Below are 57,671 nucleotides of genomic sequence, written 5' to 3'. Positions count from 1 at the left end.
TGATGGAGGAGATCCTGCCGACATCTGGACCGTGCCTTCATTGGGGATTGATCCCGCAAACGGAAATGAGATATTCTTGAAGAAAGATGGTTCTTATAGCTATGAATATGATTACAAGGATCAGGTTGTTGTAGGAAATACCAGACCGAAGCTTGAAGGTGTTTTTAGTAGTACTTTGAGCTTTAAAAACTTCAATTTCGGACTTAATTTCAGGTATATTCTGGGCCAGGACATTTTTAACTCTGCATTATTTAATAAAGTGGAAAACATCTCCATGTCTCAATTGCTGACCAATAACCAAGATAAACGGGCATTGTATGACAGATGGAAAACGCCGGGAGATGTAAGTGAATTTAGAAATATTTCGATCATTGATCGGACTGCATATCAAGGTCTCATTTATAACACAGAAATGTCTTCCAGATTTGTTCAGAGAGAAAATTCTTTGACACTAGAAGCCGCAAACCTGGGCTATAATTTTAGGGATCGCTCATGGATGAAGCAAGCCAGGCTTACAAATTTACGTTTGAATGCATTTACAGGTGAGATCTTCAGAATATCCACAGTAAAAAGGGAAAGGGGAATTAGCTATCCTTATGCCCGTACGGTTTCTTTCAGTTTAACTGCAAATTTTCAATAAATAAAAAACGATGAAAAGATTAATAATAAAAATTGGTTTTCTTTTTTTAGTTACGATGACATGTAGTTCTTGTAATAAGTGGTTGGAAATTCAGCCAGAAGATCGATTTACCGAAGAACAGGTTTTTTCAAACCAGCAAGGTTTTGAAGACACAATGAATGGTATATACTTGCGTATAAGTGGCAATAGCTTATATGGGGATAATTTAACACTTTCACTTCTGGATGTTCTGGCACAGAGTTATATGGTTAGTTCATCCATAGGGCCTTTTAAAGAAGTTATCAGTTATAATTATGCTGATAAGGGAGTCAGAGCGAGGTTCGATGGCATCTGGAACGAGGCTTATACTAGCATTGCAAATATTAACCAGCTGCTGGTTAATTTAGATCGTTATAGTCAGAATATTCCTGTGCATCGCGCCAAAATAATGAAGGGTGAATTGCTAGGCTTGCGAGCTTTATTGCATTTTGATTTGCTAAAGCTCTATGGACCGGTTTATAATTCCGCAGATTCGACAGATTTATCAATCCCCTATTACCATAAACTTGGTCCCGAGATTGGTCGCTTTCAACCCGCCAATAAAGTGATGGACTTTATTCTGTCTGATATAAAGGCAGCTGAAGAGAACCTGGCCGCAGATGCAATAAAAACAGAGGGGAACTCAAATTATTTAAATAAGTACCGTTTCAATTATTATGCAAATAAAGCATTGGCTGCCAGGGTTTATCTTTGGAGAAACGATAAGCCAAACGCGCTAAAGTCTGCGAAAGAGGTTATTGCTGCCAGTAATCTTTTTCCCTGGGTTAGCGCTGCTAATATAACCGCTGATTTTCAAAGTCCAGATCGCATATTCTCTACGGAATTGTTGTTCAGTGTTTTTACAAAAGATTTGTATACAAATTACAACCGGCTTTTTTACTATGAGTTAGTTACTTCAGATATCCTGGCTACTGGATCCAGTGCTTATTTAAATGATATTTATGATAATAACAGCAATGACTATAGAAAAGATTATATATGGAAAGTGCCTCCTTTAGGTGTACCATTTCCTGCATTCTTTAAATATGCTGATGTAGTTGATAAGAAGAAGAATTTCAGGAATACCATTCCAGTTATCCGCTTAAGTGAGATGTACTATATAGCCGCAGAAGCGGAGCCAAATGCTGCAACCGCGCTTGACTATATCAATACGGTAAGAAATCATCGTGGGATTCCATCACTAACTACTATAACTTCAATAGATCAGGAGATCAGGAAAGAATACATAAAGGAGTTTTATGGTGAAGGACAGCTGTGGTATTATTATAAGAGAAAGCAAATAACAAGTGTCGTTTCTCCAAATAGTAACACTACCGTAAGCATACCTGTCAACGCATTTATGTTTATCATGCCAGATTCAGAGATATCCAATCGATAACAGCATAAACTTATATTGATATGAAAAAATTATTAAATATAATGCTGGTAATGTCAGCCATTATAATTGCAAGCTGCAAAAAAGAAACATTGATCACATTTGATGAAAGTATTTCAGGGAACAGCATTTACTTCGAAAGCCCGTCTTTAACTACATCTACCGGAAAGAGCTTTACCTTCGGTTATTCGGGCCCTGGTATTCAGGATACCACATTGACCTTTACTGTTGCCGTTACCGGAAAGCCTTCAGATAAGGATAGAACGTTTAGTCTTGCTGCTCAAGAAGGTTCTACCATGACGGCGGGTTTAAACTATGATTTTGTTACCGAGAGCTTAAGTATCCCCGCGAAAAAAGTTAAAACGAGTGTTAAAATTAGACTTTATCGTACCCCCGATATCCTTACGCAACGGAAGTACCTGTTCTTAAAATTAGTCCCAAATGATAACTTTAACACAAACCTAAAGAACAGAGTTACCACAAATAAAGATACATTGAGTTTATTGGATTACTATGTTGGCGTAGATGACTTGGTGACTCCTCCATACGCTTGGTCAGTAACACCTTATAAAACAAATTTAGATAATTATTTGGGTGCCTATTCAAAAGTAAAGCTACAGTTGCTCATATCACTTTTCGAAATAGACCCGATTGTGTTTACTGATCAAAAATATGCAAAGGATAATTATTTTTCTATACCACTTTTAAGTTATTGGGGGGGCTTTATGAAGCTTTGGTTAGCCAGAGAGGCTGTTGCGGGAAGAGTACATAAAGATGAGAATGGCGTGGAAATAACAATGGGTATCAGAGCCCAATAAATTTAAAACTCAAAATATTACGATGAAATTAATTAAATATATTTTTGTGCTGTGTCTCGTTAGTACAGCACTGATTTCCTGCAGAAAGGATTTGGGTAATTATGAATATCATGAGATCAACGACCTAAAGGTGTCTGGAATAGAGGAGGAGTATATCATTACTGCTGGTCAGAATTTAAACCTTAAACCTGTTCTTGATTTTTCGAAGGATCCGAGTTTCTCAGCAAATAACTATACTTTTGAATGGATCTCTTTTAATCTTGCGGCGATTCTGACTGAACAACGCAAATCCTTATACAAAAATCAAAATTTTGATATTCCATTTCCATTGGGGATAGGGAGTTATACCTTGTTTTATGTGGTAACGGAAAAATCGACTGGTATATCCTGGAATAAATCATTTAAAGTAAAAGTAAATGGTATATATAAAGGCGGTTGGGGTGTTTTAAGTGAGGTAAATAGTCAATCCAGGCTAGATTACTTTGAGTATGATCATGCTACGGGAACCTATCCCAAAGAATATAGAGACTTTACCTCATTATTTTCTGATGCATCTACCGGAAAAGGTTTGACCTTGCCAGGCAAACCAAAATACCTTGCGGGGTGGTCCAACAGAACGGCTGCTACTGGTACTGCTTTTAAGTATTTTTTATATGTGGGGACGGATAAGATTACCGAAAAATTAAACTTAACAGATGGTTTTATTTGGAAGGAAGACTATGCATTTAGATTTGAAAGCGCAGGATCCTCAGCGTTAAATACCGTGGATTACATTAAGCCTGTGGGAAGTGGATCAGCGTATTCTTATTTAAATGGAGATGTTTTTTATAGATATGATTCTTTTCAGTATTTATTTGGTACACCCATTAATAAATTAACTAACTCCAGTTATTTTCAGGTTTCTTCACACACAGCCGTATCCAGATATAGCACTGTAAATACAGTTATTTTAATGTATGATATTACTAATAAACGTTTTGTTAGAAATGTTAATAGTGCTTTGACAAGTGTAACTCCTTTAGCTTATACCGCTGGAACGTCGGCATTCGATCCAAATAATGTGGGTATGGACCTGGTGTGGATGGATCAGACTTTAGCTTATGGCGGTAGGGCATATGCTGTTTTAAAAGATGCAAACAGCAAGTATTATTTGGCAAGGATGAATAATGCCGCAGCATTTCTGGCATACGCCTGGGATGATATATCTAGTCTTCCGGAAATTAATAAAGCAACATGTTTTGCTGTAGACCAACAATATGGATATTTATTTTATAGCGTGGATGGTAAGCTTTACCAATATGATGTGGATTCTAAGCAAACCAAGTTGATGAAGGATCTAGGCACTGAAAGAATAACAGTATTGAAATATAACCTGGGTAATGCAGTATCATTGACTATTGCAACTAATCCTACCTATGCTACAACTTACGGTAAGCGGTTTATTTCGGTAATAACAGATTTAATAGTTGGAACTTATGATCCATCAAATCCAAATTCTTCGGGAAAAGTAAAAATCTACCAAGTCCCCCAATTCAATGCAGATTTGATTACAGAGTTTGAATTCGGTGGTTTTGGTAAAGTTGCTGATGTAGCTGCGGCCGAAACACCATTGGGTTGGTAAAATAGAAAAATAGAATATGATGAATATGAAAAGTTTATTTGGAGTTATACTCTCCGTTTTGATCACCTTTACCACGTTGGCACAAAGCCCTGTCGAAGTAATGGGTGTATTGTCCAAAAAGAAGGTTTTACCAGTAAAGCTGTTTAAGGTTGCTGAAGGAAAGGCGGTAGAAATTGCGACCACTACCCCAGCTGAAAAGGGAAGGTTTGGTTTTCTTTTTTATCCCGATTATGAAGGTTTGTATGTGATCGGCACTGGTACCGCTATTTCGGCAACAGATAATTACAAATTTTATTTTAAACCAGGTGATCGACTTTCCTTTATGATAAATGATTCCACCTACGTACTTATCGGAAAGTTAAATTCTAAAGAGAATATGGTGCTAACCGATTGGCATAATTTGACCAATCCACTTCTGCAAAAATCGATAAATTTTATGCAAAGCAGGAGTACTTTTGTTGATTACTTCCCTCAGCAGGAAGAAATTGTGGCTAAGTCGAAAACCTTTTTAACTGGAAAGACGACAGGGAATGTTAAGTTCGATAAACAAATCAAAGATATTATGAGTGTAGATCTGGCAAATTATGCAACTGCATTTTTAAATACACCACGCTCAGCACATCCTTCTGTAGAAGAATACAGTAATTATTATAGCACATTAAAGGCTCAGGATTTTGCACAGACAACAGCTAAAGTGTACAGTCATCCATGGGGTTTTCGTACGCTCACCTCATTAGTTAACATAAATATGAGGCAGCAGGGAAAAGCTTATAAAAATGGTATTGAAGGGGTGGAGCTGGTTAGCTCATATGTACCGAATGATACGCTTAAAGGAGATGTTGTATTGGAAAATGCTGCTCGTTATAAGAGTTATTCAGATTATCAGGGGCTAATGGCAGCTATGGGAAGATATATCATTACTCCATCACAGAAGAAACAAAGTGAAGATATCATGTTGCCTTTGTTGACATATAAACCAGGTACAGATGCGTTCCAGTTTTCTTATCCAGATAAAGAGGGTAAAGCGGTAAGTATGGCGTCGTTAAAAGGTAAGGTTGTTCTTGTCGATGTTTGGGCAACCTGGTGCGGCCCTTGTAAGGCAGAAATTCCTCATCTTAAAAAGCTGGAAGAGGAAATGAAAGGAAAAGACGTGGAAATTATCAGCTTGTCTACTGATGCGCCTAAAGACAAGGAAAAATGGTTGAAGATGATTAAAGACGAAAGTTTAGGTGATACACAATTATTTGCCGGTGGCCCCGGAAATGAGTTTTCGAAATACTATAAGGTGAACACCATTCCTCGTTTCCTGGTTTTTGATCGCAAAGGAAAAATCGTGTCTGTGGATTCACCCAGACCATCAAATCCTGCACTTAAGGCCTTAATCGAAGAAACGCTAGCCACAAAATAAATAGAAAAAGAAAGCCTGGTTTTGATAATTTCTAGCCAGGCTTTTTAACAAGATAAGTAGATGAATTTAATGAACAAGCAAGTCGTGACCTTATTGGCCATCCTGTGTTTTTCGATATTTGCGAATGCAAAGGAAGTCGCCCGTATTCCATTTGAAAGCCATAATGGAACCATCATCCTCACCATCAAACTAAACGATTTTCCACGTCCACTCCGTTTGTTGTTTGATACAGGAGCTGATGGCATGGCGGTAGGTCAGGAACTGGCAGATTCCATAGGTTTAAAAATAGCCCGTACCCAGAAAGCATCAGTAGTAGGTGGTTCTATGGATATTTCAGTTTCTACTGGAAATACGGTACATATGGGGAATTTTGATTTTAACAACCAGAGCATCGCCATATTCAAAGAGATGCACAAAGAAGGTACAGATGGGATTATTGGCAATACCCTGACCAGGCATTATATTGTAAGGGTGGATTACGACAGCAAGGAAATGTTGCTTTACAATTTTGGAGACTATGAAGAGAAAGGTGGGACTGCCATTTCTTTTACTATTCCTTCAGGTTTATTTATCATACCGGGAACCTTAAGCATCACGGCAGACGAGCCCCATACCGGCAATTTTGTTTTTGATACAGGGGCGGCCTACAACCTGATTTGTTTCAGGCCGTTTGTAAAACAGCATAAGCTACTGGTAAACGGTTTTAAGGCCGAAAGCCAAGGCAGTACTACAAGTATGGGGGTAACTACGCCTACTTTTGCCGGAAAAGCTGCGGCATTTTCTTTTTCAAATGTACCTCCACTTACCAACATGTCTGTCACGTTAATGGCTGGAGGTGGGCAGAGTGAAAGCTGGAATCCCGGTTTTGACGGTTCTATCGGAGTAGGTTTAATCAGCAAGTACAACTTTACGATCGATATGCAGAAGGAAAAAATCTATATTATTCCTAACAAAAACTATAAAAAATGAAAGTACTTTAAATCTTATTACAGCATAAGGCTGTAATAAGATTCATAGACATATAATGTATCTGTATTCGCCTGGAACCTTGCGTTTATTTTATCAGGTAATATCTATTTTTCATCTACCGCTACATTTGATTTTGATGCAGCCAAGAATTACATTAATGGCATTGATGCAAACATGACTAAAAACCCATTGGTGATCAATGCAGGCCTTTCCAAACGTGTGTTCAATCGTAAGAATGGTGTGTTGGCATTAAAAGCCTATGATATTCTGAAACAGAATAATTTCCTTTCAAGGAAAATCATAGATAATGGTATCTCCGATGCCAGAACCAATGACCTCAGCCGCTACCTGATGATCAGTTTTTCCTGGGCACCACAAAAATGAACTGGTCCTAAAAATTCTTCAGGTATTAGGAATGGCGATGGGAGTTTTGGACCCTAAACCTTTTAAATAATCACTTAGCTTATATATACGGTTAATCATATAAATTCCTATTATTGCAGTGGGAATGTGCGCGCATCTCGATCTCCCGAGAACAAATGCAGGAAATAAATTTAAAAATTGTTTCAGATGAAGAGTTGCTGTTGCTTTTTAAAGCAGGGGACAGGAGAGCTTATGAGCAAATATATAACCGGTACTGGGCAATTATGTACATTTATGCCCGCAAGATTATGGCCGATGCAGATGATGCCCAGGATATTGTTCAGGAGGTTTTTACCTACATCTGGCATAAAGGAGAAGCCTTAAATATCAATACCTCACTTTCCCTTTATTTATACACATCCGTGCGCTATAGGATTTTCGATCTTTTAGACCATAAGAAGGTAAGAGCCGATTATAAAACCTATCTGCAACAGTTTATTCAGGAAGGGGAATATATTACTGATGATCAATTGCGGGAACGAGAATTAATTGCGGTAATTGAGAAGGAAGTTTCTGCACTTCCCCCAAAGATGCGGGAAATGTTTGAGCTTAGTAGAAAAGAAGGCCTTTCTCATAAAGAAATCGCAGAAAAACTCGGGGTCTCCGATCTTACAGTTAAAAAGCAGGTGAGTAATGCTGTAAAAATCCTAAAAGGAAAACTTAAAATCTTCTCCATTTTTATCAGCATTAATTTTTAACGAGAAATATTTTTTTGCACTACTCCATTGGTTTGGGTTAACCTACATATAAAAAGCAGCACTTGTATTCCAAGGCAGTTAAATGTGTAAACACAAAACCAAAATAAATATGATCAAAAGATTATGCGGCGCGGCCTTATTGATAAGTTTATCCGCTATTCAATCCAGGGCTCAGCTTTCTGTTGAAATCAGTGGACAACTGAACAAAGACAAAAAAACTCCCGTAAAACTTTTTAAAGTTGTAGAGGGAAAACCAATGGAGATTGCGGCCTCAACTCCTGAAGAAAAAGGACGCTTTGGATTCCTTTTTTATCCCGAATACGAAGGTTTTTACCTGGTAGGAACAGGGACAAATCTCAGCCCTTCTGATAGTTATAAATTCTACTTTAAAGCTGGTGATAAGCTTTCATTATCCATCTCTGATTCCAGTTATGTACTCAATGGTAAACTCAACTCCAGGGAGAATGTGGTAATGACCCAGTGGCATGATATGGTAAATGAGCTGGAACAAAAGTCCTACATGAAGAAGAGGAGCACTTTTGTCGATTTCTTCCCACAATTGGAAGAGCTTAACATAAAATCCAGAACTTTCTTGGCGGGAAAAACTACTGGGAACGCAAAGTTCGATAGACTTATGAAAGACAACATGGCCTGGGATATCGCTGGTTATGCAACCAATTTTTTAAATACCCCTCGTACTGCTCATCCTACGCTTGAACAGTACAGCCCTTACTATGCCACAGTAAAGATACAGGACTTCGCAAAAAATACTGCAGGAGTTTACAGACAACCATGGGGATCCCGTGTACTTGGAGGGGTAGTAGGCCTGACCTCAAGAATGCAGAATACAAAGCGTGTTGGTGGAATGGAAGGTCTAAAGAACACACTTGACTTTGTCCCCAATGATACATTGAAAGGCGATTTTGTATTGGAAAGCGCTGGACGTTTAAAAAGCTTTGTCGAGTATCAGGATATGATGGCTATGTATGGCAAGTATGTGCTGACAAACAACCAGCAGCAAAAAAGCCGCGACCAACTGGCACCTCTGGCTTCACTGAAACCTGGCGATCCTGCTTTTGCCTTTTCTTACCCTGATAAAAATGGAAAGACAGTAACCATGGCTGACCTGAAAGGAAAAGTAGTTCTTATTGATGTTTGGGCAACCTGGTGTGGCCCGTGTAAAGCTGAAATCCCTCACCTGAAAAAGTTGGAACAAGAAATGAAAGGTACGGATGTTCAGATTGTAAGCATTTCCGTAGATGAAGCAAAAGACAAGGAGAAGTGGCAGAAAATGATCAAAGATGAAAATCTGGGCGGCCTGCAAGTATTTGCTACAGGCTGGGGCGATATTGCCAAATATTATAAAATCACCGGTATTCCGCGCTTCATGGTGTTCGATCGCAATGGCAAAATCGTGACGATTGATTCACCAAGACCATCAGAACCTGAACTAAAAGCATTACTTGAAAAAACATTAGCTGCAAAATAATTTATTTTTTATGTCAAATTATATGAAGAACATTATACTGTTCATCTCTGGTATTTTACTTTGTCTGAGCGCTAAAGCACAAACAGATAGTATTACAATAAGCGGGGTTCTTAAAGGGTTGAGCAATAGAAAATTGGGTATTTCATGGACTGGTAGTGATGATGCGAAATCCGGATATGTAACCGCCCAGGGAAATGGAGACCATTTTTCTGTTCGTGTACCTGTTCAGGATATGCCGGTCGCAGCCAAACTATATGTTCATCCCGTACAAGGACAAATGAATGAAAGTTCAAGTGGCCCCAAACCACCGTTTGATTTTTTTCTGCTGAATACAGATATTGTACTGAATGGAGCTGCAGACTCACCGGGAACAATACACTTAAAAGGTGATGATGAAAATGAACGCTATAATCAATTGCTGTTGCAGATGGCCCCGACAGAACAGAAGCAAAGACAAATGTTGGACAAATTGTGGGATTCTGCAATAAAGCGTTCGCCGGTCGATTCTGCAAAGCTATCAGAGGAAATTATGGCGCTTTACCGGGAGAACGTGAAGAAGGAGAAAGCCTTCGTGAAGGCTAACCCGGATGCTTTTGCTTCATTATTTATTCTTTCTCGTACAGCTAATAGTTATAGTGCTGACGAATACCTTGCTACATGGAAAGCTCTGAAACCTACTTACAAAAATACAGTCGTGGGGCGGGCGGTGGCCAGGATTGCTGAAAAACTGAGCGTTACACAATCAGGAACGCCGGTCTTTGCTTTCGAACGCCTTGATAAGGAGGGGAACAAAGTTAGCCCTGAACTGATGAAAGGAAGCGCCTATATTCTCGATTTCTGGGGTAGCTGGTGCGCTCCTTGTCGGGCAAGTCACCCCCACCTGAAAGAGCTTTATAAAAAATACAAGTCAAAAGGTTTTGAAATCATAGCCATTGCACAGGAAAGAGGCAAAACACTTGAAGAATCGAAAAAGGCCTGGTCAAAGGCCATTAAAGAAGATGATGTCAACTGGGTACATATCCTGAATCAGGATGGTATAGCGCAACAGGATATTGTTAAAACTTTTAGCGTTAATGGATTCCCAACAAAGATCCTGGTAGGAGCTGATGGAAAAATTATCACCCGCGTTACAGCAGGTGTGTCTGATGCAATTGATAAAGCTCTTGAAAAGATTTACGGTTTTTAAAATTAAAAATCTTTTTATCTACTCCCTGGGCTCGAGTTAACCTACATATATCTAAGCAGCAGTATTAGCGCTGCTTAGATAATGAAAAACATTTACCAATCGGAAGATCTATTATATAAATATAAAACAGGAACCTGCTCTGATGAGGAAAGGGCTATTGTGGAGAGTTGGCATATCAGTGAACTCCTCAATAACGATTTTATTCCTGATGAGGAGGAGCTGAATAAAGCAGGTAAAGCCATTTGGGCTGCACTACCTATTCATGATGATGTGGAAGAGCAAAAAGTAGTTCCACTGTGGCGTAAATATGCTGTTGCAGCATCTGTTGCGTTGATCTTATCAGTCGGAGGGATATATTTTCTAGGTCAAGAGAAAAAACAAGCAATTATGGCCGAACCGCAGGCCAAACGTTTTAAAAATGATGTGAACCCGGGTGGGAACAAAGCCATTTTAACATTAGCCGATGGATCAAAAATCAGTCTGGATGATGTAGCCAATGGTAAGGTTGCTCAACAATCAGGCATCGTGATTAGCAAAACCGCAGATGGACAACTGGAATATCGTGTAGATAATAAAGTTGCATCCAGCAAAGCACCTCAGTACAATACAGTTTCTACTCCTCGCGGCGGACAATACCAGCTGGTGTTGCCGGATGGAACACATGTATGGTTAAATGCCGCTAGTAAATTGAAATTCCCATCCTCATTCGCACAGTTAGACAGTAGAAAAGTAGAGCTATCTGGTGAGGCTTACTTTGAAGTAACAAAAGATAAACAACGGCCTTTTAAAGTGGAGGCCGCCAGTCAGGAAGTCGTGGTGCTGGGCACCCATTTCAATATAGATGCATATGCCGGTGGATCAGCTACAAAAACCACCTTGCTGGAAGGTCGTGTGAGGTTGAAATCCAATGCAAAAGATTACCTGTTAAAACCAGGACAGCAGGCTATAGTTGGTTCTATAGTACGCATTGATGAAGTGGATACAGATGATGTTGTTGCCTGGAAGAATGGGAACTTTATTTTCAGCGATAACGATATTAAAACTGTGATGACGGCCCTTGAAAGGTGGTACGACATAGAAGTTGTTTATGAAGGATCCATTAGTTCTGTAGGTTTTAACGCAGAAATATCAAGAGACAGAACTTTAATACAAGTACTCAAAGCGCTCGAAAAAACAGGAAATGTGAGATTTAGGATTGAAGGAAGGAGGGTAATTGTTATGTAATTAGAACGCTACCTAAATGTAATCCTAAAAAGAACCAGGAGTGATTGCACTCACCCCTGGCTAATGGCCGGATTATTCAATTAAATATACTTACACATCAATCAACTAATTCCAAACCAAGCCCTTAAAATCAGTTTATTGCTGGTTTATGGGGACTAAACTCAAATGTATGAATTTTTATGCGCTATTTAAGCGTAGGCAATTTGCTGACCAGGCAAATAAGATACTGCGAATTATGAAACTAACCATTATCATATTATTTACCTCCTTGCTATATGTGAGTGCTGGGGGATTTGCACAGCGGATTAGCTTGAACAAAAACAAGGCAGCCCTGCATGAGGTGATCAAAGACATCAGAAAACAAAGTGGCTATGACTTTGTCATTACCACACCTCAAATCAAAGCCGCCAAAGCCATAAGCATTAAAGTAACAAATAAACCATTGACTGAAGTATTGGATGAATGTTTCGCCGATCAGCCCTTTACTTATGCTATTGAAGATAAAATCATTACCATTATCAATAGACCTGTAAATGAGGTTCTCAAGCAAGAACCTCTCCGTGTCATCAAGGGATTGATAAAAGACAGTCAGGGGAAGCCGCTTCCAGGAGCCTCCATCGTAGTTTTAGGGACTCGCAGAGCCGCTCAGGCCAATACTGAAGGTAACTTTACCATTGTGGTCACAGATAAATCAATCATCCGTGTATCTATGATCGGTTTCGAGTCCATCGACGTTCCGGTTAATGACCAGAAAGAACTGACCATCATCTTAAAAGAATCGAACATGGAGTTGGGCGAATTTGTAGTAGTAGGTTATGGCCAGATTAAAAAAGAAAACCTGACTACAGCGGTAAGTACTTTAAATGCAGACCAGATTACACAAATTCCAGTGTCTAACCTTTCTCAGGTTTTAGTGGGACGTGTCCCAGGATTGTTAGCGCGTAGTAGTTCAGGAAACCCAGGGAGTGATGATTCTAATTTATTGATTAGAACTACAAATAATGTTCAAAGACCATTGATTGTAATTGATGGTATACCACGATTAAATGGTAATGCAGATCAGGCAGGATTGCGTAATATCGATCCTAACGAAGTGGAGAGCATTACGGTTTTAAAAGACAACGCAGCGGGCGCGGTATACGGAGCCAGAGCGGCAAATGGAGTAATCCTCATCACCACTAAACGAGGAAAACTAGGTAAGCCACAGTTTGGCTATACCGGTAACTTTACCTGGAGCAGCCCCGGAAAAATGATTAAAACCTTAGATGGGTATAATTATGCGCTGATGCAAAACGAATATTTTACCAACAGTGGTTTGGCTGCTCCATATTCCGCTGCAGTGTTAGATACCATCAAAAGACAATTGTCGCCTTACAAATATGCCAATACCGATTGGTTAGGTCTGCTTACTGGCAAACCAGAACTTGTTCAAAATCATAGTTTAAATGTAAGAGGAGGCACTGAAGCCGTAAAATATTTCATTTCCGGAACTTATACGGACCAACAGGGTATGTATCCTGGGAATAGTTATCAGCGCTATACCCTGCAAAATAATTTGGACATTACCTTAAGCAAGCAATTCAAATCACTGTTGAACTTTAGTTATCGTGGGGGGAAGCAAAATATGAGGGGAGGAGCAGTATTAAATTCAGCGCTTAATATGTCACCTTTAGTCCCTGTCTATATGCCAAATGGAAGCTTCGCAGCCCCTCCAAATGGTTCTAATCCATTGGCAACCATATCGGAAAAAGCAGGATACCAATACAATAATGAGAACTATATTACCGGAAATGTAAAACTGATCTGGGAACCAACCTTCTTAAAAGGACTATCGGCCTATACCAATATCAATGTAGATAAAAACTTTACAAGAGGTAAAACTTATACAGTACCTGTACCACAATACAGGTTAGATCCAACATCGCTAAGCGGTTACTTTATGGCAACCGGGGCGGGAAAACCTTCGCTGACAGATAATACCAGAGATGCAAATACGTATACCTTCGACCTTGGTGTAAATTACAAAGAGCAGGTTGGCTTACATGGAATTGAAGTTTTGGCATTATATACCCAAAGTGAGGGTAGCTTTAATAGCAATAGTGATACACGTTTAAATCTGGTGGCTCCTGGGCTGGATATTCTCAACCTCGGATCGACCGTAGGTGAGGTGACGAATGGTACCCGTGGTTTATCAGCCAGAGCTGGATATGTTGGTCGTGTGAATTATGATTTCGACAATAGGTTTTTTCTGGAAAGTAGTTTCCGTTTTGATGGATCTACACTGTTCGCACCAGGTAACAGGTGGGGATTTTTTCCTGGCGCTTCCGCAGGGTGGATGATTTCCAGAGAGAATTTCTTTAGCCCATTAACAAATATTGTCAACTCCTTAAAGATTAGAGCCTCAGTTGGTTTAACAGGCGACGATTCCATTGGCGCTAATAGCTATTACTATACCTATCGGGTGGCCAATACAGGTTCATTAGGTAGCAATGGTTATATTTTTGGTACTACTTATTCACCAAGCTTTTATCTGGGAAATAGCAGTTTGCCAAATGAGCAGGTAACCTGGGCAAAGAACAGGCAAGAGAATATTGGTATTGATGCAACGCTCCTTGATAAAAAATTGGAGTTCAGATTCGACATCTATCAAAAGAATAGATATGATATACTAATGTCTAAAGATGCGGTGCTTCCAGGTACGTTTGGTATTAACGCGCCTATTCAGAATTTTGCGAAACTGCGCGATAGAGGTTTTGATGTTGAGTTAAGCAGTCATCATAAATTAGCCAGTGAATGGGATCTGTCTTTAAATGCAAACCTGACATATGTACGTACTACTGTAATTGATTTTGGCACCAAATCATTGCCGGATTATTTACGTTTGGAAGGACGTAGTACCAATAGTCAGATAGCTTATCATGCCGTTGGTATTTTTCAGAATGCAGCAGAAATTGCAGCTTGGCCGGTAGATCAGGATGGTTTAAAGAACGCTACAATTAAACCTGGTGATATCAAATTTGCAGATCGTAACGGTGATGGTAAATTAACTGTTGATGATCAGATATGGCTTGATAATATGGGTTTCCCACCAGTAAATTTTGGCTTCGGTTTTAATTTGAAACATAAAGGAATAATGCTGAGTACATTCTTTAATGGTGCATTAGGCGGATACATTAGGTACGCAACGACTTCTACCTGGCAGTACATTTACGATAATTCATGGAGACCAGGCAATGAAAGTGCAATTTATCCTCGCTTGGCCAGTTCAACAAATAATTCCAGATCATCGGATGCTACTTTAATTAAAGACGACTTTCTGAGATTAAGAGATGTACGCCTGAGCTACGAATTGCCAAAAAAATGGATAGACGCGTTAAAAGTTAAGCAGATAAGAGTATATGCGCAGGCCTCTAACTTGTTTACCTGGACTTCTGTACAGGGAGGGATAGATCCGGAAACTCCAAGTTTGGGTAATGCTGGTGCCAATGCTGGTTTCTATCCAACCCAAAAGAATGTTGGATTTGGCGTAAATGTTAATTTCTAAATAGAAGGAAATGAAAAAGATGAAATTGATCACAAACAGATATATAATGATGGGATTGGCGGCGGTATTATTGCTGACTGCATCATGTAAAAAAGTATTAGATATTACGCCAGTGGATCAGGTAACTGATCCACTGATGTGGACTAACCAGGATATGGTATTAACTTATACCGGAAACTTTTATGCACAAATGAATGCGGGTTTTTCCGGCCCACACCCTAATTCATCCATCTTCACTGGTAACCTGCTTTCAGATATTACCGATGACGGAGAGGTAAACAGTACCATATACAATACTTATTGGAATGGAGCTTACGATTCAAGTAACTCTCCTTTAAATGGTATGTGGACTGCCACAAGTTTTGGACGTTGGATGTATATCCGAAGAGCCAATATGTTCCTTTCGAAAATTGATGCCGTACCCGGCGATCCAAACCTGAATAAAAGGATGAAGGCCGAAATCAGATTTTTAAGGGCATTTTATTATTTTGAGTTTATGAACTGGTTTGGCCCGGTGCCGATCATTACTACTGCCCAGAATGACCTGGATGAATCTGCATTTGTAGCTAAACCTACTAAGGATGAATTTAATGATTTCCTGGTGAATGAACTCACTGCAGCAGCTGCTGACTTGCCGGTTACTTATGCTACTGGCGACTGGGGTAGAATTACGAAAGGTGCTGCTTTAGCGATGAAAGGACGTATACAGCTTTATGCGGGCAGATGGGCTGATGCTGCTACCACTAATAAAGCTGTTATAGACCTTAAAACTTATGCTTTGCAGGCATCTTATAGCAGCGTATTTGCCAACAACAATAAAATGAACAATGAGGTCATCCTTACTATACAGTTTAATGGCGACAAGGCGCAACGCTCTCATTTATTTGATACATACAATCAGCCTCCAGCATTTGGTGGCAGAGGAGGCACTTTACCTACGCAGAACCTGGTTGATGAATATGAGATGCAGGCTACCGGTTTACCAATTACAGATGTACTATCAGGTTATGATAAAACGCAACCGTATGTAGGTAGGGATCCAAGGTTTGCTGCCACCGTACTTTATGATGGTTCCGTTTTTCGCGGTCGTTCATTGCAATTGTACAACGGGGGGGTAGACTTAACCGTTTCTGGCGGTATCATTGCCGGATGGGTTACCAATACAGGTTATTACCTGCGCAAATTTACAGATGAAAGCATCAATCTGGCGGATGCTAATATTGCTAGTGGTCAGAACTGGATATTATTTAGATATGCAGAAGTGCTTTTAAACTATGCCGAAGCGCAGAACGAAGCTTTTGGTGCGGATGCAACTGTTTATGATGCCGTAAACAAGGTAAGAAAACGTGCTGGAATGCCGGATCTACCAACAGGCTTATCACAAACAGATATGCGTACTGCCATCAGACATGAGCGTAGGGTAGAACTCGCATTTGAAGATGCCAGATACTGGGATGTAAAACGCTGGAAACTTGCCGTTAACTTATTCTCGACCGCAACCAATCCGATAAAGAAAATGGAGATTGTAAGGGATCCTGTAACCGGGGTTAAAACCTATACGGTTAAAAATTTAACTAAACTAAGGGTATTCCAGGAAAAACATTACCTATTCCCTTTTCCAATTACAGAGATAAACAAACCGGGTAATAAAATCGAACAAAACACCGGTTGGTAGATTAATCTGGAACGACAAGGATCAATAACATATAAACACTAAACAACAAATGAAAGGTATAATTTTATCAGCAAGCTTGCTGGTCAGCTCTTTATTTGCCTCAGCTCAGATGAGCCAGATCAGCGGAACTGTTAAGGCAGAGAAGGCAACCATTAAAGAAAGCATTGCTTTAATGAAAATAGAAGATGGTGAACCCAAAGTGATCGCCACTACAAACCTGGCGGAAGATGGCTCATTCGCTTTTATGTTCAAGCCGGCTTATGAAGGCTTCTACGCTGTAGGATCCTCTGATTTGCTAAAAGGTCAGTTCCCGGTTTATTTAAAACCAGGTGATAAGGCTGAAGTTGCCTTTGATAATGTTAATGGAGAGTTTACCGGTGTAAACACTCCCGAAAATACAGTGTTGAGCAATTGGGCAAATCTTACCAGAAGCTTGAAAAGAAAATCAGTTTATTTTATGGGCTCATTCAGCACTTATGAAGATTTCTTCCCGGAATTAACGGCAGTAGCTGCGCAAACAAATGTCTTCAGGAAAACGATTAAAACTAAGAATACGAAGTTCAATGACCTGATGAAAAAGTTGACGTTTTACGACATGGATTTTTATGCGGTAAATTTCCTGCGCACACCACGTTCAAAACATCCGCAAAAGACTGATTATCCTGCTTATTACAACTCAATCGTTGAAAAGAATAAGTTCCCGGATGATGATGTATTGAACACATTATACGGATCAAGGTATCTGGGTATGTATGCCGAGTTTGCTGCGGGTTCCCGGAGTGATGTAAATCAGAGACTGGCATTTTTAACCACTACCAGACAAAAGGGAGAGTATATTCTTTACAATGAAACGAGAGGGATAAAATCATACGATAAATACAAAGCGATAGTAGATCAGTATGATCAGTATCTGCAAAGCCCTAGCCAAAAGAAACGACTGGATGAAATGAGCGCAGCGCTTTATGCTACTAAATCGGGTGGTCAGGCTTCTGATTTTGAATATCCTGATAAAGCAGGAAAATTAGTTTCTCTGAGTGGCCAGAAAGGTAAAGTCGTTCTGGTTGATGTATGGGCAACATGGTGCGGACCATGTAAACAGCAAATTCCGGCACTTAAGCAGTTGGAGCAGGAAATGCACGGAAAGGACATCGTAATCATGAGTGTCTCGGTAGATGAAGACAAGGACAAAGAGAAATGGTTGAAGATGATCAAAGATGAAAACTTGGGCGGTGTACAATTGTTTGCCAGTGGCTGGAGCAAAATTGCCAAAGATTATAAAATTACAGGCATTCCCCGTTTTATGGTATTTGATAAAAAGGGAAACATCGTTACAGTTGATGCACCACGACCTACAGATTCTAAGCTGAAAGAACTTCTGGAAGCTGAACTTAAGAAATAACCAAACGCTAAAAATAAATGAAAAGATTAAATGCTATAGTCCTGCTAGCGGCAGGACTATATTTATTACCAAATGCATCCATCGCCCAGATAGAGCCTTCAAATGTTGAATTTACCAAGAGAATACCTGCATTTAAATGGGTGGATAACAACCATTACAGAGCTTTTCGTGGAACCAATGTAATGGGCATGGGAGGGAAAGAATTCATCGTTGATGTTGTAACCGGTAAGGAAACAATGGTAGAACGATCCGTTGCAGCAAAGAAGAAAGTTGATATTCTGCGAAATGGTGATATAATTATAAGGAAGACTTCAACTGCAAAGGCAGATACCCTAAAGGGATTTCAAACGCCGGCTGTATCACCCGATTCTGCAAATATTGCTTATACAAAGAACAAAAATCTGTATGTGTATAATATTGCAGATCGTAAAGAATGGCAGGTAACTACAGATGGTTCCGAGATCGTTTATAATGGCTGGTCGTCGTGGGTGTACAACGAAGAAATTCTGGGGAGAGGAATGGCTTACCGTGCATTTTGGTGGAGCCCTGATAGCAAGAAAATCGCGTTTATGCGATTTGATGATTCCAAAGTGCCTGTTCATTACATGACGGATGATTCGGGCATTCATGAAAAGCAAATCCTGATTCGTTATCCGCAACCAGGAGATGCCAATCCGGAAGTAAAAACGGGTATCGTAAATCTGGCCAGTAAAAAGATAACCTGGGCTGATTATGATGCTAAAGTAGATCAGTACTTCGGTACGCCTATCTGGGCTCCATCGTCAGATCAGCTTTGGATACAATGGGTGAATCGCGGTCAGGATACACTTAAAATTGAAGCGATAGACCTTGTAACCGGTAACCGCAAGCCAATCTACACCGAAACACAAAAAACCTGGGTTTCACTGGACCAGGATAACCGTGTAACATTTGTACCGTCAAAAAAACAATTTTTGCTGATGAGTGATAAAAGTGGCTGGATGCATATTTATGCGCATAGTATGGATGGCAAATTGATAAAGCAACTCACAGCAGGAAACTGGACTGTAACCGAAATCAACCACATCGACGAAAAGGAGGGAATGGTTTATTTCACAGCCAAAAAGGAAAACTCTACCCGCCTAGATCTTTATAAGGTGAAATTGAGTGGAGGTAAAATAGTAAGGTTGACTTTTGGAGACTATATGCACCGTTTTGAACTGTCACCGGATGCAAAATATTTCATTACTACCTATGCTAATTTTAAAACCCCGGGTAAGATGGTTTTGGTTGATAACCAGGGTAAAATTATCAGACAACTTGCAGACTCCAGAGGAAAAGATTATGAGAAATACCTGCTGCTTGCTTCTAAATCTGAGATCATCAGGGTGAAAACACCGGATGGTTTTGAGCTTCCTGTACGTATAATTTACCCGGCAGGCTTTGATCCGAATAAGAAATATCCGGTTATGGCAAATATTTATGGCGGACCAAATTCATCATTTGTAAGCGATGGTTATATCGGAAATTATACGGAGAAAAAAGATGAACTAAATGATATCATCAGTGTACAGATGGATCATCGCGGATCAGGGCACTTTGGTAAAGTAGGACAAAATTACATGCACCGGGATCTGGGCCATTGGGAAATTGAAGATTACTGTACAGTAATCAATTACCTTAAAAAGACCTATCCTTTTATTGATGGTTCAAGAGTAGGCATCACTGGCTTTAGTTATGGAGGGTATATTTCTGCACTGGCCTTAGTAAAAGCACCTGATGTATTTACTGTTGGTTTGGCAGGTGGAAGTGTTACCGATTGGCATTTGTACGACAGTGCTTACACCGAAAGATTTATGGATAGTCCTAAAGAAAACCCTGAAGGCTATAAAAGTTCAAGCGTATTCACCTACGTGAAGAACTTAAAAGGTCATTTGAGTCTTGCCCAAGGTACCATGGATGACAACGTACATATGCGCAATACCATGAAATTGGTAGATGCGCTAATGGAAGCAGATAAAGATTTCGAATTGATGTTTTATCCGGGGGCAGCACATGGTTGGTACTATTTGCCTCATAAAGCTAAGTTTGAGAGAAACGCTAAAGATGCTTTTATTAAAAAGTACCTCATACAAGATACCAAGTAAAGCATATCTATTTACCTATAGAAGTTTAGCCCCAATAATTAATATCTTATTGGGGCTTTCCTTTATTTGGGTATTCCGAAAATAATTACATATTCTTGTTATAGTTTCTTTAGCCAATCCTATGATAAGAAGAATTTTAGCCATTACTGGCACTGCTCTGGTTGTTCTTGCTCTATTCACCTTTCTGGCATATAAATTAACCCCATGGCCAACAGCAATGTTAATCAGATACTACTTCAATAAAGAAGGCCTAAAGGTTAATGATGCTTTATTAAAGCATGTGCCTGCTGGTGTTTCTAGCCTATTAGATCAGTCCTATATTGAAGGCGATAAGGATGCAAGATTGGATGTCTATTGCCCAGAAGCAATAGCTAATACAGATCAACGACTCCCTGTCGTAGTTTGGGTTCACGGTGGGGGATGGATTTCGGGGAGCAAAGCACAAGTAGCCAACTATTGCAAGATTCTCGCTTCAAAAGGCTATACTGTAGTTGCGATTGATTATTCCCTGGCGCCAGAAAAGCATTATCCACTACCGCTTCAACAAACTAACCGTGCACTGGAATACATCAACGAAAATGCGGGACGTTTTCATGTAGATACGAATCATTTTATTCTTGCGGGAGATTCGGGAGGAGCACACATTGCAGCGCAAACAGCTAATATAATCAGTAGTGCTGGCTATGCCGATTTGATTGGCGTTAAACCAGGCATTAACCGTAAGCAATTAACCGGACTTATTTTATATTGTGGTGCTTACGATGCCGGACAGATAGATCTGAATGGTAGTTCTGGAATCTTCCTGAAGACCGTACTGTGGTCTTACAGTGGTGAAAAAGATTTTGTGAATGCCCCATTATTTAAACCTGCATCTGTAATCAATTACATCACCAAAGATTATCCAGCCTGTTTCATATCCGTGGGAAATGGAGATCCGCTGCTATCACATTCTCTGGCTTTGGCAAAGAAGCTGACTGAATTAAAGGTTCCGCTAGATTCATTGTTTTTCAAATCGGACCATAAACCCGTCTTGCCACATGAGTATCAATTTAACCTTGACGAGGCTGCGGGAAAGCTCGCCCTGGATAGATCGGTAAAGTTTCTGGAGCGAGTTAGCAGGTAGATGTTATGATTTTGGATTGATCATTCGAGGCCATCAAAGCCCCACTGTTTAAAAAGCCTTTTTTCGATAAGAAGAATGGCTTTTTTTCCACTATCTTTGCCCCTCAATTTAATATCCTCATTTCGTGATTAATGTAAATAATATCTCCGTTTCATTTGGCGGAACTACCCTGTTTAGTGATGTAACCTTTTCGATTAACGAAAATGATAAAATAGCCCTGATGGGTAAAAATGGTGCAGGCAAGTCTACCATCTTAAAAATAATTGCCGATGCCACAAAACCCACTTCGGGTAATGTAACCGGTCCAAAAGATGCTGTAATTGCTTATTTACCACAGCATTTGCTTACGCAAGATAATGTTACCGTTTTTGAAGAGACTTTAAAAGCCTTTCAAGAGGTGCATCAGATGCAAAAGGAACTGGACGAGCTGAATGAGCAACTAACCATTAGAACTGACTACGAAAGCGACGATTACATGAAGTTAATTGAGCGTGTATCGGAGTTGAGTGAGAAGTTTTATTCGGTAGAAGAAATCAATTACGATGCTGAGGTAGAAAAAGTATTAAAAGGCTTGGGCTTTGAACGTAAAGACTTTAATCGCCAAACTTCTGAGTTTTCGGGCGGATGGCGCATGCGGATCGAGCTGGCTAAGATTTTATTAAAGAAACCCGATCTGATTTTACTGGATGAGCCTACCAACCACATGGATATTGAAAGTATTCAATGGTTGGAAGATTTTTTAATCAACTCGGCAAAGGCCGTGATGGTAATCTCGCATGACCGTACTTTTATAGATAACATCACCAATCGTACAATTGAAGTTACCATGGGCCGCATATACGATTACAAGGCCAAATACAGTCACTACCTGCAGTTGCGTGCCGACCGTCGTGTGCACCAATTAAAAGCTTATGAAGAACAACAACGTTTTATTGCCGATAACCAGGAATTTATAGATCGCTTTAGAGGTACTTACTCAAAAACTTTGCAAGTGCAATCGCGCGTAAAAATGCTCGAAAAGCTCGAAATTATCGAGATCGATGAGGTGGATACTTCAGCATTGCGTTTGAAGTTTCCGCCATCGCCACGTTCCGGTCAATACCCGGTAATTGTAGAAGAGCTGACCAAAAAATATGGCGATCACGTGGTATTCGAAAAAGCATCAATGGTGATTGAGCGGGGAGAAAAAGTGGCTTTTGTAGGTAAAAATGGCGAAGGTAAGTCGACCATGATTAAATCCATTATGAGTGAGATTGATTTTGAGGGAAGTTTAAAAGTTGGCCACAATGCAAAGATTGGCTACTTTGCTCAAAATCAGGCAGCATTGCTGGATGAGAATTTAACGGTATTTGAAACCATTGATCAGATTCCATTAAGCGATGGAACCATAAAAATCAAAGACCTTTTAGGTGCTTTTATGTTTAGCGGCGATGATACCACCAAAAAAGTTAAGGTGCTTTCTGGCGGTGAGAAAACGCGTTTAGCGATGATCAAGCTCTTGCTGGAACCGGTAAATGTATTGATCCTTGATGAGCCGACCAATCACTTAGACATGAAAACAAAAGATATCATTAAAGGGGCCCTGCAAGATTTTGATGGTACCTTGATTTTGGTATCGCACGATCGGGATTTCTTAGACGGACTGGCTCAAAAAGTATTCGAATTTGGTAATAAACGTGTCCGTGAGCATTTTGAAGATATTAAGGGTTTCCTGGCTTACAAGAAGATGAGTAGCTTAAAAGAGATTGAGAGCATGTAAAACGTTTCTACCGGGTAGGGTTAAGTATTTTTAATCTGTTTCTAATCTGGCTTTAATGTGATGATTGTATACTTGCAAGCTATATAAGTATAAAATTTACATGGTATATATCCATAAGGGTAGAATAATAAGGTTTTTATGGTCAGCTCTATTGATCACTTTGACAACAGCAAACTGTGGATTTGCACAATTGATTTATCAGCCTTATTCTTACCAGTTTTACCAGAAGCTCAATAAGCAATTTTATGATCCTGGCACAAATCTGCATACATCGCTTAAGCCTTATCTAATTACGGATTCAAGCACGCTGAGACCGGCTTATGATTCCTTGATGAACTCAGGTGAAGATAAAATGCACAAAAGTTGGCTCGGTCAGGTTTTGTTTAACAGGCATTTGATAGACGTAAAAAATAAAGACTATACTTTTTACATGGACTTTTTGCCTGATGTTGAGATTGGGCGTGAATTTAAAGAGAAGGAAACCACTTATCTAAATACGCGTGGTTATCAGGTTTTTGGTACCATTGGCTCTAATTTTTTCTTTTACAGTAGTGGTTATGAGAACCAGGGTAAGTTTGCCAATTATGAAAATACATACATCAGTAAAACGGGTATGGTACCCGGTCAGGCTTATAATAAGGGCTCTGCTACAACAGACTGGTCGCTCGTAACAGCATTAATTGCTTATAAACTAAATAAAGAGGTTACCATTGAATTAGGAGAAGATAAAACCTTTATAGGTGACGGTTACAGGTCTGTCTTGCTGTCTGATTACGCAGCTGCTTATCCACTACTTAGAGTTACCGCAAACCTGGGCAAACACGTTCAATATATGGCCATGTGGGCCTATATGGAAGATCAAAAGGCCGTACAGTTCAATTCGTTTTACAACAACAGAAGAAAATGGGCAGCTTTCCATTACATAGACTGGAACATCACCAATAGGGCGTCCCTAGGTTTCTTTAATGCATTAATTGCTGCGGAAGCAGATGATCAGGGGAAATCGCGGGGTTTTGATCTCAATTATGTAAACCCCTTATTTTTTGTATCTTCTTTAGGGCCGTCTGGCACCATCCCATCCCATACGCTATTTGGATTTAATGGTAAATACAAAATTTTAAATCAGACAGTTGTTTATGGCCAGTTTCTTTATGACCAGGCACCATCTGCTGTGAGTAATAAAGGCAGGAAAGCATGGCAATTAGGAGCCAGGGGATCTGATCTTTTTAAAGTCAATAAGTTAAATTACTTATTTGAGTTCAATACAGCTGCCCCTTATACCTATTCGAACCAGTTTCCGATTGTTAATTATGCAGAACTCAATGAGCCATTGGCACACCCCTATGGTGCTAATTTTAAGGAGTGGCTGGGTATTCTCAATTACACAATTGGAAAAATTGATTTTCAAGGTCAGCTTGGCCATGCCAGATATGGTTTGAACGTTAACGGAATTAATTATGGCAAGGACATCGGTTTGTCAGATCAGACAGGCTTACCGCTTTTGGGCAGCACAACCGGACAAGGGCTAAGCACAAATTTAAATTATGTAGAGGGAACAGTTGGTTATCTGCTTAATCCCAAATATAACCTGCGTATAGAGGCTGGTGGCTTGCTTAGGCAAGAAAAAAATAGCCTCTCAGATACTAAAACCATGATGATCACCTTAGGCTTGAGAAGTAGTTTTAGAAACCTTTATCATGATTTCTAATTTGATGACAATGATCCAATATCAAAGTATAAGCGCTAATAACTTATTCAAAAAATGTCTGCTGTTGCCATCTCTGATGCTGTTAGGCGTGTTGATGATGAATATGTCCGTTTTTGGACAGGCTGAATATCAGCCTTATTCGTATCAGTTTCACCAAAAGCTCAATAGGGTTCTTTATTCAACAAAGACCCGTGAACACACTTCATTAAAGCCATTTTTAATGGATTCTTTATTGAAATTTACCACTGATTCTATACTAAATTTTGGTTCAGAAACCAGGGCTTCTGGTTGGGGATACAGAAAATTGTTTAATGAACATCTGATAGACATAAAAAGCAAAAATTCTACATTTTACACTGACCTTTTACCTGATCTTTCGATCGGGAGAGACTTATCTGGTTCTAAAACAACGTCCTTAACCTCAGTAGGTTTACAGATTGGAGGAACGGTTGGTGATCAGTTTTTTTATGCAGTTAGTGGTTATGTAAATAGGGGTGTCTTTCCGAATTACCTGGATACTTATATTAACCAGGTTGGAATTATACCGGGAGAGGCCGCTGCACATGGAGAGGGTGCTTATAATTGGTCCTTTATCCGTGCTGTCGTTTCTTATACACCTTTAAAGTATCTGAATATTTCTGCAGGCCGTGATAAAATGTTTATTGGTGATGGTTACCGGTCTATGCTATTATCCGACGCAGCATCACCCTATCCATTTTTTAAACTTACCGGTAACTTAGGTAATGTAACCTATATGGCGATGTGGACTTATATGAATGATCCGGCATCAACTTCACCTTATCATATAAACAGGAAAAAATTTGGTGTCTTTCATTATCTGGATTGGAATGTGTCCAACCGGTTGTTCCTTGGCTTCTTCGATAATCTTATTGGGTTTTATACAGATGATAACGGACAAAAGCGCCCCTTTGATTTTAACTATATAAATCCAATTATCTTTACTAAACCTGTTAATAACTCAAGTGATAATCCGGATAAGTCCTTGCTTGGATTTACTGGGAAATACAAAGTTAGCGACGGTATAACGGCCTATGGGCAATTTGCCCTAAATGAATTTGTTGCTAGGAACTTTTTCTCCGGTAACGGAGCTTCAGTTAACAAATTCGGCTGGCAGCTAGGATTAAGAGGGGCAGATCTGTTTAAGATCAAAAGATTAAATTATCTACTGGAAACAAATGGAGCGAAACCTTTTACCTATTCAGCCAGATCTGCCATTGAAAATTATTCGGTTAATGGGGAACCATTGGCGCATCCCTGGGGTGCTAATTTTAGAGAGGTTGTAGGATTATTGAATTATTCCTTCAAACGATTTGATTTTGGCGGCGAAATTGATTTAGGTAAATACGGCCTTGATGTTAATGGCCTTAATTATGGAAAGGATATTTTTAAGTTGTATACTTCCCCCGCAAAGGAGTATGGAAACTATATCGGACAAGGCTTATTAACTCACCTGGTTTATTTTCAGGGAAAAGCTGCCTTTTTGCTTAATCCGAAATACAACTTGAGAATTGAACTGAATGGTACCTTTAGATCGGAAAAGAATGATCTGTTTACGGACCGGTCTACTGTTTTTAGCCTTGGTTTACGCAGCTCTTTTAGAAATATATATACTGATCTTTCAAGCTATAAAGTACATTAAAATAGATAATTTTATTTGCTACCTGCATAATCCCAAATTATTTTGGTAATTGCTGCGATTATCCCTTCTCTTTCTGGTGTAGTTCCGTAGGCATCAGATACAAACACACTGATGGCAACATGGTTTCCATTAGGCAAAGTAATGATGCCTATATCATTGGTGGCACGAGTCAGCCCCCTAAAAGTGCCTGAGGTTCCGGGTTTGTGTGCTACAACTGCATTCGGAGGTAGGCTGCCTTTTAAACGTTTGTTTCCCGGAACTGATGCTATCATCCATTCCAGGAGTTTGCTCTGACTATTTTTAGAAAGTACATCGCCCTCGTAGAATATTTTCAATAACTCTGTCATGGCCTTTGGAGTTGACCAGTTCTGGTATTGGATCCAGTCATCTGAGACCTGTACCATTTCGGTGGTTGCAATCCTCATATTCTTTATTCCAATACTATTGATATATTCCTGTACCTTTTGGGTACCGCCAGCAAGACGGATCAGTACATCACAAGCCGTTCCGTCACTTTCGGCTACATTGAGTCGCAGAAGTTCATTAAGGTCTAGGGTTGTGCCTTGCGGGTATTTTTCTCTAATAAGACTTACTCCTCTTGGAATAATTTCTGAAGGATTGATGGCTATTTTTTGTTTTAATGTGAGTTTACCTTGGTCTACCTTATGTAGAATGGACATTGCAATAGGGAATTTATAAGTGCTTTGCATAGGGAAACGCTGTTCCTCATGAAAGTTTATTGTATCTCCCGTTTCCAGGATTATGGCATTGACGCCAATTTGAGCTTTTAACGTTGCAGCTGCCTGTTCGATTTGAGACAGAACATGTTGCTGGGCTAAAAGACAGTTAGTGCTAATACAAAGGCAGATAATACATGTAATGGTTCTTAAAGTGAGCATGAAATTCATAAATAATACAGGGGTTAGGTTCTATAATACAGTGTTAAATATAAAGTTTAAACACATATCAGCTCCCCAACATAAATACTATTTCCTTGTAACTTCCCGTCTTTCGAAGCAAAGCTCATATAGCAATGTACAGTATCGCCAGCGAAATTCGGGGGCACGTCGAGCAAATGACCCTGTGCATAACGATCAGTTACAAGAGCACGCCTAAATGCCATTTTTTTTGCCGGATTGTATATCAAAAAAGTGGCCAGATCAGTATATCGGCAATAGGTAGATTGCCGTTGTGGTAGCCAGTTAAATCCTATTTGTGCAGGTAAAGTCAGCACACCAGGACTTTCAGCCGGTACAATATAACCCCTGCTGTATACCAATTCCGGATAATTCAGTGTGAAATCTGTTCCATCGACTAGAAAAGCATGGTTAAAGTTGTAAGAACTAGCCACATTTATAGGGTCTTTCCCTTTTGAATACTGCTTAAACCCCGTTTTGACTAAATCATCAATACTACCTAAGAAACTGCTCAGCAGGCTAAATTTAGCCTGAGCTTCCAATTGTAATGCTGTTGGCGGTTTATTGCTTTTTCGGTAAGCCCCGGTAACAACGTTAATATTTCTGTGCATACGGGCAACTGACGAACCTGTTTTATTGCGAACGGGACCGTTGATCCCTGATTTTAAGATGCCCATATTAAGTGTTTAATAATAAATGATCGGTTACTTCTGGTTTATTAAAACTGCCTGTGTATACGCTGTTAGCCACTTGCTTTCTGTCGGCAGCGATAAAAGACAAATAGGTTTCCATATATTTCCCTTGTAAACTTGGCGGAAGTTCCAATTCTGCGCTTCCGGAAATTCTTTCATTGCCAAACAACATATACTCGGTCCTGTTTTGATCAGGGAAATAGGCAAGCATCATAACCTGTTCTACTGCTTCCGGCCAGGCTATTTTAGGGTCGGTTTGCCAGGTGAATTGTAGTCCCATAGGAATTTGTGTGACCTCCCATTTTTCTGCAGGCTTTAAAAGGCCTTTGCTTAATATCACCTGTGGGTAGGCAATCTTCAGATCCGGATAAGTACCTTCAATAATTTGACTTTTATTGTGTTTTATCGCTTGATTATAAGCATTGTCGTCCATTAGCTTGGCTTCAATGCCAAAACCCGTTTCAATGAAATCCTTTAATGCGCACATAAACTTACTGGATAGTTTGGTAACCAGCCTGTTTCTCAACTGTAATTCTGAAGGCGGTTTTGTATTTATACCGATTTGTCGCGATACGTTTTTGTTTTTTAGCATGTAATAGACCGTATTGTCTATTCTGCCCTTGAAGGGTCCATGCAGACCATTGTTGATAATTCCCATAACGTTAATAATTTGGTTAGATAAAAAGCCACATTCGAGTGGGCTTAAAAGCACATTACTTAACTAACAGAAAAACAACAGGAAGTGTTTGTAATAAATATGTGATAAATACGGAATGAGTAGGTAATAAATACGAGGTTGCTTTACCCTTCATTTACCTATGCCTTACTCTTGCTTTACCTTTGATTTACCATAGAGGTAAAGAAACCCTAACAATGGGGTAAAGCAAGGGTAAAGCAATCCCCAACTTATTCCGAAGTTATCCCGAACTTATTATGGATTCATTAAGAAGTGTGATGATAATCAGTTATATATTTGACCATTATCATGATCCGATTGAATGATATTGGTAAATTTGTATTCTGTTATTCTACAGTGTATTAATTAATAATTAGCTATGAAACCATTATTGTTGTTGACCGATTTTTCTGAAAGTGGTAACCATGCGGTTGAATACGGATACCATCTTGCCAAACACTTAAAAACGAATGTAATGTTGTGCAATGCTGTTGATATGGCTGGGGCTGCAAATATGTTATGGCCTGCTGAAGCTTATGATACCTTGATCACTGAGAGCGGGAAAGAATTGAAAAAATTAAAAAAACATTTAGAGCGGACTGACCATCATACCGGTTTTCACCCACAGATCAGTTACCAGAGCAAACTTGGCCGACTTCTCGATGTAGTGGAGAGCATAAGACAAAAGGAGGATTTTTACATGATTGTAATAGGAGCGCATCGTACGGGATTCGCCCGGTTTTTATTGGAGAACCACAGCAAAAGTATGATCGATACTTTAACCTGTCCACTGCTGATTGTACCACAGGATGCAGCCTTATCTGATATTAAGAAAATAGCCTTTGGCACAGATTTTAAAAATCATAAGCGAGATCTCGAAGCTATTTATAAGCTGATTCCTATGGCAGAACAAATGGGTGCAAAGATTTTGCTTGCTCATATCCATAAGGGAGAGATAGCGGATATAAAAAAGATGGAAGATGAGTTTTTAACGGAGATTTCTAACAAAGCCAATTATCCGCATATTTTTTACAGTTGTGTGGAGCATGACAAAGCTGATGAAGGATTATGCCAGTTGTGCACCAACCAACAGGTGGATATGCTGGTGATGTTGCATCGCTCACGTGATTTTTTTGAGCTGATGTTTGGCGGAAGTCATACCCATAAAGTAGCTGTTAAGGTTACAGTTCCATTAATGGTGATCCCGGAATAAGCTGTTTGCGGGAATTGCTATGAGTTCAGGTCATGAAGGTAGAAAACTAAATAGTTTTTATCTAAGTTTGTAGCAATGATTTTAAGACCTGCTTTTTTTGTCTTTTGTGTGCTTTTTGCATTGTTTTTTAACCAGGCTGAAGCCCAGGTGGTATCCCCTTTGCCTTTGATCGATACTACAACAGCAACGGTGGCAAAAAGCTATACCAGACGAGTGATAAGGGATTCTGCTTTTTATGCAAGACAAAAATTTGTAACGGACTCTATCATTTCCCATACCTGGATTTTACCAGCCGCTTTGGTAGATAAAAATATCATTATAGACAGTATTTTAAAAGCACAGATATATGGACGTTCAGGGCTGTATACACGCTATAAAGACTATAAGACTTCCGAAAAGGTTAGCCAGTACCGTACAGGTACGCCAGTTCCAAAAGGCAATCTTTGGGTTCTTGGTGTCATTGCTTTACTAATGGTGTTATTTGCTTCCTTAAAAATTTCTTTTTCAAAACATTTACAAACGATTGTCCAATCTTTTTTTAGCAACAGAATTTTAAATAACCTGAATAAAGAAGATAACCTTTTTACTTCATGGCCTTTTCTGTTGCTGTTTGCGCAATTTGGTTTTACCATTGGCATGTTCTTTTACCTGGTTACCCAATATTATCACATGTCCTTTGCCGATAGTGGTTTCCGTTTTTATTTAAGTATCTCAATTTCAATAGTGGTACTATATGTGTTAAAAATTGTTTTGCTGCGACTACTCGGTTATCTTTTTAACATTCAAAAAGCAGTAAATGAATATGTGTCTATATTATATTTAAGTTATTTTAATATTGCACTTATGTTTATTCCTTTAGTGATTGCTTTTGCTTTATCTCCTTTAACCTATGGACCTTATTATATCGCTATTTCATTTATTCTATTAACTATTGTCTTTGTATTTCAATTTATTAGAGCCGGAGTTAATATTTTATCTCATTATCGGTTTTCAAAAGTCTATTTGTTTTTGTACTTTTGTGCCCTCGAAATCTGCCCTATATTAATATTAATCAAGGCAATAGGATTATAACGCGGTAATTAGGTAAAATGCAAGAAAAGACAGAAGATAGGCTACGTAAGGTGAAAAGTATATTGGTAACCTTACCAAAACCGGAAACGGAGAAGTCTCCTTATTTTGATTTGGCTAAGAAGTACAATTTGAAGATTGATTTTAGGTCATTTATTCATGTTGAAGGTGTTCCAGCCAGAGATTTCAGAAAAGATAAAATTGCTTTAGGTGATTTTACAGCAGTAGTTTTTACAAGTAGAAATGCAGTAGATCATTTTTTCAGAATTTGTGAAGAGATGAGGTACGATGTACCTGCAGATTTGAAATACTTCTGTATTTCAGAGTCGACAGCATTGTATCTGCAGAAATATATTCAGTACAGGAAACGAAAGATCTTTTTTGGCAAGCAAACTGCTGCCGATCTTGCTGAAGTATTAAAGAAACATGCCGATGAGAAGTTTCTTTACCCTTGTTCGGATGTGGCGACAGAGGATACCATGAACTTTTTGCAAAAGAATGGATATGATTTCACGCCTGCTGTTTTGTTTAGAACAGTAGTGTCCGATCTTTCTGATCTGGCCGAGGTTTTTTATGACATCATCGCCTTTTTCAGTCCATCAAGTATTCAGTCATTATTTACCAATTTCCCTGACTTTAAACAGAACAATACACGTATTGCAGCCTTTGGTGTAAATACACATAAAGCTGTTAAAGATGCAGGGTTGATTGTAGATATAGCAGCCCCTTCACCGGAGGCTCCTTCTATGATTATGGCAATTGAGAATTATATAAAGAAATCGAACAAATAGGCCTTTGGTATTTACTTTTACTTTAATAAGTTTCTTGTGTGTTGCGGTTGTGACGGAATAAATAGCAAAACCCCCTTGTTTTTTAGATTAGGTCACATTTTTATGACCTAATAATTGTTTATATCAATCATTATTAATAAAATTGTTATAAAATTGCTTAACGCTATTATGAGAAACTTATACTTCGTTGCTTTTATTATTATCGCTGGATTATTTTCAAGTTGTGGAAAAGGAGGACAGGGAGAACTGGTAGGAGTTTATAATAGGAAATTCAGGAATAATAAAATTCCATTGGGGATGGTATATATACCACCCGGAAGAACATTAATTGGAATGTCCGATGAAGATATCAATAACTCGCAAGGCTCTCCGAGTAGGATGACTTCATTCAGTGCCTTTTTTATGGATCAGACCGAAATCTCAAATGCCGAGTACAGACAGTTTGTGGCTTGGGTAAGAGATTCAGTTGCGGTAACCTCTTTAGGTCCTACGGTGGCTCCGGCTTACTTTAAACCTGCACCTAAGGGTGCTAATGGTGCAGCCGCTTTAGGAGCCAATAGAGATATTGACTGGAAAAAAGTAGGCAACGGTTCTTTACTTTGGAGTAAGAAAAATGGTGGCATGGGCAACAAGTTAACCGATATGTATTATAGCGGTGCAGATGCCTTACCAGGTAAAAATGAAATCGATATCAGGAAGCTTAAATATGCTTATAGCTATGTGAGTTCAGACCTGGCTGTTGAAGGTAGAAAAGACCCATCCAAAAAAAGACAGGATTTTATCATTACTTATACCGATAATCCGGATCCTTCAAACCCAAATCACCATCCATCAGTACCTGTTTATCCTGATACGCTGGTTTGGAAAGTAGATTATTCTTATTCTCAGAATGATCCTATGGTGAAAACTTATTTTAATCACCCTTCTTATGATGAGTATCCTGTTGTAGGTGTAACATGGGAACAGGCCAGTGCCTTTTGCGTATGGCGTACCCGTTTCTATGAGTCAGTTGCTTCGGCAAGAAAATTACCTGCAAATTCAAGACCTGAATACCAGCTGCCAAGTGATGCGCAGTTTGAGTATGCCGCAAGAGGTGGTAACGTAAAAACTAAGTATCCATGGGGCGGACCTTATGTACGTAATACAAAAGGTTGTATGCAAGCAAACTTTAAGGTGGGACGTGGAAATTACTCTGATGATGGTGGCTTATACACTGTGAACGTAAAATCTTATTTCCCTAACGATTATGGCTTGTACAATATGGCTGGTAACGTAGCGGAATGGACTATAACTGCTTATAACCAATCGGCAGCCCCAATGCTACTTGATTTTAACCCTAACTTTACGTACGTGGCCAAAACAGGCGACAGCAAGTACCTGAAACGTAAAGTGGTAAGGGGTGGATCATGGAAGGATATTGGCTTCTTCCTTCAAAATTCTGTTGCTACATACGAGTATCAGGATCAAGCCAGATCATATATTGGTTTCAGGTGTATCTCAGCATACCCGGGTACTGATATCAACTACAGAAACTAATAAAAAACCAAAAAATAATCATCAAACATCCTTATTAACGAAGAAAATGGCAGCAAAAAAGAAATTCGATTGGTTACACGTTGCAATATCCTGGGGAGCCAGTATTGTAATTATAGGCGCCTTGTTTAAAATATTACACATTGGAGGAGCCTTCGGTAATTTAGCGATAGGTATTGGTTTGGGAGTTGAGGCTTTTCTATTCTTCTTAACAGGATTTAGACAGCCGGAACCGGAACTTCCCTGGGAAAGAGTTTATCCTGAACTGAGTGCTGATTATAACGGAGAGACACGTAAGGTTCCAGTTGCTCAGGTGGCTGTAGCAGGTTCTTCTTCAACTGCTGCCTTAGATAATATGATTAACGCTAAAATTGGTCCTGAATTGATTGAAAGTCTGGGTAACGGTTTGCGTACCTTCGGCGATAAAGTTACTGCAATCTCAAACGTTGCGGATACTTCTGCTGCTACAACAGAATTTACAGCTAAAATCAAAACTGCTTCTGCAAGTTTCGATTCATTGAATGGGGCTTTCCAAAAAGCGACAACTCAACTGGTAGAAATGGGCGAAAGTAATACTTCCGCTACAGCATACCATGACCAGGTAAATGCATTAGCTAAAAATCTTTCTGCTTTAAATGCTGTATACGAATTGGAATTACAAGATTCGAGCGCACATCTTAAATCAATGAATAAATTCTATCAGAATTTATCATTAACGATGAATAACTTTAATGAATCTATGGAAGATTCTAAACAGTTTAAAGACGAGGTTGGTAAATTGGCCAAAAACTTATCTTCATTGAATGCCATCTATGGTAATATGCTGTCGGCTATGAACCAGCCACGTGTATAATTAGCAATCAATTAGTTATTATTTTAACCAGACAGACCTAATTATAAAATGGCCGGAGGAAAAGAATCAACGAGGCAGAAGATGATCAATATCATGTATTTGGTATTGTTAGCGATGCTCGCTTTAAACGTATCAGATACCATACTAAATGCCTTTAAAAATATAAACGACAGTTTGGTTTCTTCTAAAACCAACGTAAATACAAGTATCGATCAATTATTTGCGTCGTTTGAAGGTACAAAACTAAAAGATGAACCAGCCAGAGCCCAACCGATTTGGGAGAAAGCCAATAAGGCTAAGGCGCTTGCTGATGACCTGAACAATTATGTTCAGCAATTAAAAGATGAGTTCCTTAAAGCAGGTGAAGGTATCAATGAAGAAACAGGTGATATCAAGCTTAGGGATAACATGGATATTGCCCAGGGCATCATGGTTAACAAAAAGGAAGGGTTTAAGTTAAAAGACAAAATTAATGAGACCCGTGAGAAATTGATTGGCCTGTTGGACGAAAAGGATCGTGCACATGTAACCTTTTCTTTAGAAGCCAAAGATGCAGTGAAATCTGTAAATGGAAAAAAGGAATGGGTTGACATTAATTTTGGTGAGGGTACACCCCTTACTGCTGCCAACACGATCTTAAGTAAAATTCAATCTGATGTTAAAAATGCAGAAGCTGAAATAGTAAAAAAACTGTTTGGCAATATGGATAAGGCGTTGGTTAATCTGGATCACTTTGAAGCTGTGGCTGTAGCGCCTAGTTCATATGTGGTACAAGGTCAGCCTTATACTGCCGAAGTATTTTTAACAGCCAGCGATAGCCGCTCTAATCCACAGATATCTGTAGGTGGAAGTAACCTTGCTGTAAAAGACGGTAAAGGAACTTATACCGGTAGTACGGGAAGTGTGGGTGTATTTAAATGGAAAGGTATTATTCGCGTGAAACAAACTGATGGTACGGTAAAAGAATACCCTACTGCCGAACAAAGCTATCAGGTAGCCAAGCCTTCAGCAACCGTTTCTCCTGATAAAATGAATGTGATCTATGCTGGTATTCCAAATCCGTTCTCTGTATCAGCTGCAGGTTTCCCATTGGAAAGTGTAAATGCAAGCATTTCGGGCGGATCAATCAAAAAAGAAGGAAGCGGACAATATGCTGTACTTGTCGGCGGTGATCAGGTAGGAAAAACATTAAGTATTAATGTTTCTGCTAATAATGGAGGTAAAACATTGAACCTTGGCGCTCAGCAATTCAGAGTTAAAGCCTTGCCTACACCAAAAGCTTATATTAAAGGTAAATCCGGCGGTAATGTTCCTATGGAATGGATGGAAGGTGCTGGTGCTATTGATACCCAGTTGGAAGACTTTGTTTTTGATGTTAAATTTAAGGTAGTCAGGTTCTCTGCAACTTTTATTAATCCCCGCTCTGATGCTGTTACTATTGCAAATACTGGTGGTGGCTTTGGTGGACAAATAAAAGGTGCTTTAAACTCTATTAAGCCTGGTGCTACCATTATTTTTAAAGATATTGTTTGCGAAGGACCTGATGGTAGACAAAAGGTTTTAGATGGAATAACATTTATAGCTAAATAGAAGAGATGATGAAAAAGGTTTTGTATACAGTCTTAATCCTGTTCTTGTGCTCAGCTTCTTTTGCACAACGCAATAAGAAGCCGGCCGCTAAGCCAGCAGCAAAACCTGCTGTTGTGCAGGCACCTGTGGTAACAGCACCGCCTGTACCGCTTGAACCGGTATCGAAGGTGAATAAGAAGATTAAAACTCCACCAAAAGATGGGTACTCTGTTAGAGCGGATGTTGACAGCAATGTAATGGTTCCGTATGCTGATGTAAGAGAGGAAGACGTGTATTATGCAAAACGTATCTGGCGTGAAATTGATTTAAGAGATACCATTAATTCTGTGTTGAAAGCAGAAAATGCAAAACTGATTGATATTTTACTCGAAGCTGTTTCTAACGAAGAGCTTACTGCATATTCTCCTAAGGATACAACTGCAGGAAAGCTTTTGGAAGACAATGACTCATTTAGAATTGCGCTGACTGCCAAACAGGCATCAGAAGCTGCCAGGGGGCTAACCGAAGGGGGAGCAGATCCTACAACAGGCAAAGTTGCTGAACCGACATTGAGAAAACTAAGATCTGACGAGTTTCTGAAATTCAGAATTAAGGAAGATTGGATACTGGATATCAAGCGTTCTATTTTTGAACCAAGGATTATAGGTCTGGCACCTATGAAAATGGTAGAAGGGAACTGGCAACCGGTATTCTGGATCTATTATGATGATGCAAGGGAGTTGTTAAGTAAAAAACGTTTAACTAACCCTCTTAATGATGCTTCGCAGCTTACTTTTGATGATTTCTTTGTGAGACGTTTGTTCTCCAGCTACATTGTTAAAGAGACAAATCCTGCAAATAAAAATATTGTAGACATATTGGGTCAGACTGATCCTAAAGACACCAGAAAATTATACGAGTCTGAAAGGATTAAAAAATCCATTTCAGATTACGAACAAAGTTTGTGGGAGTATTAGGAACCAGGAGTAAGGAGCCAGGATTAAAGACCAGGCGCATAACTAGAACTTAAAATTATAAAAGCCCGAATACAGTTTAATACTTGTATTCGGGCTTTTATAATTTAGTTCCCTTATCCTTGCCCTTCTAGTCTTTCCTCTTCATATCCTGACTCTTTGATCCTGGTTCCTTAAAGTTTCTGGCTCCCCTTGAAATAGTCCATTAACGCTTTTGCCTGCGCTTTGTTGAGTACCTTTTGCAATTCTGCTTCCTGGGCCTCTTTTATCTTTTTTACAGATTTGAAATGTTGAAGCAATTTGTCTGCGGTAGTTTTTCCAATACCGGGAATTTGTTCAAGTTCTGTCTTGAGTGTACCCTGGTCTCTCTTCTTTCTGTGAAAGGTAATGCCGAAGCGGTGCGCCTCATCACGTAATTGCTGAATAACTTTTAAGGTCTCTGATTTCTTATCCAGGTACAGCGGATAGGGATCTCCGGGAAAGAATAGTTCTTCCAATCGCTTGGCAATTCCAATTACCGTTACCTTCTTTTCTATACCTAATTTTTTTAAGCTCGTCATAGCAGAAGAAAGCTGGCCTTTACCGCCGTCAATGATGATGAGTTGAGGCAAAGTCTCCTCTTCTTCAAGCATGCGCTTATATCGCCTGTAAACCGCTTCTTCCATTGTTGCAAAATCATTTGGTCCTTCAACGGTTTTTACGTTAAAGTGCCTGTAATCTTTTTTGGAAGGTTTAGCGTCTTTAAATACTACGATTGCAGACACCGGATAGGCTCCCTGGAAATTAGAGTTATCAAAGCATTCGATATGTTTAGGTAATTTGGTAAGCCCAAGATCTTTTTGCATTTGGGTAAGGATCCTGTCAGTACGCAAATCTGGATTTAACTTCTCGTATTGGTTTAGCTTCTCCTTTTTGAAGAATAGTACATTTTTTTGAGAAAGTTCGAGTAACTTTTTCTTTTCGCCCAATTTTGGAACTGTAAATTTAAGGTCCTCATCCAGCAGTACAATGTCGAAAGGAACGATGATCTCTTTGGATGTACTGTTAAATCGGGTACGGAATTCTGTAATGGCGATGGTAAGGAGCTCTTCATCGGTTTCATCCAGGCGCTTCTTGATCTCGATGGTTTGGGTTTGAATGATGCTACCATTCATCACTTTCAGGTAATTTACGAAAGCATAGCGCTCGTCTGACGCAATACTAACCACATCTATATTAGTGATGGCACTGTTAACAACGGTAGACTTGCTTTGATATTTTTCGAGCACCTGTAGTTTGAGCTGGTATTGATGTGCATGCTCGAAGTTTAAATCGGCAGCAGCATTTTTAATGACCTGCTTTACATCCTTGATGACATTGCCTATCTTTCCGTTTAAGATGTCTTTAATCTCCTCTATATTGGAGTCGTAGTCTGCCGCTGTCTGATAAGCCTGACAAGGACCTTTGCAGTTTCCAATCTGGTATTCGAGGCAGACTTTGAACTTCCCATCCTCAATATTTTTAGCACTGAGCGGTAAGTTGCAAGTTCGCAATGGATAGGTTTCTTTGATTAAATCCAGAATGGTATGCATCATTCCTACCGATGCATATGGACCAAAATAAGTAGATCCATCCTTAATCATTTTCCTTGTCCAGTACAAACGCGGAAAGGGTTCTTTTTTGATGATGATCCATGGATAGGTCTTATCATCTTTAAGCATGATGTTGTACCTGGGTTGATGCTTCTTAATCAGGCTGTTCTCTAAAAGCCAGGCATCAATTTCGGTATCAACAATGGTAAATGTAATGTTGCGGATTTTGGAAACCAGTACCCTGGTTTTTCCATTCATCTGATTGTCCTTGTTAAAATAGGAGCCAACCCTGTTTCTTAAATCTTTGGCTTTACCAATATAAATAAGCGTGCCTTCAGCATCCCAATACTGGTATACACCAGGATTATGTGGAATGTCGGACAGGGCCTTTTTATAATCGAAAGCACTCATGAATATATTAAGCTAAGGGTTATTAAAAACCTAATTTCTCGTCTGATTCAGTCTTTTGTTCCTGTTGCTGATATTTATCGCAGTCATAAACAATGGAGACTCCACCTTTAGGAAGCTCAAAGTCTGCTTGTGAAATTTTCAACTTTGGATTGGCATAAACACGTTTCATAAAACCTGCAAAGATTGGCAATGCCGTTGTTGCCCCATCGCCACCTGAGGTACTGGTGAAATGGAATGCACGGTCTTCGCAACCTGTCCAAACGCCGGCAACCAACTGCGGACTGATCCCCATAAACCAACCATCAGAGTTGTTTTGTGTGGTACCAGTTTTACCGCCAATAGCTGCTTTAACTCCGTATTTTCCGGCTAAGCGCCAACCTGTACCATTGGTTACCACACCTCTGAGCATTCGGGTCATTACATAGGCAACTTCTTCGCTAAGCACTGGTTTTGGAATAGGTTTCTCCGTGTAAAGCACAACACCATTTCTGTCTTCAATTCTTACGATGTAAGTGGGCTTAGTCCAGGTTCCTTTATTGGCAAATACACTATAGGCACCAACCATATCGTAAACAGAGGCATCAAATGAGCCCAATGCTATGGATGGGTAGGCTGGTACATCGGATGTAATACCCATTTTTTTAGCTAGTGTGGCTACTGCAGTAGCCCCTACCTGTTTGATTAAGTAGGCCGCTATGTAGTTTTGTGACAATGCCAGTGCTTTTTGTAGTGTTAAATAACCCGGAACTGTACCCGAAGATCTTGGCGTCCATGGTGGACTTCCTGGTATTTCGATGGTTACAGGTTCATTTAATACAGTCTGACATGGTGAAATGCCATTCTCTATGGCCACGGTATAGGTGAAAGGTTTAGCGGTAGAGCCCACTTGCCTGGTTCCCATTTTTACCTGATCATATTTAAAATGCTCGTAATTGATGCCACCAACCCATGCTTTAACAGATCCTGTTTGGGGATCCATAGCCATCATGGCATTTCTGAGTAACATTTTATAGTATTTTACCGAGTCGATAGGCTTCATTAAGGTGTCAATGTTGCCCCTCCAGGTAAAAATGCTAAGTCTGGTCGGCGTATTGAAATCTTGTTTGATCTCTTGTTCCGATTTTCCTTCCATTTGAAGGGCCTTGTAACGGTCGGATCTTTTAATACCTTGTTCTATCTGAACTTCTTTGCCCTTAAATGGATCTCTGCCTTTCCAGCTTTTGTCAAATGAAACCTGCAGAATCTTCATATACTCTTTCTGGGCTTCTTCGGCATAGATCTGCATGTCATAATTTAAGGTAGTATAGATCTTTAGACCATCCCTATCTAAATCGTAAGGCACACCATTATTGGATATATTACGCTCCTGGAAAATTCTTTTGATGTCGTTTTTTAATACCGCCCTGAAATAAGGTGCGATACCATCATTTACTGTTGCTGCACTAAAATGAAGACCAAGTGGTTTTTCTTTTTCAGTATCCAACTGCTGCTGGGTAAGTAGGTCGGCCTTTACCATTAATCCCATGATGGTATTTCTACGTGCCAATGCGCGATCAGGATTACGTGTTGGAGAGTATCTGCTGATACCTTTAAGAATGCCAATCAAGGTAGCTGATTGCGCAACGGTTAATTTATCCGGAGTAGTATCAAAATAAACCCTGGCGGCGGATTTGATGCCATAAGCCTGATTTCCAAAATCAACAGTATTGAGGTACATCACCAAAATTTCTTCTTTGGTATAATTACGCTCCAGCTTTACCGCAATAACCCATTCCTGAAATTTTTGTACGATACGCTTGATGAAGTTTTTTTGTCTTCCTTCTTCCGAGAAAAGGTTCAGCGCCAGCTGTTGGGTAATGGTACTACCACCTTGTTTTTTCCCTATCAGGGCGTAAAGAAATATGGTAAAAGTACGTTTAAAATCGATACCTGAATGTTCTTTAAAGCGTACATCCTCTGTGGCAATTAATGCATTGATGACATTCGGGGAAATTTCCTGATAGCTGATGTTGGAACGGTTCTGTATAAAATAGGTGCCCAATACCTTGTTGTCATCAGCTAAAATTTCTGATGCCTGATTACTTTTGGGGTGTTCAATATCTCTGAAAGATGGAAGGGTACCAAATACACCAAATCCAATGGCCATAATGAACAGTGCAAACAATACGATCCCACCTATTAATAGCTTCCATAACCCAAAATTGTACTTCCTGATATCTTCTTTCGAAAGTTGTTTGCTCATTTTAATAATTGTTTTTATAAAAATCCAGGTATTTGTTTAACAAATCTTTACTGGTTAATCTATCAAAGTTTTCTTTACTGATGATGAAGCTGCTGTAAATGTTAGCGGGCACTTTCATAATCTGTTTTAATTGTGGCGTAATTCCCGTTGCATAAGTTTTTGCGTCGTCAAAATTACTAAAGTTCCCTACATATATCAGCTGATCATTGTCAAATTCTTTCAGTTGATGTTTTAAGTTAAAACCGGCATAATTTCCCCTGTTGAATTGTCCGATGCCAAAGCGTGATGAACTAAGTGTTAAAGCTGCATCAGCTACATCAACTACATAATAGTATACGGTAGAGGTGGCTGTACTGAAGATGCTTTCTATTTTAGCCGGAACAGGTGTCACAGGCTTTTCGGTATTTACAGCGATTGGTGTAACTGGTTTTTCTGCTGGTTTAACCGTTTCTGGCGCTTCAGATTGTGGGGCCGGTAAGGATGTTTGTATAGGTGCAGGTACTGCAATTGGTGCGGATACTTGTGCTATTTTGAAAGGAGATTCGTTAGGGTCAAAATCCGGTAATGCAATTTTTCTTTTTTGAAAGTCGGCCAGATGTGCATTGATATAAGCAATATGATCTTTCGCCAATGGAGTGATCAATCTGTCGTCAGGGAATGTTGTTGTGATGGTATTAAAGGCGGTTAACAGCGGATCTAAAGGATTGGTTCTTCCTATGGCGATAGCCTTTAGATAGGCGTACTGAGGGGATAGGTAGTTTTCACCGTTCGTCTTCTGGGCTTCATCTACTCGTTGAATCACCCCGTTAAAATCTTTCTTTTGATATTGTTCAAAGATGTCGTTATACTGTTTGTTGATCGCTGTTTCCAGTTCAGACTGTTTAATGGAGAAGGATGGATCAATGATGGTTTTTGCGTATACAGAGTTTGGGTATTCTGTTAAAATTTTGTTTCTGTAATTATTGGCCGCTGCTTCATCTTTATTTTTAGAGATGAGGAACAGGCTATAGTAGGTGGCTGATAAATGATTGTTTGCCGGAAAACGTGCTAAAAGAATTTGATAAACTTCTGCTGCTTCCTCAGGATCATTGAGCTCCTGTAAATAGAAATTGGCATTGTCATAATAAGCATCAATGATTTTTTGATTCGATATGGCCAGCAATTGTGGAGTGGTTGGCAAGGCATCAGCATACGCTTTGATTTCAGCATTTTGATCTGCCGAGGCTAATATATTTTGTCCCTGATCTACAACTACAGGGGTGTTAATGTTGTTTGTTATGTCCTGAATGGTGCTTTGTGCAGATGAACGAATACTTTGACGCCAGTTGTTCTCCAGCTTCCTGTTTCCCCATTTCTTTTTGAAATCCGAATAACCGGTGCTTAAAGCTCCCGCATTATTAAAGTAATAGGTGCTGGAAGTTGGTGTTTTTTTATTTCCAGCGTCCAGAGTGCCAGGTGTGTTTATGCCAATATTATTTTGATCGGCAATCACGGGTTTGTCTGTAACAGGATTTAATATCGCTTGTATTTTTGCCTGACGATCCTGTTCGGACAGTCTGGCAATAGCCTGTAGTGTATCCTCTTTTGCAATGATCTGATAGCGACTGGTTAAATATTCCAGGTTTTGGTTCTTTTTAAGAATGATATCGTAGCCTGGGTAGCTTTTAGGTAATGTGTTTACGGCACTATCATAATAAAGTTTTGCATTAAGATAGTTGTGGAGCTGTTTAAAGTTGAGATCGGCTATTCTTAAATAAGAAAGACCTTTTTGGTATTGGTTCTTTGTACTTTTTTGAATAGATTTTCTGTAATTTTTTATCGCATTATTATAATCGCCATCGGCAGACAAGCTTTCGGCAATCTGGTAATATACCTGATCATTGTAATCTGTATTTTTATCGTCCTTTAAAAGCGCGAGTAGCTCATCCTGTCTATTGGTTTTTTTTGTGCTCCTTAAGGCATTGAGCTTGATCCGGTTTAAATTGGCGTTGAAATACATTTCGAAAGGCGCGTTGCTCTTTTCGACTTTACGGTAGCTTAATAAAGCGTCTTTATAGTTTTTCTGCTGCTCAGATAATTGGGCCAGGATGTATGTCCACCTGATTCTGTGCTGACTATCATGGCTCTCTTTGATGGCGTCTTTTAAATATAAAATGGCATCGGCATTCTTATGTTGGTAAATGGACATTTGGGCAAGGGTTGCCAATGGCTCTGAAGTGTTTTTCTTTAAACCTGCAATGGCATAAGCCAAAGTGTCCAGTACAATCTTTGCTTCACTAAGCCTTCTTACCTGCATTAAACTTCTGGCTTTCCAGTTTAGCGCTTCAATATAACTTTTAGTGCTTTTTTTATAGTTTATTGTGGTGTAATCGAAGTACTCCGCTGCATTAAAATAGTTCCCTTTATAAAATTGGGCTTTACCCAACAGGTTATAAGCATCATCGAGGTAATTGCTGTTGTTTTTTTCCAGAATGATAGTTTGTGCCTTTTTAATGATATTATCCATTGATTTGCCAGCGGCGCCATCCTTTACCATGAAATTGCTATCGATCTCTGGTCCGATGTAAACCGGAAGGATTTCATCGTAATTTTCCCGGAAACTTTCGGCAAGCTCTTGCTGATGGGTAGTAAGGATAACGTTTGAGTTGTAGATGTAATTATAACGGGCAGTTAAATTTTGCATGCCACGACTGGTGGCATTGTCTTTTTGTGTTCCACAGGCATATATTATGCAAACGCATATACTAAATAGTATTACCTTTAGATTGTGAATAGCGTAACTTTTCAATTATAGGATGATTTAATGCTTATAAACAACAAAATATATGCAAAAGTATTTTATTCATCATTAACTTCTTAACAAAACCTGTTTTATTTATAAATCATTTGTTTATGATAGATCCTAATGAGAAGAAAAAAGGTCTGAATAATTTTGCCCGATACTCATCGATAAGTTTTCAAATGATCGTTGTGATAGGTGTGTTTGCTTTTATCGGTTATAAGATAGATGCTTACAGAAGGGCAAAAACACCGATTTTTACCGCCGCACTGAGTTTGCTTGGGGTAGGGGTCGCGATGTATCAGGTTGTAAAGCAGTTGAATAAAAATGAACCTTGATTGTTGAAACCAATACTATTGTATACTTTTGTGAAAAATTACCGAATTGAGTTTAAGCAAATTTATACTTTCCTACCTGTTATATACCGCTATTTTAGGCGCTATTGCCTATTTCCTTCCGATTGCTTTTCCTGATGTTAAACTTTTGGTCGCAAAGTTTTGGGTTTTGTTCGGCTTTTTGGCCGGGATCACTTTTGTTGCTTATGTTCTGGCTTTTTTAGGTATAAAACGCAATCCTGAAGCGGGAATTATGGCTATTATGGGATCAATTGCCCTGAAGATGCTTTTTTCTATGGCTTTTGTGCTGATTTACAGCTTAAATAGTAAGGAAAAAGGGATGATTTTAGTGTTAAATTTTTTTTCTTTATATTTATTGTTCAGCTTCTTTGAAATATACTCTTTGTTACGTAACTTGCGCCACCAAAATAAATAGTAAAAATCTGCGACTAAATGGATTGTAGCCACGTTTTTGAATTTAAAGTGAATAGGTTAATTGTTGTTTTTACGCTTTTTTTAGCGTTTTTTTCTGTTGCGTCACCTGCATTTGCTCAGGTTGACAGTGCTGTTCTTGCTCACGATACGGTGGCTTTAGCTGCTCATGCTGAATCGCATGGGGCTGAACATGGAAAAGAAAAGTTTGAACCTACAAAAGTAATTATGGAGCATATTGCGGATTCGCATATGTGGCATTTATGGGGGCATCTTTCTTTGCCGCTTCCTGTAATTGTTTATACTCCTGCCGGTTTGGATCTGTTTTCATCAGGTCATTTCCATCATGGGGAGCATGATTATACCAGCCCTAAAAATACTTATCGTTTAGTAGAGGATAAAGTAAAGATTGTTGGTGCTGATGGTAAGGTTGATGAAGCTGCTTCAGCTAAGTTGATTGATTTTTCGATTACAAAGAATGTTGCTGCAATGTTATTTGCTGTTGTAGTAATACTTTTCATCTTTATTTCTGTTGCCGGCGCTTATAGAAAACGTACAGGTAAAGCTCCTAAAGGATTACAATCTTTTATTGAGCCTATCATTCTGTTTGTTAGAGATGATATAGCAAGACCAAATATTGGCCATCAATATGCGAAGTTTATGCCGTATTTGTTAACTGTGTTTTTCTTTATCTGGATTAACAACATGTTAGGTTTGATTCCGATTTTCCCGGGAGGTGCTAACGTTACCGGTAATATCTCTTTAACTTTTGTATTGTCGTTGTTTACCATGATTATTGTAAATATCAACGGTAATAAATACTACTGGAAGCATATCTTTTTGCCGAGTGTACCATTCTGGTTGTGGCCATTGATGGTTATTGTAGAGGTTATCGGTGTGATTTCAAAGCCATTTGCATTGATGATTCGTTTGTTTGCTAACATTACAGCAGGTCACATCATCGTGTTGAGTTTAATCTCCCTGATATTTATTTTTGAAACCCTGGCTATCGCGCCTGTTTCAGTTGCTTTCGTATTGTTTATGGATGTGCTGGAGCTTTTGGTTGCGTTTTTACAAGCCTTTATATTTACATTACTTACTGCATTGTTCATTGGAATGGCAGTAGAAGAGCATCATTAATTAGAAACTATTTTTTACAAATTATATAAATTAAATTAGTTATGGTAGGTTCAATCGCGGCAATTGGTGCCGGTTTAGCAGTAATTGGTGCCGGTATCGGTATCGGTCAGGTTGGTGGAAAAGCAATGGAAGGTATTGCTCGTCAACCAGAGGCTGCATCTAAAATTCAAACTGCAATGATTATTGCTGCTGCCCTTATTGAGGGTGCTGCACTATTCGGTGTAGTTGTTGCATTATTAGGAAACAATCCTGTATAGTCAACCAACAAAATTCAGGCAGGTATTTGGCGATTGGCTTTTTACCTGCCTTAATAAAAAAGAAGAAGTTTAAAAGTATTATATAAGATGGAATTAGTAACCCCGAGTATTGGATTAGTTTTTTGGACAGCTGTAGCTTTTGTTTGCTTGTTAATTTTACTTAAAAAATTTGCATGGAAACCTATACTTACTGCTATTCACGAGCGTGAACAGAGCATTGATGAGGCTTTAAATAAAGCTGAATTGGCTAAGTTGGAGATGGCTCGTTTAACAGCTCAGAATGAAGAGTTGATGAAAGAGGCTCGTGCAGAGCGCGATTTGATCTTGAAAGAAGCGAAAGCGCTTAAAGATAATATTATTCAGGAAGCGAAAACTCAGGCTCACCATGAAGGTACTAAGCTGATTGAAAAGGCTAAGATTGAAATTGAAAACCAAAAGAAAGCGGCTTTGGCTGAATTGAAAAATCAGGTTTCAACTTTATCTCTTGATATTGCTGAGCGCATATTGCGTAACCAGCTTCATGATAAAGTTAAGCAAGAGGATTTAGTGGCTAGTCTTTTAAAAGATGTTGAATTAAACTAGACTTGAGAACAGACTCATATCTACATTTTCACATCTCATAACTAAAATATATGTCAGAAAATAAAGCAGCATCGAGATACGCCAAATCATTAATTGATCTTTCTACAGAGCGCAATGCACTGGAAGAAATTAAGAATGATATGGTATTTTTAGAGCAGGTGATTGATCAGAATCATGAGCTGGAAGCTATCCTTAATAATCCTATTATTCCTTTAAATAAGAAAGCAGGAATTTTGGAGAATATATTTGGAAGTAAGGTAAATGAGGTTACTGCAGCATTTAGTAAGCTGATGGTAAACAAAGGCCGCTCTGCAATTCTATTTGATACAGCAAAAGCTTTTATTGAACAATACAACGCTATTAAAGGGATTGTTACAGCAAATGTAACTTCTGCTACTGAGCTTACTGCTGAAAGCAGAGCTGAGGTTATAGCGATAGTGAAAAAGGAAATTGGCGCCAACGAAGTTGTGATTAAGGAGAAAGTTAATGACAAATTGATAGGTGGCTTTATCTTAACCGTTGGTGATAAGCAATTTGATGCGAGTATTGCCAGCAGTTTAAATAAACTTAAAAAAGAATTTGCTCAGGGCATTGTTTAAGCAAGAGCGAAATAGAGATAACAAATACTGAATTTACAAAAGAAATAATATAAAATTATGGTAGAGGTAAGACCAGACGAAGTATCGGCAATTATCAGGCAGCAATTGGCGGGCTTCAAATCAGAAGCAGAACTTGAAGAAGTTGGTACCGTATTGCAGGTGGGCGATGGTATTGCCCGTGTTTATGGTTTAACTAAAGTTCAATCGGGCGAGTTAGTTGAATTTGAAACAGGCTTGCAAGGAATTGTTTTAAACCTTGAAGAAGATAATGTTGGTGTGGTATTATTAGGCCCATCTGACGAGATCAAAGAAGGTGATACAATTAAACGTACTAAGAAAATCGCCTCTATCAAAGTTGGTGAAGGTATGTTAGGTCGCGTTGTAAATACATTGGGTGAACCAATTGATGGTAAAGGACCAATCATTGGTGAAACTTATGAAATGCCGATCGAGCGTAAAGCTCCTGGTGTGATCTATCGTCAGCCGGTTACTGAGCCTTTACAAACAGGTATCAAAGCTATCGACGGGATGATTCCAATCGGTCGTGGTCAACGTGAGTTGGTTATTGGTGACCGTCAGATTGGTAAAACTGCGGTTTGTATCGATACTATTATCAACCAAAAAGAATTTTATGAAGCAGGTAACCCTGTATTCTGTATATATGTAGCTTGTGGACAAAAAGCAAGTACAGTAGCAAACATCGTTCGTACTTTAGAGGAAAATGGTGCAATGCCTTATACTGTAGTTGTTGCAGCTTCTGCTGCTGAACCAGCTCCATTACAATTTTACGCTCCTTTCTCTGGCGCGGCTATCGGTGAGTTCTTCCGTGATACAGGAAGACCTGCATTAATTGTTTATGATGATTTATCTAAACAAGCTGTAGCTTACCGTGAGGTATCTTTGTTATTGCGTCGTCCACCGGGCCGTGAGGCTTATCCTGGTGACGTGTTTTATCTTCACAGCCGTCTGTTAGAGCGTGCTGCAAAGATCAACTCAAATGATGAGATCGCTCAGGGAATGAACGATTTACCTGAATCTTTAAAAGGTCTCGTTAAAGGTGGTGGTTCATTAACTGCACTTCCTATCATCGAAACTCAGGCTGGTGACGTTTCTGCGTATATCCCAACTAACGTAATTTCGATTACTGACGGACAGATCTTCTTAGAAAGTAACTTGTTCAACTCTGGTATTCGTCCGGCTATTAACGTAGGTATCTCGGTATCACGTGTAGGTGGTAATGCTCAGATCAAGTCGATGAAGAAAGTTGCCGGTACGTTGAAATTGGATCAGGCTCAATACCGCGAGTTAGAGGCTTTCTCTAAATTCGGTTCTGACCTTGATGCTGCTACTAAATCGGTATTAGATAAAGGTGCACGTAACGTTGAGATCCTGAAACAAGGTCAGTTCTCACCAATGACCGTTGAGAAACAAGTTGCGATCATTTATATCGGTACTAAAAACTTAATGCGTTCTGTTCCTGTAAACAAAGTGAAGGAATTTGAAGCGGAATATTTACAACAACTTGAGCAACGTCATGCTGAAACTTTAAAAGCATTAAAAGCTGGTAAGTTTGATGATACAATCACAGGTGTATTGGAAACTGTAGCTAAAGAGCTTTCAAGTAAATATTAATACAAAAAAAGAATGGCTAATTTAAAAGAAGTAAGAATTCGTATAGCGTCAGTACAATCTACACAGCAGATTACCAAAGCCATGAAAATGGTTTCGGCTGCTAAATTGAAACGTGCTACCAATGCTATTGTACAATTACGTCCGTATGCTACTAAGCTTAAAGAGATTCTTGGAAATCTTTCTTCAAGCTTGGAAGGATCATCATCACCTTTTATACAAGAACGTGAGCCTAATAAGGTATTGATTGTAGTAGTTTCTTCTAACCGTGGTTTAGCGGGTGCGTTCAATATGAACGTAATTAAAACTACTAACAACTTAATTGCCGAGAAATATAGCGAACAATACAAAAAAGGTAATGTAAGTATCGTAGCCATTGGTAAGAAATCTCAGGATTTTTATGAGAAACGCAATTACAATGTTATTGGTAACAACAACGACGTATATTCAGCACTTACTTTTGAAAATGTAACTAAAATCACAGATGGCATTATGGCCGGCTTTGTGAAAGGTGAGTTTGATAGAGTGGAGGTAGTTTACAATAGATTTAAAAACGCTGCAGTTCAGATTTTGACTACTGAGCAATTGTTGCCTTTGCCTAAAGCAGAGACAGATGAGACAATTGTAAAGGCTTCAAAGGTTGATTATATCCTTGAGCCTTCTCAGGAAGCGATCGTTGAACAGCTGATCCCTAAATCTATTAAAACGCAATTGTATAAAGCGGTATTGGATTCTCATGCTTCTGAGCATGGAGCACGTATGACTTCAATGGATAAAGCGACTGAGAATGCGGGTGATTTGTTAAAAGCATTGAAGCTTTCATACAACCAGGCACGTCAGGCAGCGATTACAACAGAGCTTACAGAGATTGTAAGTGGTGCGGCTGCATTGAACGGTTAATCATCGTAAACATAATATATAGGGCCCTTATCAATTTGGTAAGGGCTTTTTTTTATTCAGTAAAAACTCTCTCATGGTATAATTGCTATTTATTTACAGCAATTATTTCTATTTTTGCTGTAAATAAATAGCAAAATGGAGAATCTTCAAATAAAATCCAACGTAGTCATCTCAGAACAATCCATGGATATAGTACGTCCTTTGGCAAAATCAATTGACTGGCAGGACAGATTAATTGCCATTTTAGGGGCTCGCGGTACTGGAAAGACGACCTTACTGCTACAAAGAATGAAGGCTGAATATGGAATGGGTAAAGAAGCCTTATATATTACAATGGATGATATTTATTTTACTACTCACCTTCTTTCAGATCTGGCCCTACAGTTCAGGCAACAAGGAGGAAAAATACTATTTATTGATGAAGTACATAAATATCCCAACTGGGCCAAAGAAATAAAAAACATCTATGATTTTTATAAAGACCTTAAAATTGTATTTACAGGATCTTCAATTATAGATATTAATCGCCAAAATGCAGACTTAAGCAGGCGTGCTGTGCAGTATGAAATGGCTGGCCTTTCCTATCGGGAGTTTTTGCAATTCATTGGAGTTGGACAATTTGAAGCACTAAAACTAACCGATATCTTGACCCACCACATTGAAATTGCGAATGGGCTCAGTTTAAAATTTAAGCCACTTCAGTATTTTAATGACTATTTACAACATGGTTATTATCCATTTTTCATCGAAAATATCAATACTTACGCGATTCGTGTAGAACGTGTGGTGCGTTTAATCATTGAAGAAGATCTACAGTTTATTGCGGGATTTAATCCGCATCATTCTAGAAAAATCTATCAGCTGATGGCTATTCTAGCTACCAATGTCCCGTTCAAACCCAACATCACCAAACTAAGTGAGAAAACAGGAATTCACAGAAATATGATTGTCGAATACCTGTATTATCTAAACAATGCCAGGCTAACCAATTCTCTTTCTGCTAATGGAAAAAGTATTAGTATTCTACAAAAACCTGATAAGATATTTCTGGAAAATACCAATCTGCTTTATGCACTTGCCCCTGAAAATGTTGATACCGGATCATTAAGGGAATCATTTTTTATGAACCAGCTTAGCAATAGCAAACATAATATTAATCTGCCTTTAAAAGGCGACTTCTTAATAGATGATACTTATACCTTTGAAGTCGGTGGAAAAGGCAAAACCAATAAGCAGATTGAGGGTATTGATAAAGGGTACATAGCAATGGATAACCTGGAAAGTGGCATTAATAACAAAATCCCATTGTGGTTGTTTGGCTTTCTGTACTAACAACCACAATGGGATTTATCATTAATATAAGTTAGGAATAACCTTATCCTTAGGGTATTTAACTGAATAGCTGATTCTAATCTTTTGTGTGCTGGATGGTTTCATATTTAAGTTCCAGGTCAGGATTCCTGTTTCTTTGTCTACTTCAGCACCACTTGAACTGAGTAATTCGACTTCCATATCTTTATCAGTTGATATTGGATATTGATCTTTGAGCTGTAGGTTTATGTTTTCTTTTTTACTATTTCTTATCGTGATCTCGTAAGTAAAAGTTTGTTTCTTATTACTTCCTATTGTTTTAACTCCCGTTTGTTCCGCTATTTTTTCGCGTTTGATAATGATCTTTTTATCACGTCCCATACTCAATTTTAAGGTGTCGTTTAACGCATTCGGATTGATATAAGATTTTCCGATGTAACTGTTTTCGAATATGAGGTTTGCTTCTCCCGGTAAAAGGTTTAACTTTTCGTAATCTGTAATTTCAGCCATTAAGAAAACATCGTTGTCCATTTTGGGAATGCTGTAATATTTAAATGAAGCAGATTGAGTGGTTTCTTTCAGCATTACACTATGTGGCTTGCTGTTGGAGGCTATATCATAAGGGATATCGACATCAAATACTACGTTCAATTGGTTTTCTACCTGTTTGAATTGAGGCGCTGCTTTAGCCATGGAGGTGATCACCACTTCTTTGAGTTCTTGCTTGTCTTCTTGATTATAGCCTCTGATCATTATTCCGGAAGTTTTTCCACTTAGTTGTTTTGCATATTGATATTGTGGTGTCCCGAATTGAAGAAACCATGAGGATAATAAAGGGGCTGTTCCATTTTGTGTTGGATTACCTGTAGAAAGACTAAGCTTAACCTTTTTCCAGTCGATGCCTGTATACTGACTTATGCTGGCTTTATAAAGAATCTTTAAAGGTGAAGCTGTATTCTCTGCTCTGAGGTCATAAAACGCCTGCCATTGCGCGTTAGGGGACAAGTAACTCAGGTTAAAATCTGCATTAACAGGTTGTGTAGCTAAAACGTTGATGATGACTTGTCCCGTTGTGCCGGATTTGTCCTGGCTTAGTTCCAGCAACTGCTTTTGTAGCTTAGCAATTTTTCTTTGCCAGTGTTGTTCTGTTTCTTGTAATGTTGCTATGCTATTGCGCAACTCGAGCTGTTTGCTTTTATAATAATCTGCAACTTTGATTAATTCATTTACATTTACGCCAATATTGGTGCCACCTACGGTCTGGTTTTTATCTAATAAACCTAAAAGGTTTGCTTCTACAATGCTTTTATTTTGAACTTTAACAAGCTCTCTTTTAGCTGAGGTCAGACTATCTTCAATGATGCGATAGGCAGGACTATTGTTGTCTTGCTTAAGGTAGTCTTTGCTAAAACTGGTAGATAGGATCGTAACACCTGGGGGAACGCTGATCTGGATACTGTTTTCATCCAGGGTATTGGCTACATTAGTGATGACAATTTCGCTTGTGCCAGTGGGGATATTAATCCGGGCTTTATGATTCAATTCTGCACCAGCCCGATAAACAGTTGCTGATTCAAGTACCGCAGGAAATAAACGAGGAGTTTGCGCTTTTATTAAGCCTGTGCTTAAAGCAATAAGCAGAAATAGAGATATACTTTTCATGGATCTTGTTTTTAAATGAGATGCGAACTTTGACTATAATCCATAATTCAGGTATTTTTTTGTTTTACCAATACTTATTTAAAAAGTAATGGATTAAATACTGCTTTTTAGGTAATTAATATTATTTTTGTGCCATAATTAGAAATCGTATGGAACAGACACCAAAACACAATACAGCAAGCATGAAAAGAGCTAACGAGAACTCGATTTATAAAATGATGGTCGTAGGAATCCTGATCGGTATCGTAGGTGTTTATTTACGTTTTGCTGCTGATTCTCCTATGTTGTCAATCGTTTCCTGGGTGATCTTATTAATAGGTACAATCATAGCTTGTAAAGGCGTATTTAAAATATTGGCTGCTTAAGCAGTAGAAGATAAATTTTTAAAAATTGGAACCCTCATTAGCTTATGCTGATGAGGTTTTTTTGTGCGCCGGGCATGGCGATCAACTCTAGGGTGTAAGTCCCGAGCCCACTTTGCAGTAGGAAGGGTTAGCCAATAGCAAGGGTGTCGCGGGTGACTGCGAATTTGAAGGAAGCTGGTGGCAAATATGGGGGCCTACGTACAGAAACTGTATATAAGGCGGGTTGATGTGGGTGATGTTGCAAAACAAACAGAAGCCCTATGCTGCACAGAACATCAACACGTAAATACAGAGGTCACATCCATAGAAAGTTGACCGCCTTACCCCGGGAGATCTGTCTATAGACTGTCAAAGGTATGCGCGAGTACCGGCGAAGAAACAATAATCAGAATAACAATGGTTACTTGGGATAGGCAGAAGTCAGCAGAAGTCGTAGTACTGTTTTTTTTTAACAGGAAGGACTGAATGTTAGAATGGCAAAGGAATCAAAACGTTTATGGCGAAACGTTCACAACTGAAACACGTAAGAGAACTGCCTGCGGGAGTATAGGCCGGAAGCTGAAAGTAAAACGCAGGAGGAGTTGAGTCTAGCTATGCAACTAATGAGCACAATGCCTGGAATTAGTTTTTTTTTTTTAGTAGTATGCTTGAAGAAATATTAGACATCCGAAATGTACAAAAAGCCTTTCGGCAGGTTACTACCAATAAGGGTGCTGGGGGTATTGATGGTATGCAGACCGATGAACTTCGTGACTACCTCAATATCCACTGGCAAGCATTAAAGAGTGATATTTTAGCGGGTAATTATCGACCACAATCTGTACTTAAGGTAGAAATACCCAAAACGGGCGGTGGAACGAGAATTTTGGGCATCCCAACGGTAATCGACAGGCTGTTGCAACAGGCGATCTCTCAATGGTTGAGTCCTAAGTACGAGGGCGATTTTTCAGCAAACAGTTATGGGTTTCGCCCGGGTCGCAGTGCACATCAGGCGGTATTTCAGGCGCAGGTAAACCTCAATTCGGGTTATACCTGGGTTGTAGAAGTGGACTTGGAAAAGTTCTTTGATACGGTCAACCACGACAAGCTTATGAGCCTGTTATGGGTTAAGATCAAGGATAAGGGGACCTTAAAGCTTATTCGTGCTTACCTAAGTGGCGGTATGATGGATAATGGACTGGTTAGCCCCAGAAGAGAGGGTACGCCGCAAGGTAGTCCTTTGAGCCCTTTATTATCAAACATTATTCTGAATGAGCTAGATCAAATTCTGGAAGACCGGGGCCACCGTTTTGTACGTTACGCAGATGACTGTAGTATTTATGTGCGGAGCAGAAAATCGGCCTTCCGTGTTATGGCGGTTATGACAGGCTATTTGGAAGATAAGTTGAAACTCAAGGTCAACCGGGAGAAGAGCAAAGTAAGCCGACCATCTGGTAGCACGCTTTTAGGCTTTTCCTTTTATGGCTCCAAACAAGGATGGCAGATCCGGGTTGCGTCCAAATCTCTGAAAACGATAAAACAGAAGATAAGGGAACAAACCCAACGGAACCATTCGATTGCTACTAGTGAACGAATTTATAGACTAGAAAAGGTCATACGGGGCTGGGTAAATTACTTTTCTATAGCCAAAGCCAAAAATCAGTTACTTAGATTGGACGAAATGGTCCGTGTAAGGTTAAGAATGATCATTTGGAAACAGTGGAAGAAAGTATATACCCGTATTGGGAACCTAATTAAGTTGGGTATTTCAAGGGACAAAGCTTATGAATGGGCAAACAGTCGAAAATCTTATTGCAGAATTGCTCACAGCCCAATACTATGTCGGGTGCTAGACAATGCATACTTTACAAAGCTAAAGTATACGGGCTTTACCAACTACTATTACTGGAAAACTGAATACCAGAAGAAATTATTCTAACAAACCGCCGTATGCCGAACGGCACGTACGGTGGTGTAGGAGGACAGATAGCTAAATAATAGCTATCTTCCTACCTAATTGTGAAGTGTACTCTACAGTTTAGAAGAATCTAGTCGTTACAATGCGTTGTTTTTGCACTGAATATTTTAGACTGCAAATTAATTCATGCAAATTTTTTGTGAATTAAAGCTGTTTATTGTTTGTTTAAGCGGTTTTTTGTTGTAAATCTCCTCTTGAAAATAAATTGCTAAATATTTCTTTAGTGCATACCCGTTGCACTGGGGTTTCTTAGTATTACAACGTTTCCGCCCTTTAACCCTCATTATGATGAGATTGTAATCGGCATAAGGAAACAGCCAGTTAAATAGTATAAGCAAACCCAGGACGCATCATGGTAAAAGTCTATTCTTTTTTTATTTTTCTTATTTCGCTTGTATCGGCTAATCGACTTGTTGCGCAAAGAAATGTAGTACAGGTTGATCAATATTCAGGTACAGCAAGTGTTATTATACCCATTTATTCGATAAAAAATGGGTCTATTTCTACTCAAATTAATCTTATTAACCGGGGTGTAGGTGTAAAGGTAAAAGATGTAGAAGGGACCGCAGGTATTGGTTGGCAGATGTCGGGAGGAGGTGTAATAAGTAGGGAGATACGCGGTTTACCTGATGATTGTCAAAAGGATAATGCTAACAACATTCGTTTAGGTTGGCTATATAATAACAATGGAGTTAAGATCGACAATTTTGCTATTGCAAATGATGGGAATATGACGACATGTACAGATGAAACTACAGATTTAGCAAGTTTAAACACTAATTTTTCTGATCTGTCTGATACCGAACCAGATCTGTTTTCGATCAATGCACCGGGTTTATCAGTTAGCTTCGTTTTTGATAAAAACCATCAAATCCAAACTATACCTTATCAGGATCTCAAAATTACATATTCGACCAATATTTATGGAGAGATAGAAGGATTTATAGTAGTGAATGATCAAGGTGTAAGTTATCAGTTTTATAACATGTATGCGTCTAGATCTACAAAACAAACACTAACTACTTTTAATTCACAAACTGTTAGTGAGAGTAATATTTCTTATTTCAAAACCCAATTTTTGCAATATAAATTTGGGATAAGTTCATATAATAACTGGTATTTAACAAGCATGACTGATGCAAATCGTAATGAGATTAATTTTTCTTATGAAAATGGTTTGCCCCGAGATAATGTAACGCCCATTGAATTGTATATTGGTACATCTGCTAAATCAACTCAGTATTGGGTTAAAGATGAGTCATTCCCAAGATTATTAAGTAACATTAGTGGAGGGGGAACAGGTGCTTCCTTTACCTATAATAATAATTATTATACCTCTCAATCATTACTTAGCAAAATTCAATTGAGCAGTGGTGCTAATTATCTCTTGAATTATAGTAGTGTTATGCCCTTAACGGGATATTATTCTAGATTCTTTCTAAGAGATATCACAACAGATCAATGTAATTCGCCAGCAAAGTATCAGTTTTCTTATACTGGCGAAACCTTCTATTATTACTATTATAAAACATCCTTAGGTGATTCTTCCTCAAAGAATATAGATTATTGGGGGCATGCAACGAGCTATTCCAATCAATCTGGGACACTATTGCCTGCATTAAATATTAATCCTTCAAACACTTTATTGCAAAGGTATCAAATTGTGACAGATAATGTTTCAAGGCCTTCTTATACAGTTAACTTACCGGGGGCTGATCGGAGGTTGGATCCTTATGTGGTTGCGGCCGGATCTGTAAGTAAAATTACCTATCTCGATAATGGTTCAACTAGTATGATTTACGAACCTCATGATTATTATGATCCAACCGCCGGAACTGTTGTACAGGGAGGAGGAATTCGTATTAAGCAAATTGTTGACTATGACGGGATTAGTGTAGCTCGTAATATGGTCAGTAACTATAGCTATTCGAATCCTGCTACAGGTATAACGAGCGGGAAACCAACTTCTTTGCCAGTATACGGTTTTACCCGCCCATATACCGGAACAGGCAGTAATTTGGATTTATGGAAGAGTGCGACAGTTCGTTCTGAACTGGATCTGTCACCCAATGATCATAGCATTGTATATGCACATGTTAAGGAAGCTAAAAATGGTTCAGGGTATATAGCTTATGAATATTATACTCCGGCAACAAATTATGATACAAGTGCTTTCCCTTCTTGTGTTGATTGTACTAGTAGTGATTGGTCGCCCACAGTTACTTTTATTGCTAGACCAGGATGTGCCACGGCTGGTTTTATGACGAATGATAAAAGCACTTATCCATTTGCTCCCAATACAAATTATGATTTTGAACGGGGATTGGTG

45 protein-coding genes (2 of these 45 only partly in view) are annotated in these 57,671 nt (G+C 39.0%); 38 read left to right on the top strand and 7 right to left on the bottom strand.

Annotation, left to right across the window (positions count from 1 at the left end; translation table 11 throughout):
* From P0Y49_19645 to P0Y49_19555, 19 genes are all read left to right on the top strand, one after another.
* On the top strand, window positions 1–640 hold the 3' portion of the coding sequence (locus tag P0Y49_19645) for a SusC/RagA family TonB-linked outer membrane protein (GenBank protein WEK18992.1). Its footprint begins 2,747 nt before the window's first position; 640 of the gene's 3,387 nt are visible here — the last part of the coding sequence; its start codon lies beyond the left edge, outside the window; the stop codon is at window positions 638–640.
* Between the two features lie 10 nt (window positions 641–650).
* Window positions 651–2,057 carry a RagB/SusD family nutrient uptake outer membrane protein gene (locus P0Y49_19640; protein WEK18991.1) on the top strand — a complete coding sequence of 469 codons (1,407 nt, stop codon included), beginning with the start codon at window positions 651–653 and terminating at the stop codon, window positions 2,055–2,057.
* A 20-nt stretch (window positions 2,058–2,077) separates the two neighbouring features.
* On the top strand, window positions 2,078–2,872 hold the full coding sequence (locus P0Y49_19635) for a DUF4843 domain-containing protein (GenBank protein ID WEK18990.1): 795 nt from the start codon (window positions 2,078–2,080) through the stop codon (window positions 2,870–2,872).
* Between the two features lie 22 nt (window positions 2,873–2,894).
* Window positions 2,895–4,493 carry a PKD-like family lipoprotein gene (locus P0Y49_19630; protein WEK18989.1) on the top strand — a complete coding sequence of 533 codons (1,599 nt, stop codon included), beginning with the start codon at window positions 2,895–2,897 and terminating at the stop codon, window positions 4,491–4,493.
* 25 nt (window positions 4,494–4,518) lie between these two features.
* Window positions 4,519–5,901, top strand: a complete 1,383-nt coding sequence (locus P0Y49_19625; protein ID WEK18988.1) for a TlpA disulfide reductase family protein — start codon at window positions 4,519–4,521, stop codon at window positions 5,899–5,901.
* 69 nt (window positions 5,902–5,970) lie between these two features.
* Window positions 5,971–6,870 (top strand): retropepsin-like aspartic protease, encoded by a 900-nt coding sequence (locus P0Y49_19620; protein WEK18987.1) that lies wholly within the window; start codon window positions 5,971–5,973, stop codon window positions 6,868–6,870.
* 174 nt (window positions 6,871–7,044) lie between these two features.
* Window positions 7,045–7,254, top strand: coding sequence for a hypothetical protein (locus P0Y49_19615; protein ID WEK18986.1), 210 nt, complete (start codon window positions 7,045–7,047; stop codon window positions 7,252–7,254).
* Window positions 7,255–7,409: 155 nt separating this feature from the next.
* Window positions 7,410–7,991: an RNA polymerase sigma-70 factor gene (locus P0Y49_19610; protein ID WEK18985.1), complete on the top strand. Its 582-nt coding sequence runs from the start codon at window positions 7,410–7,412 to the stop codon at window positions 7,989–7,991.
* A 109-nt stretch (window positions 7,992–8,100) separates the two neighbouring features.
* Entirely contained in the window at window positions 8,101–9,480 is a 1,380-nt protein-coding gene (locus P0Y49_19605; GenBank protein ID WEK18984.1) for a TlpA disulfide reductase family protein, read from the top strand.
* A gap of 22 nt (window positions 9,481–9,502) precedes the next feature.
* Window positions 9,503–10,666: a TlpA disulfide reductase family protein gene (locus tag P0Y49_19600; protein ID WEK18983.1), complete on the top strand. Its 1,164-nt coding sequence runs from the start codon at window positions 9,503–9,505 to the stop codon at window positions 10,664–10,666.
* Window positions 10,667–10,747: 81 nt separating this feature from the next.
* A complete protein-coding gene (locus P0Y49_19595; GenBank protein WEK18982.1) occupies window positions 10,748–11,890 on the top strand; it encodes a FecR domain-containing protein in 1,143 nt (380 codons plus the stop codon).
* A gap of 169 nt (window positions 11,891–12,059) precedes the next feature.
* Window positions 12,060–15,434, top strand: coding sequence for a TonB-dependent receptor (locus P0Y49_19590; protein WEK18981.1), 3,375 nt, complete (start codon window positions 12,060–12,062; stop codon window positions 15,432–15,434).
* A 10-nt stretch (window positions 15,435–15,444) separates the two neighbouring features.
* A complete protein-coding gene (locus P0Y49_19585; protein WEK18980.1) occupies window positions 15,445–17,109 on the top strand; it encodes a RagB/SusD family nutrient uptake outer membrane protein in 1,665 nt (554 codons plus the stop codon).
* A gap of 49 nt (window positions 17,110–17,158) precedes the next feature.
* A complete protein-coding gene (locus P0Y49_19580) occupies window positions 17,159–18,508 on the top strand; it encodes a TlpA disulfide reductase family protein (GenBank protein WEK18979.1) in 1,350 nt (449 codons plus the stop codon).
* A gap of 17 nt (window positions 18,509–18,525) precedes the next feature.
* A complete protein-coding gene (locus P0Y49_19575; protein WEK18978.1) occupies window positions 18,526–20,634 on the top strand; it encodes a S9 family peptidase in 2,109 nt (702 codons plus the stop codon).
* A 121-nt stretch (window positions 20,635–20,755) separates the two neighbouring features.
* Window positions 20,756–21,757, top strand: coding sequence for an alpha/beta hydrolase (locus tag P0Y49_19570; GenBank protein WEK18977.1), 1,002 nt, complete (start codon window positions 20,756–20,758; stop codon window positions 21,755–21,757).
* Between the two features lie 124 nt (window positions 21,758–21,881).
* The gene (locus tag P0Y49_19565; protein ID WEK18976.1) at window positions 21,882–23,516 is read left to right on the top strand and encodes an ABC-F family ATP-binding cassette domain-containing protein; all 1,635 of its coding nucleotides are present in this window, start codon (window positions 21,882–21,884) and stop codon (window positions 23,514–23,516) included.
* A 160-nt stretch (window positions 23,517–23,676) separates the two neighbouring features.
* A complete protein-coding gene (locus P0Y49_19560) occupies window positions 23,677–25,224 on the top strand; it encodes a gliding motility protein RemB (protein WEK18975.1) in 1,548 nt (515 codons plus the stop codon).
* Window positions 25,225–25,234: 10 nt separating this feature from the next.
* Window positions 25,235–26,884 carry a gliding motility protein RemB gene (locus P0Y49_19555; protein WEK18974.1) on the top strand — a complete coding sequence of 550 codons (1,650 nt, stop codon included), beginning with the start codon at window positions 25,235–25,237 and terminating at the stop codon, window positions 26,882–26,884.
* Between the two features lie 11 nt (window positions 26,885–26,895).
* On the opposite strand, the gene bla is transcribed toward P0Y49_19555, so the two are convergent.
* The 3 genes from bla to P0Y49_19540 are packed head-to-tail and all read right to left on the bottom strand — an operon-like array spanning window position 26,896 to window position 29,151.
* Complete coding sequence (gene bla, locus P0Y49_19550; protein WEK18973.1) at window positions 26,896–27,792, bottom strand: class A beta-lactamase; 897 nt, start codon at window positions 27,790–27,792, stop codon at window positions 26,896–26,898.
* A gap of 47 nt (window positions 27,793–27,839) precedes the next feature.
* Entirely contained in the window at window positions 27,840–28,478 is a 639-nt protein-coding gene (locus P0Y49_19545) for a DUF6266 family protein (protein ID WEK18972.1), read from the bottom strand.
* Window position 28,479: 1 nt separating this feature from the next.
* Window positions 28,480–29,151 carry a DUF6266 family protein gene (locus P0Y49_19540; protein ID WEK18971.1) on the bottom strand — a complete coding sequence of 224 codons (672 nt, stop codon included), beginning with the start codon at window positions 29,149–29,151 and terminating at the stop codon, window positions 28,480–28,482.
* A 397-nt stretch (window positions 29,152–29,548) separates the two neighbouring features.
* Here P0Y49_19540 and P0Y49_19535 point away from each other — a divergent pair, with 397 nt between their 5' ends.
* The 7 genes from P0Y49_19535 to gldN all read left to right on the top strand — a co-directional run bounded on the left by P0Y49_19535 (window position 29,549) and on the right by gldN (window position 37,173).
* A complete protein-coding gene (locus P0Y49_19535) occupies window positions 29,549–30,382 on the top strand; it encodes a universal stress protein (protein WEK18970.1) in 834 nt (277 codons plus the stop codon).
* Between the two features lie 75 nt (window positions 30,383–30,457).
* Window positions 30,458–31,453 carry a DUF4271 domain-containing protein gene (locus P0Y49_19530; protein WEK18969.1) on the top strand — a complete coding sequence of 332 codons (996 nt, stop codon included), beginning with the start codon at window positions 30,458–30,460 and terminating at the stop codon, window positions 31,451–31,453.
* 17 nt (window positions 31,454–31,470) lie between these two features.
* Window positions 31,471–32,241 carry a uroporphyrinogen-III synthase gene (locus P0Y49_19525; GenBank protein WEK18968.1) on the top strand — a complete coding sequence of 257 codons (771 nt, stop codon included), beginning with the start codon at window positions 31,471–31,473 and terminating at the stop codon, window positions 32,239–32,241.
* Between the two features lie 168 nt (window positions 32,242–32,409).
* The gene (locus P0Y49_19520) at window positions 32,410–33,777 is read left to right on the top strand and encodes an SUMF1/EgtB/PvdO family nonheme iron enzyme (GenBank protein ID WEK18967.1); all 1,368 of its coding nucleotides are present in this window, start codon (window positions 32,410–32,412) and stop codon (window positions 33,775–33,777) included.
* 46 nt (window positions 33,778–33,823) lie between these two features.
* On the top strand, window positions 33,824–34,627 hold the full coding sequence (gene gldL / locus P0Y49_19515) for a gliding motility protein GldL (protein ID WEK18966.1): 804 nt from the start codon (window positions 33,824–33,826) through the stop codon (window positions 34,625–34,627).
* Between the two features lie 48 nt (window positions 34,628–34,675).
* The gene (gene gldM, locus P0Y49_19510) at window positions 34,676–36,217 is read left to right on the top strand and encodes a gliding motility protein GldM (GenBank protein ID WEK18965.1); all 1,542 of its coding nucleotides are present in this window, start codon (window positions 34,676–34,678) and stop codon (window positions 36,215–36,217) included.
* A gap of 5 nt (window positions 36,218–36,222) precedes the next feature.
* A complete protein-coding gene (gldN, locus tag P0Y49_19505) occupies window positions 36,223–37,173 on the top strand; it encodes a gliding motility protein GldN (protein WEK18964.1) in 951 nt (316 codons plus the stop codon).
* A gap of 170 nt (window positions 37,174–37,343) precedes the next feature.
* Here the strand turns inward: gldN and uvrC are convergent, their stop codons facing one another.
* The 3 genes from uvrC to P0Y49_19490 are packed head-to-tail and all read right to left on the bottom strand — an operon-like array spanning window position 37,344 to window position 44,077.
* The gene (gene uvrC / locus P0Y49_19500) at window positions 37,344–39,152 is read right to left on the bottom strand and encodes an excinuclease ABC subunit UvrC (GenBank protein WEK18963.1); all 1,809 of its coding nucleotides are present in this window, start codon (window positions 39,150–39,152) and stop codon (window positions 37,344–37,346) included.
* A gap of 22 nt (window positions 39,153–39,174) precedes the next feature.
* Entirely contained in the window at window positions 39,175–41,394 is a 2,220-nt protein-coding gene (locus P0Y49_19495) for a transglycosylase domain-containing protein (protein WEK18962.1), read from the bottom strand.
* A 1-nt stretch (window position 41,395) separates the two neighbouring features.
* Complete coding sequence (locus P0Y49_19490) at window positions 41,396–44,077, bottom strand: gliding motility protein (protein ID WEK18961.1); 2,682 nt, start codon at window positions 44,075–44,077, stop codon at window positions 41,396–41,398.
* A 209-nt stretch (window positions 44,078–44,286) separates the two neighbouring features.
* Between P0Y49_19490 and P0Y49_19485 the strand changes: the two genes are divergently transcribed.
* The 9 genes from P0Y49_19485 to P0Y49_19445 all read left to right on the top strand — a co-directional run bounded on the left by P0Y49_19485 (window position 44,287) and on the right by P0Y49_19445 (window position 51,379).
* Window positions 44,287–44,511 carry an AtpZ/AtpI family protein gene (locus tag P0Y49_19485; GenBank protein WEK18960.1) on the top strand — a complete coding sequence of 75 codons (225 nt, stop codon included), beginning with the start codon at window positions 44,287–44,289 and terminating at the stop codon, window positions 44,509–44,511.
* A 145-nt stretch (window positions 44,512–44,656) separates the two neighbouring features.
* Window positions 44,657–44,944 (top strand): hypothetical protein, encoded by a 288-nt coding sequence (locus P0Y49_19480; GenBank protein ID WEK18959.1) that lies wholly within the window; start codon window positions 44,657–44,659, stop codon window positions 44,942–44,944.
* 17 nt (window positions 44,945–44,961) lie between these two features.
* Window positions 44,962–46,080 (top strand): F0F1 ATP synthase subunit A, encoded by a 1,119-nt coding sequence (gene atpB, locus P0Y49_19475; GenBank protein ID WEK18958.1) that lies wholly within the window; start codon window positions 44,962–44,964, stop codon window positions 46,078–46,080.
* Window positions 46,081–46,121: 41 nt separating this feature from the next.
* Window positions 46,122–46,337: an ATP synthase F0 subunit C gene (gene atpE / locus P0Y49_19470; GenBank protein ID WEK18957.1), complete on the top strand. Its 216-nt coding sequence runs from the start codon at window positions 46,122–46,124 to the stop codon at window positions 46,335–46,337.
* Window positions 46,338–46,424: 87 nt separating this feature from the next.
* A complete protein-coding gene (locus P0Y49_19465; protein WEK18956.1) occupies window positions 46,425–46,919 on the top strand; it encodes a F0F1 ATP synthase subunit B in 495 nt (164 codons plus the stop codon).
* Window positions 46,920–46,969: 50 nt separating this feature from the next.
* Complete coding sequence (gene atpH, locus P0Y49_19460; protein ID WEK18955.1) at window positions 46,970–47,518, top strand: ATP synthase F1 subunit delta; 549 nt, start codon at window positions 46,970–46,972, stop codon at window positions 47,516–47,518.
* Window positions 47,519–47,575: 57 nt separating this feature from the next.
* The gene (atpA, locus tag P0Y49_19455) at window positions 47,576–49,150 is read left to right on the top strand and encodes a F0F1 ATP synthase subunit alpha (protein WEK18954.1); all 1,575 of its coding nucleotides are present in this window, start codon (window positions 47,576–47,578) and stop codon (window positions 49,148–49,150) included.
* A 12-nt stretch (window positions 49,151–49,162) separates the two neighbouring features.
* Complete coding sequence (gene atpG, locus P0Y49_19450) at window positions 49,163–50,047, top strand: ATP synthase F1 subunit gamma (GenBank protein WEK18953.1); 885 nt, start codon at window positions 49,163–49,165, stop codon at window positions 50,045–50,047.
* A 135-nt stretch (window positions 50,048–50,182) separates the two neighbouring features.
* The gene (locus tag P0Y49_19445) at window positions 50,183–51,379 is read left to right on the top strand and encodes an AAA family ATPase (protein ID WEK18952.1); all 1,197 of its coding nucleotides are present in this window, start codon (window positions 50,183–50,185) and stop codon (window positions 51,377–51,379) included.
* Window positions 51,380–51,400: 21 nt separating this feature from the next.
* Here the strand turns inward: P0Y49_19445 and P0Y49_19440 are convergent, their stop codons facing one another.
* The gene (locus P0Y49_19440) at window positions 51,401–53,020 is read right to left on the bottom strand and encodes a DUF4139 domain-containing protein (GenBank protein ID WEK18951.1); all 1,620 of its coding nucleotides are present in this window, start codon (window positions 53,018–53,020) and stop codon (window positions 51,401–51,403) included.
* A gap of 149 nt (window positions 53,021–53,169) precedes the next feature.
* Between P0Y49_19440 and P0Y49_19435 the strand changes: the two genes are divergently transcribed.
* The 3 genes from P0Y49_19435 to P0Y49_19425 all read left to right on the top strand — a co-directional run.
* Complete coding sequence (locus P0Y49_19435) at window positions 53,170–53,385, top strand: hypothetical protein (protein ID WEK18950.1); 216 nt, start codon at window positions 53,170–53,172, stop codon at window positions 53,383–53,385.
* A gap of 643 nt (window positions 53,386–54,028) precedes the next feature.
* A complete protein-coding gene (ltrA, locus tag P0Y49_19430) occupies window positions 54,029–55,303 on the top strand; it encodes a group II intron reverse transcriptase/maturase (protein WEK18949.1) in 1,275 nt (424 codons plus the stop codon).
* Window positions 55,304–55,694: 391 nt separating this feature from the next.
* Window positions 55,695–57,671 carry the 5' portion of a PKD domain-containing protein gene (locus P0Y49_19425; GenBank protein ID WEK18948.1) on the top strand. Its footprint extends 1,944 nt past the window's final position, so the window shows 1,977 of its 3,921 coding nt (coding positions 1–1,977); its start codon is at window positions 55,695–55,697; its stop codon lies off the right edge, out of view.

The sequence above is a fragment of the Candidatus Pedobacter colombiensis genome (genome assembly GCA_029202485.1).
In the GTDB taxonomy this organism is placed as follows: domain Bacteria; phylum Bacteroidota; class Bacteroidia; order Sphingobacteriales; family Sphingobacteriaceae; genus Pedobacter; species Pedobacter colombiensis.
This window is presented reverse-complemented; position numbering and strand designations above follow the sequence as displayed.

What these genes read in the sequence shown, in the direction of transcription:
- P0Y49_19640 (WEK18991.1), top strand. Translation starts at nt 651, where the DNA reads ATGAAAAGATTAATAATAAAAATTGGTTTTCTTTTTTTAGTTACGATG.
- P0Y49_19635 (WEK18990.1), top strand. Translation starts at nt 2,078, where the DNA reads ATGAAAAAATTATTAAATATAATGCTGGTAATGTCAGCCATTATAATT.
- P0Y49_19630 (WEK18989.1), top strand. Translation starts at nt 2,895, where the DNA reads ATGAAATTAATTAAATATATTTTTGTGCTGTGTCTCGTTAGTACAGCA.
- P0Y49_19625 (WEK18988.1), top strand. Translation starts at nt 4,519, where the DNA reads ATGAAAAGTTTATTTGGAGTTATACTCTCCGTTTTGATCACCTTTACC.
- P0Y49_19620 (WEK18987.1), top strand. Translation starts at nt 5,971, where the DNA reads ATGAACAAGCAAGTCGTGACCTTATTGGCCATCCTGTGTTTTTCGATA.
- P0Y49_19615 (WEK18986.1), top strand. Translation starts at nt 7,045, where the DNA reads ATGACTAAAAACCCATTGGTGATCAATGCAGGCCTTTCCAAACGTGTG.
- P0Y49_19610 (WEK18985.1), top strand. Translation starts at nt 7,410, where the DNA reads ATGCAGGAAATAAATTTAAAAATTGTTTCAGATGAAGAGTTGCTGTTG.
- P0Y49_19605 (WEK18984.1), top strand. Translation starts at nt 8,101, where the DNA reads ATGATCAAAAGATTATGCGGCGCGGCCTTATTGATAAGTTTATCCGCT.
- P0Y49_19600 (WEK18983.1), top strand. Translation starts at nt 9,503, where the DNA reads ATGAAGAACATTATACTGTTCATCTCTGGTATTTTACTTTGTCTGAGC.
- P0Y49_19595 (WEK18982.1), top strand. Translation starts at nt 10,748, where the DNA reads ATGAAAAACATTTACCAATCGGAAGATCTATTATATAAATATAAAACA.
- P0Y49_19590 (WEK18981.1), top strand. Translation starts at nt 12,060, where the DNA reads ATGAATTTTTATGCGCTATTTAAGCGTAGGCAATTTGCTGACCAGGCA.
- P0Y49_19585 (WEK18980.1), top strand. Translation starts at nt 15,445, where the DNA reads ATGAAAAAGATGAAATTGATCACAAACAGATATATAATGATGGGATTG.
- P0Y49_19580 (WEK18979.1), top strand. Translation starts at nt 17,159, where the DNA reads ATGAAAGGTATAATTTTATCAGCAAGCTTGCTGGTCAGCTCTTTATTT.
- P0Y49_19575 (WEK18978.1), top strand. Translation starts at nt 18,526, where the DNA reads ATGAAAAGATTAAATGCTATAGTCCTGCTAGCGGCAGGACTATATTTA.
- P0Y49_19570 (WEK18977.1), top strand. Translation starts at nt 20,756, where the DNA reads ATGATAAGAAGAATTTTAGCCATTACTGGCACTGCTCTGGTTGTTCTT.
- P0Y49_19555 (WEK18974.1), top strand. Translation starts at nt 25,235, where the DNA reads ATGATCCAATATCAAAGTATAAGCGCTAATAACTTATTCAAAAAATGT.
- bla (WEK18973.1), bottom strand. Translation starts at nt 27,792, where the DNA reads ATGAATTTCATGCTCACTTTAAGAACCATTACATGTATTATCTGCCTT.
- P0Y49_19545 (WEK18972.1), bottom strand. Translation starts at nt 28,478, where the DNA reads ATGGGCATCTTAAAATCAGGGATCAACGGTCCCGTTCGCAATAAAACA.
- P0Y49_19540 (WEK18971.1), bottom strand. Translation starts at nt 29,151, where the DNA reads ATGGGAATTATCAACAATGGTCTGCATGGACCCTTCAAGGGCAGAATA.
- P0Y49_19535 (WEK18970.1), top strand. Translation starts at nt 29,549, where the DNA reads ATGAAACCATTATTGTTGTTGACCGATTTTTCTGAAAGTGGTAACCAT.
- P0Y49_19530 (WEK18969.1), top strand. Translation starts at nt 30,458, where the DNA reads ATGATTTTAAGACCTGCTTTTTTTGTCTTTTGTGTGCTTTTTGCATTG.
- P0Y49_19525 (WEK18968.1), top strand. Translation starts at nt 31,471, where the DNA reads ATGCAAGAAAAGACAGAAGATAGGCTACGTAAGGTGAAAAGTATATTG.
- P0Y49_19520 (WEK18967.1), top strand. Translation starts at nt 32,410, where the DNA reads ATGAGAAACTTATACTTCGTTGCTTTTATTATTATCGCTGGATTATTT.
- gldL (WEK18966.1), top strand. Translation starts at nt 33,824, where the DNA reads ATGGCAGCAAAAAAGAAATTCGATTGGTTACACGTTGCAATATCCTGG.
- gldM (WEK18965.1), top strand. Translation starts at nt 34,676, where the DNA reads ATGGCCGGAGGAAAAGAATCAACGAGGCAGAAGATGATCAATATCATG.
- gldN (WEK18964.1), top strand. Translation starts at nt 36,223, where the DNA reads ATGATGAAAAAGGTTTTGTATACAGTCTTAATCCTGTTCTTGTGCTCA.
- uvrC (WEK18963.1), bottom strand. Translation starts at nt 39,152, where the DNA reads ATGAGTGCTTTCGATTATAAAAAGGCCCTGTCCGACATTCCACATAAT.
- P0Y49_19495 (WEK18962.1), bottom strand. Translation starts at nt 41,394, where the DNA reads ATGAGCAAACAACTTTCGAAAGAAGATATCAGGAAGTACAATTTTGGG.
- P0Y49_19490 (WEK18961.1), bottom strand. Translation starts at nt 44,077, where the DNA reads ATGCAAAATTTAACTGCCCGTTATAATTACATCTACAACTCAAACGTT.
- P0Y49_19485 (WEK18960.1), top strand. Translation starts at nt 44,287, where the DNA reads ATGATAGATCCTAATGAGAAGAAAAAAGGTCTGAATAATTTTGCCCGA.
- atpB (WEK18958.1), top strand. Translation starts at nt 44,962, where the DNA reads ATGGATTGTAGCCACGTTTTTGAATTTAAAGTGAATAGGTTAATTGTT.
- atpE (WEK18957.1), top strand. Translation starts at nt 46,122, where the DNA reads ATGGTAGGTTCAATCGCGGCAATTGGTGCCGGTTTAGCAGTAATTGGT.
- P0Y49_19465 (WEK18956.1), top strand. Translation starts at nt 46,425, where the DNA reads ATGGAATTAGTAACCCCGAGTATTGGATTAGTTTTTTGGACAGCTGTA.
- atpH (WEK18955.1), top strand. Translation starts at nt 46,970, where the DNA reads ATGTCAGAAAATAAAGCAGCATCGAGATACGCCAAATCATTAATTGAT.
- atpA (WEK18954.1), top strand. Translation starts at nt 47,576, where the DNA reads ATGGTAGAGGTAAGACCAGACGAAGTATCGGCAATTATCAGGCAGCAA.
- atpG (WEK18953.1), top strand. Translation starts at nt 49,163, where the DNA reads ATGGCTAATTTAAAAGAAGTAAGAATTCGTATAGCGTCAGTACAATCT.
- P0Y49_19445 (WEK18952.1), top strand. Translation starts at nt 50,183, where the DNA reads ATGGAGAATCTTCAAATAAAATCCAACGTAGTCATCTCAGAACAATCC.
- P0Y49_19440 (WEK18951.1), bottom strand. Translation starts at nt 53,020, where the DNA reads ATGAAAAGTATATCTCTATTTCTGCTTATTGCTTTAAGCACAGGCTTA.
- P0Y49_19435 (WEK18950.1), top strand. Translation starts at nt 53,170, where the DNA reads ATGGAACAGACACCAAAACACAATACAGCAAGCATGAAAAGAGCTAAC.
- ltrA (WEK18949.1), top strand. Translation starts at nt 54,029, where the DNA reads ATGCTTGAAGAAATATTAGACATCCGAAATGTACAAAAAGCCTTTCGG.